Source organism: Arthrobacter zhaoguopingii (genome assembly GCF_009828605.1).
Classification (GTDB): domain Bacteria; phylum Actinomycetota; class Actinomycetes; order Actinomycetales; family Micrococcaceae; genus Arthrobacter_D; species Arthrobacter_D zhaoguopingii.
The window spans coordinates 171,057-227,373 of the sequence record NZ_WIAE01000007.1 but is presented as its reverse complement, the minus strand read 5'-3'; the positions used below and the strand labels follow the sequence as shown (position 1 = coordinate 227,373).

56 protein-coding genes and 1 tRNA gene (2 of these 57 only partly in view) are annotated in these 56,317 nt (G+C 69.5%); 43 read left to right on the top strand and 14 right to left on the bottom strand.

All coding sequences use genetic code 11. The features are described 5' to 3' along the window. The 4 genes from GVV77_RS11845 to GVV77_RS11830 all read left to right on the top strand — a co-directional run. A protein-coding gene (locus GVV77_RS11845; RefSeq protein WP_159618570.1) for a hemolysin family protein crosses the window boundary here: on the top strand, positions 1-820 show its 3' portion. 287 nt of this gene lie to the left of the window's left edge; 820 of the gene's 1,107 nt are visible here — the last part of the coding sequence; its start codon lies beyond the left edge, outside the window; it ends in the stop codon at positions 818-820. A 76-nt stretch (positions 821-896) separates the two neighbouring features. Next, a complete protein-coding gene (locus GVV77_RS11840) occupies positions 897-1,877 on the top strand; it encodes a metal ABC transporter solute-binding protein, Zn/Mn family (RefSeq protein WP_246199776.1) in 981 nt (326 codons plus the stop codon). Positions 1,878-1,918: 41 nt separating this feature from the next. Continuing rightward, on the top strand, positions 1,919-2,707 hold the full coding sequence (locus GVV77_RS11835; RefSeq protein WP_159618568.1) for a metal ABC transporter ATP-binding protein: 789 nt from the start codon (positions 1,919-1,921) through the stop codon (positions 2,705-2,707). 2 nt (positions 2,708-2,709) lie between these two features. Continuing rightward, positions 2,710-3,582: a metal ABC transporter permease gene (locus tag GVV77_RS11830; RefSeq protein ID WP_159618566.1), complete on the top strand. Its 873-nt coding sequence runs from the start codon at positions 2,710-2,712 to the stop codon at positions 3,580-3,582. 24 nt (positions 3,583-3,606) lie between these two features. On the opposite strand, the gene GVV77_RS11825 is transcribed toward GVV77_RS11830, so the two are convergent. After that, the gene (locus tag GVV77_RS11825) at positions 3,607-4,041 is read right to left on the bottom strand and encodes a Fur family transcriptional regulator (protein WP_159618564.1); all 435 of its coding nucleotides are present in this window, start codon (positions 4,039-4,041) and stop codon (positions 3,607-3,609) included. A 76-nt stretch (positions 4,042-4,117) separates the two neighbouring features. On the opposite strand from GVV77_RS11825, the gene GVV77_RS11820 reads away from it, so the two are divergent. The 3 genes from GVV77_RS11820 to GVV77_RS11810 all read left to right on the top strand — a co-directional run bounded on the left by GVV77_RS11820 (position 4,118) and on the right by GVV77_RS11810 (position 5,660). Continuing rightward, on the top strand, positions 4,118-4,777 hold the full coding sequence (locus GVV77_RS11820; protein WP_159618562.1) for an MBL fold metallo-hydrolase: 660 nt from the start codon (positions 4,118-4,120) through the stop codon (positions 4,775-4,777). Positions 4,778-4,900: 123 nt separating this feature from the next. Further along, positions 4,901-5,080 carry a YegP family protein gene (locus tag GVV77_RS11815; RefSeq protein ID WP_159618560.1) on the top strand — a complete coding sequence of 60 codons (180 nt, stop codon included), beginning with the start codon at positions 4,901-4,903 and terminating at the stop codon, positions 5,078-5,080. Positions 5,081-5,225: 145 nt separating this feature from the next. Continuing rightward, the gene (locus GVV77_RS11810; RefSeq protein ID WP_159618558.1) at positions 5,226-5,660 is read left to right on the top strand and encodes a hypothetical protein; all 435 of its coding nucleotides are present in this window, start codon (positions 5,226-5,228) and stop codon (positions 5,658-5,660) included. Between the two features lie 112 nt (positions 5,661-5,772). Here the strand turns inward: GVV77_RS11810 and GVV77_RS11805 are convergent, their stop codons facing one another. Continuing rightward, a complete protein-coding gene (locus GVV77_RS11805; protein WP_159618556.1) occupies positions 5,773-6,456 on the bottom strand; it encodes a response regulator in 684 nt (227 codons plus the stop codon). 206 nt (positions 6,457-6,662) lie between these two features. Then, positions 6,663-7,112 (bottom strand): DUF4383 domain-containing protein, encoded by a 450-nt coding sequence (locus tag GVV77_RS11800; RefSeq protein ID WP_159618554.1) that lies wholly within the window; start codon positions 7,110-7,112, stop codon positions 6,663-6,665. Positions 7,113-7,282: 170 nt separating this feature from the next. Here GVV77_RS11800 and GVV77_RS11795 point away from each other — a divergent pair, with 170 nt between their 5' ends. Next, positions 7,283-7,546 (top strand): DUF6221 family protein, encoded by a 264-nt coding sequence (locus tag GVV77_RS11795; protein WP_159618552.1) that lies wholly within the window; start codon positions 7,283-7,285, stop codon positions 7,544-7,546. Positions 7,547-7,592: 46 nt separating this feature from the next. On the opposite strand, the gene GVV77_RS11790 is transcribed toward GVV77_RS11795, so the two are convergent. Next, complete coding sequence (locus GVV77_RS11790; protein WP_159618550.1) at positions 7,593-8,675, bottom strand: PLP-dependent cysteine synthase family protein; 1,083 nt, start codon at positions 8,673-8,675, stop codon at positions 7,593-7,595. 103 nt (positions 8,676-8,778) lie between these two features. On the opposite strand from GVV77_RS11790, the gene GVV77_RS11785 reads away from it, so the two are divergent. The 3 genes from GVV77_RS11785 to GVV77_RS11775 all read left to right on the top strand — a co-directional run bounded on the left by GVV77_RS11785 (position 8,779) and on the right by GVV77_RS11775 (position 10,542). Then, on the top strand, positions 8,779-9,612 hold the full coding sequence (locus tag GVV77_RS11785; protein WP_159618548.1) for a sulfurtransferase: 834 nt from the start codon (positions 8,779-8,781) through the stop codon (positions 9,610-9,612). A 164-nt stretch (positions 9,613-9,776) separates the two neighbouring features. Continuing rightward, positions 9,777-10,202: an HIT family protein gene (locus GVV77_RS11780; protein ID WP_159618546.1), complete on the top strand. Its 426-nt coding sequence runs from the start codon at positions 9,777-9,779 to the stop codon at positions 10,200-10,202. 40 nt (positions 10,203-10,242) lie between these two features. Further along, positions 10,243-10,542 (top strand): DUF503 domain-containing protein, encoded by a 300-nt coding sequence (locus tag GVV77_RS11775; RefSeq protein ID WP_159618544.1) that lies wholly within the window; start codon positions 10,243-10,245, stop codon positions 10,540-10,542. Positions 10,543-10,573: 31 nt separating this feature from the next. Here GVV77_RS11775 and hrpA read toward each other — a convergent pair whose 3' ends face one another. After that, positions 10,574-14,536: an ATP-dependent RNA helicase HrpA gene (gene hrpA, locus GVV77_RS11770; protein WP_159618542.1), complete on the bottom strand. Its 3,963-nt coding sequence runs from the start codon at positions 14,534-14,536 to the stop codon at positions 10,574-10,576. 114 nt (positions 14,537-14,650) lie between these two features. Then, positions 14,651-15,628 (bottom strand): helix-turn-helix transcriptional regulator, encoded by a 978-nt coding sequence (locus GVV77_RS11765; RefSeq protein WP_159618540.1) that lies wholly within the window; start codon positions 15,626-15,628, stop codon positions 14,651-14,653. Between the two features lie 111 nt (positions 15,629-15,739). Between GVV77_RS11765 and GVV77_RS11760 the strand changes: the two genes are divergently transcribed. Next, on the top strand, positions 15,740-16,369 hold the full coding sequence (locus GVV77_RS11760; protein WP_159618538.1) for a DJ-1/PfpI family protein: 630 nt from the start codon (positions 15,740-15,742) through the stop codon (positions 16,367-16,369). Next, positions 16,366-16,926, top strand: coding sequence for a DinB family protein (locus GVV77_RS11755; RefSeq protein WP_159618536.1), 561 nt, complete (start codon positions 16,366-16,368; stop codon positions 16,924-16,926). The genes GVV77_RS11760 and GVV77_RS11755 overlap by 4 nt, the downstream gene beginning before the upstream one ends. Before the next feature lie 81 nt (positions 16,927-17,007). On the opposite strand, the gene GVV77_RS11750 is transcribed toward GVV77_RS11755, so the two are convergent. The 4 genes from GVV77_RS11750 to GVV77_RS11735 all read right to left on the bottom strand — a co-directional run bounded on the left by GVV77_RS11750 (position 17,008) and on the right by GVV77_RS11735 (position 20,126). Beyond that, a tRNA-Arg gene (locus GVV77_RS11750) sits at positions 17,008-17,083 on the bottom strand. A gap of 107 nt (positions 17,084-17,190) precedes the next feature. After that, on the bottom strand, positions 17,191-18,708 hold the full coding sequence (locus GVV77_RS11745) for an FAD-dependent oxidoreductase (RefSeq protein ID WP_159618534.1): 1,518 nt from the start codon (positions 18,706-18,708) through the stop codon (positions 17,191-17,193). Next, positions 18,705-19,574 carry an FAD:protein FMN transferase gene (locus GVV77_RS11740; RefSeq protein WP_159618532.1) on the bottom strand — a complete coding sequence of 290 codons (870 nt, stop codon included), beginning with the start codon at positions 19,572-19,574 and terminating at the stop codon, positions 18,705-18,707. Before GVV77_RS11740 ends, GVV77_RS11745 begins: the two co-directional genes overlap by 4 nt. 3 nt (positions 19,575-19,577) lie before the next feature. Next, entirely contained in the window at positions 19,578-20,126 is a 549-nt protein-coding gene (locus GVV77_RS11735) for a hypothetical protein (protein ID WP_246199775.1), read from the bottom strand. Between the two features lie 238 nt (positions 20,127-20,364). On the opposite strand from GVV77_RS11735, the gene argS reads away from it, so the two are divergent. The 10 genes from argS (at position 20,365) to GVV77_RS11685 (ending at position 33,458) form a co-directional block, all read left to right on the top strand. Continuing rightward, positions 20,365-22,014, top strand: a complete 1,650-nt coding sequence (gene argS, locus GVV77_RS11730; protein WP_159618530.1) for an arginine--tRNA ligase — start codon at positions 20,365-20,367, stop codon at positions 22,012-22,014. Positions 22,015-22,016: 2 nt separating this feature from the next. Beyond that, the gene (gene lysA, locus GVV77_RS11725; protein WP_159618528.1) at positions 22,017-23,501 is read left to right on the top strand and encodes a diaminopimelate decarboxylase; all 1,485 of its coding nucleotides are present in this window, start codon (positions 22,017-22,019) and stop codon (positions 23,499-23,501) included. Beyond that, positions 23,498-24,826, top strand: coding sequence for a homoserine dehydrogenase (locus GVV77_RS11720; protein ID WP_159618526.1), 1,329 nt, complete (start codon positions 23,498-23,500; stop codon positions 24,824-24,826). The genes lysA and GVV77_RS11720 overlap by 4 nt, the downstream gene beginning before the upstream one ends. Further along, the gene (gene thrC, locus GVV77_RS11715; RefSeq protein ID WP_159618524.1) at positions 24,827-25,948 is read left to right on the top strand and encodes a threonine synthase; all 1,122 of its coding nucleotides are present in this window, start codon (positions 24,827-24,829) and stop codon (positions 25,946-25,948) included. Continuing rightward, positions 25,941-26,915, top strand: a complete 975-nt coding sequence (gene thrB / locus GVV77_RS11710; protein WP_159618522.1) for a homoserine kinase — start codon at positions 25,941-25,943, stop codon at positions 26,913-26,915. Before thrC ends, thrB begins: the two co-directional genes overlap by 8 nt. Positions 26,916-27,209: 294 nt before the next feature. Further along, a complete protein-coding gene (rho, locus tag GVV77_RS11705) occupies positions 27,210-29,306 on the top strand; it encodes a transcription termination factor Rho (protein ID WP_159618520.1) in 2,097 nt (698 codons plus the stop codon). 181 nt (positions 29,307-29,487) lie between these two features. Beyond that, positions 29,488-30,567, top strand: a complete 1,080-nt coding sequence (prfA, locus tag GVV77_RS11700; RefSeq protein ID WP_159618518.1) for a peptide chain release factor 1 — start codon at positions 29,488-29,490, stop codon at positions 30,565-30,567. Between the two features lie 4 nt (positions 30,568-30,571). Then, on the top strand, positions 30,572-31,573 hold the full coding sequence (gene prmC / locus GVV77_RS11695) for a peptide chain release factor N(5)-glutamine methyltransferase (protein WP_159618516.1): 1,002 nt from the start codon (positions 30,572-30,574) through the stop codon (positions 31,571-31,573). After that, positions 31,570-32,478: a glycosyltransferase gene (locus GVV77_RS11690; RefSeq protein ID WP_159618514.1), complete on the top strand. Its 909-nt coding sequence runs from the start codon at positions 31,570-31,572 to the stop codon at positions 32,476-32,478. Before prmC ends, GVV77_RS11690 begins: the two co-directional genes overlap by 4 nt. A gap of 95 nt (positions 32,479-32,573) precedes the next feature. Further along, entirely contained in the window at positions 32,574-33,458 is an 885-nt protein-coding gene (locus tag GVV77_RS11685) for an L-threonylcarbamoyladenylate synthase (RefSeq protein WP_159618512.1), read from the top strand. A 5-nt stretch (positions 33,459-33,463) separates the two neighbouring features. Here the strand turns inward: GVV77_RS11685 and GVV77_RS11680 are convergent, their stop codons facing one another. Further along, positions 33,464-34,450 (bottom strand): glycosyltransferase, encoded by a 987-nt coding sequence (locus tag GVV77_RS11680; protein ID WP_159618510.1) that lies wholly within the window; start codon positions 34,448-34,450, stop codon positions 33,464-33,466. A gap of 169 nt (positions 34,451-34,619) precedes the next feature. On the opposite strand from GVV77_RS11680, the gene GVV77_RS11675 reads away from it, so the two are divergent. The 13 genes from GVV77_RS11675 (at position 34,620) to GVV77_RS11620 (ending at position 45,998) form a co-directional block, all read left to right on the top strand. Further along, positions 34,620-36,485 carry a polysaccharide biosynthesis protein gene (locus GVV77_RS11675; RefSeq protein ID WP_159618508.1) on the top strand — a complete coding sequence of 622 codons (1,866 nt, stop codon included), beginning with the start codon at positions 34,620-34,622 and terminating at the stop codon, positions 36,483-36,485. Further along, entirely contained in the window at positions 36,482-37,501 is a 1,020-nt protein-coding gene (locus GVV77_RS11670) for an MraY family glycosyltransferase (protein ID WP_246199774.1), read from the top strand. Before GVV77_RS11675 ends, GVV77_RS11670 begins: the two co-directional genes overlap by 4 nt. A gap of 142 nt (positions 37,502-37,643) precedes the next feature. Continuing rightward, positions 37,644-38,123 (top strand): Cg1360 family ATP-synthase-associated protein, encoded by a 480-nt coding sequence (locus GVV77_RS11665; RefSeq protein ID WP_159618504.1) that lies wholly within the window; start codon positions 37,644-37,646, stop codon positions 38,121-38,123. Beyond that, the gene (locus GVV77_RS18340) at positions 38,113-38,421 is read left to right on the top strand and encodes a hypothetical protein (protein WP_246199773.1); all 309 of its coding nucleotides are present in this window, start codon (positions 38,113-38,115) and stop codon (positions 38,419-38,421) included. Before GVV77_RS11665 ends, GVV77_RS18340 begins: the two co-directional genes overlap by 11 nt. 85 nt (positions 38,422-38,506) lie before the next feature. Beyond that, positions 38,507-39,328, top strand: coding sequence for a F0F1 ATP synthase subunit A (gene atpB, locus GVV77_RS11660; protein WP_159618502.1), 822 nt, complete (start codon positions 38,507-38,509; stop codon positions 39,326-39,328). A 73-nt stretch (positions 39,329-39,401) separates the two neighbouring features. After that, positions 39,402-39,617: an ATP synthase F0 subunit C gene (locus GVV77_RS11655; RefSeq protein WP_019481292.1), complete on the top strand. Its 216-nt coding sequence runs from the start codon at positions 39,402-39,404 to the stop codon at positions 39,615-39,617. 50 nt (positions 39,618-39,667) lie between these two features. After that, on the top strand, positions 39,668-40,216 hold the full coding sequence (locus tag GVV77_RS11650) for a F0F1 ATP synthase subunit B (protein WP_120165201.1): 549 nt from the start codon (positions 39,668-39,670) through the stop codon (positions 40,214-40,216). Further along, the gene (locus GVV77_RS11645; protein ID WP_159618500.1) at positions 40,216-41,031 is read left to right on the top strand and encodes a F0F1 ATP synthase subunit delta; all 816 of its coding nucleotides are present in this window, start codon (positions 40,216-40,218) and stop codon (positions 41,029-41,031) included. The genes GVV77_RS11650 and GVV77_RS11645 overlap by 1 nt, the downstream gene beginning before the upstream one ends. A 93-nt stretch (positions 41,032-41,124) precedes the next feature. Then, positions 41,125-42,756 carry a F0F1 ATP synthase subunit alpha gene (gene atpA / locus GVV77_RS11640; RefSeq protein ID WP_120165203.1) on the top strand — a complete coding sequence of 544 codons (1,632 nt, stop codon included), beginning with the start codon at positions 41,125-41,127 and terminating at the stop codon, positions 42,754-42,756. 95 nt (positions 42,757-42,851) lie between these two features. Further along, positions 42,852-43,745, top strand: a complete 894-nt coding sequence (locus GVV77_RS11635; RefSeq protein ID WP_159618498.1) for a F0F1 ATP synthase subunit gamma — start codon at positions 42,852-42,854, stop codon at positions 43,743-43,745. 51 nt (positions 43,746-43,796) lie between these two features. Continuing rightward, positions 43,797-45,260 (top strand): F0F1 ATP synthase subunit beta, encoded by a 1,464-nt coding sequence (gene atpD, locus GVV77_RS11630; RefSeq protein ID WP_159618496.1) that lies wholly within the window; start codon positions 43,797-43,799, stop codon positions 45,258-45,260. Positions 45,261-45,265: 5 nt separating this feature from the next. Beyond that, positions 45,266-45,556 (top strand): F0F1 ATP synthase subunit epsilon, encoded by a 291-nt coding sequence (locus tag GVV77_RS11625; protein ID WP_159618494.1) that lies wholly within the window; start codon positions 45,266-45,268, stop codon positions 45,554-45,556. Between the two features lie 10 nt (positions 45,557-45,566). Then, entirely contained in the window at positions 45,567-45,998 is a 432-nt protein-coding gene (locus tag GVV77_RS11620) for a DUF2550 domain-containing protein (RefSeq protein WP_159618492.1), read from the top strand. Between the two features lie 13 nt (positions 45,999-46,011). Here the strand turns inward: GVV77_RS11620 and GVV77_RS11615 are convergent, their stop codons facing one another. Next, positions 46,012-47,220 (bottom strand): N-acetylglucosamine-6-phosphate deacetylase, encoded by a 1,209-nt coding sequence (locus GVV77_RS11615; protein WP_159618490.1) that lies wholly within the window; start codon positions 47,218-47,220, stop codon positions 46,012-46,014. Positions 47,221-47,270: 50 nt separating this feature from the next. Next, positions 47,271-47,966 carry an endonuclease NucS gene (gene nucS / locus GVV77_RS11610; RefSeq protein ID WP_159618488.1) on the bottom strand — a complete coding sequence of 232 codons (696 nt, stop codon included), beginning with the start codon at positions 47,964-47,966 and terminating at the stop codon, positions 47,271-47,273. Positions 47,967-48,089: 123 nt separating this feature from the next. Here nucS and GVV77_RS11605 point away from each other — a divergent pair, with 123 nt between their 5' ends. Then, the gene (locus tag GVV77_RS11605) at positions 48,090-48,413 is read left to right on the top strand and encodes a hypothetical protein (protein WP_159618486.1); all 324 of its coding nucleotides are present in this window, start codon (positions 48,090-48,092) and stop codon (positions 48,411-48,413) included. Between the two features lie 34 nt (positions 48,414-48,447). Then, complete coding sequence (locus GVV77_RS11600) at positions 48,448-49,239, top strand: alpha/beta hydrolase (RefSeq protein ID WP_159618485.1); 792 nt, start codon at positions 48,448-48,450, stop codon at positions 49,237-49,239. A 16-nt stretch (positions 49,240-49,255) separates the two neighbouring features. Here the strand turns inward: GVV77_RS11600 and GVV77_RS11595 are convergent, their stop codons facing one another. Beyond that, entirely contained in the window at positions 49,256-50,452 is a 1,197-nt protein-coding gene (locus tag GVV77_RS11595) for an AI-2E family transporter (protein WP_159618602.1), read from the bottom strand. 447 nt (positions 50,453-50,899) lie between these two features. Between GVV77_RS11595 and GVV77_RS11590 the strand changes: the two genes are divergently transcribed. The 5 genes from GVV77_RS11590 to GVV77_RS11570 all read left to right on the top strand — a co-directional run. Next, a complete protein-coding gene (locus GVV77_RS11590; RefSeq protein ID WP_159618484.1) occupies positions 50,900-52,603 on the top strand; it encodes a DUF8094 domain-containing protein in 1,704 nt (567 codons plus the stop codon). Between the two features lie 49 nt (positions 52,604-52,652). After that, entirely contained in the window at positions 52,653-53,603 is a 951-nt protein-coding gene (locus tag GVV77_RS11585) for a tetratricopeptide repeat protein (RefSeq protein ID WP_159618483.1), read from the top strand. A 45-nt stretch (positions 53,604-53,648) separates the two neighbouring features. Continuing rightward, positions 53,649-54,776 carry an NADH:flavin oxidoreductase/NADH oxidase gene (locus GVV77_RS11580; protein ID WP_159618482.1) on the top strand — a complete coding sequence of 376 codons (1,128 nt, stop codon included), beginning with the start codon at positions 53,649-53,651 and terminating at the stop codon, positions 54,774-54,776. A 30-nt stretch (positions 54,777-54,806) separates the two neighbouring features. Next, positions 54,807-55,106 carry a DUF3039 domain-containing protein gene (locus tag GVV77_RS11575; RefSeq protein WP_120165215.1) on the top strand — a complete coding sequence of 100 codons (300 nt, stop codon included), beginning with the start codon at positions 54,807-54,809 and terminating at the stop codon, positions 55,104-55,106. Between the two features lie 72 nt (positions 55,107-55,178). After that, positions 55,179-56,317: the 5' portion of an MFS transporter gene (locus tag GVV77_RS11570; protein ID WP_159618481.1), read on the top strand. 313 nt of this gene lie beyond the right edge of the window; only the first 1,139 of its 1,452 coding nucleotides appear in the window; its start codon is at positions 55,179-55,181; the stop codon falls past the right edge of the window.

Here is a 56,317-nt window from a genome sequence, read left to right as displayed (position 1 = left end):
CGAGGGTGTGGCCGACGGCGCCGCCTTCGGCATCGCCCTGCTGATCGTGACCTTCCTCCACGTCACCTTCGGCGAGATGGTGCCCAAGAACATTTCGGTCTCCGCTGCCGACCGGGCGGCGCTGATCCTTGCACCGCCGCTGGTGATGATCGCCCGAATCGTGCATCCGGTGATCTCGTCGCTGAACTGGCTGGCGAACCAGATCCTGCGCGCACTGAAGGTCGAGCCGAAGGACGAGGTCACCTCCTCGTACACGCTCGAGGAGGTGCAGTCGATGGTGGAGGAATCCACCAAGCACGGCCTCGTCGACGACGATTCCGGCCTGATCACCAGCGCCCTCGAGTTCTCCGGCCAGACCGCCGAGACGACGATGGTGCCCCTGCATGACCTCGTCACCCTCCGCACCGATGCCACGCCGGAAGAGTTCGAGCGGGCCGTAGGGCGCACGGGTTTTTCGCGGTTCGCCCTCGTCGATGAGAAGGAGAATCTCACCGGGTACCTGCACCTGAAGGACATCATGTCCATTCCGCAGGCGCTCTACCAGAAGCCGATCACCGAGAACAAGGTGCGCGCCCTTGCGAACCTCCGTCTCTCTGACGAGATTGAGGACGCCCTCGCGGTGATGCAGAAAACCGGCTCCCACCTGGCGCGGGTGCTCGGCCCGGGAGGGGAGACCATGGGTGTCCTCTTCCTTGAGGACGTGATCGAACAGCTCGTAGGGGAGATCCGGGACGCCACCCAGAACCAGGGTGCACGCCGGCTCGGCGAGGCGATGACCGAGCACAGCGGCAACCCGCTGCAGGAGGGGCGGCTGCCGTAGGGCGGGCGTGCGGTGATCTAGGCTAGACTTGATCCGCTAACGTAAACAATTCTCATTAGAGTGGATCGAGGCAGGTATGTCCCGCGCACCCATGCGCCGCACGGCTTCACTGGCAGGACTCGCCGTATTGGCACTGACGGCTTCGGCGTGTGGAGGGAACGCCGGCGCGGGGAACGCCGCGGACACCGGGTCGGAGCCGCTTCAGGTGGTCACCGGCACCAATGTCTATGGGAGCATCGTCGAAGCGATCGGCGGGGACCAGGTGGAAGTCACGGCGATCGTCGACAGCCTGAGCCAGGACCCGCACTCCTACGAGGCGACCGTCCAGGACAAGCTTGCGGTCTCGAAAGCCGACCTGCTGGTGGAGAACGGCGGAGGTTACGACGCCTTCCTGCACCGCCTCGCCGACGAGACAGGCCTCGACCACGACCGGGTGGTGACCGCCGTCAGCGTCTCGGGCCTTGAGGGTGCACCGGCGGAGGACGGGCATGCCGACGAGCCGCACGCCGAAGGCGAGGAGGGTGACGGGCATGGACACGGCTCGTTCAACGAGCACGTCTGGTACAGCCCCGAGGCGATGAAGGCCCTCGCCGGTGCCATCGGCGACAGGCTCGGTTCCCTCGATGAGGCGAATGCCGCCGGCTACGAGGAGCGGGCGGAGCGTTTCCAGGACTCCCTCACGGAGATCGAAGACCGTCTCGCGGCAGGGGGTGAGGGCAACTTCGCGGCCACGGAGCCCGTCCCGGTTTACCTCCTGGAGGCGGCCGGACTCACCGACGCCACCGTGCCCGAGTACACCGAAGCCGTCGAGGAGGGCAACGACGTACCGGTTGGGGTGCTCAATGAGATGCGGAAGCTGCTCGCCTCGGGGAGCGTGAAGTTCCTCGCCTACAACGACCAGACCGAAGGACCGCAGACGCAGGCCGTGCGTTCGGCCGCGGAGGAGGCCGGCGTGCCCGTCGTCGACTTCACCGAGACGCTGCCGGACGGTGAAGACTACCTGACCTGGATGGAGGCCAACGCGGAATCGGTCCTTGAGGCGCTGAACGCAGGGTGAGTGTCGAAGCGGGCCCCGGAGGGCCGGGACGTGCACCGGTTGTGAGCCTGCGCAACGCCGGGCTCTCCTTCGGTGAGCGCGTGCTGTGGGAGGGGCTAGACCTCGACATCCACCCGGGCGAATTCTTCGCCGTGCTGGGCCCGAACGGCTCCGGCAAGACGAGTCTCCTGAAGGTGCTCCTGGGGCTGCAGGCCCTCGGCTCCGGCACCGCCACCATCAATGGCGGACCGCTGCAGCGCGGCAACCGCGGCATCGGCTACATCCCCCAGCAGCGCCCGTTCGCGACGGACACGCCACTGCGGGCGCGGGACCTCGTGGGCCTGGGCGTGGACGGCCACCGCTGGGGGGTCCGCCTCCGGGGCCGCAGTCACCGGGACACGGTCGACGCGCTGCTCGCCGAGGTCGGCTCCTCCTCCTACGCCGACGCCCCTGTCGGGAGGCTGTCGGGCGGGGAACAGCAGCGCCTGCGCGTGGCCCAGGCGCTGGCCACCGAGCCTCGCGTCCTGCTGTGTGACGAGCCCCTGCTCTCACTCGACCTCCACCACCAGCAGGCGGTCAGCGGCCTGATCAACCGGCAGTGCCACGAGAAGAACAGCGCCGTCGTCTTCGTCACCCACGAGATCAACCCCATCATCGACTACGTCGACCGGGTGCTCTACCTCGCCGGCGGCCGGTTCCGGGTCGGAGCCCCGGAGGAAGTCATGACCAGCGAGGTGCTCTCCGACCTCTACGGCAGCCCCGTGGAGGTGCTTCACCACGAAGGGCGGATCATTGTGGTCGGGCTGCCCGGCACCACGGCCCACCACCACCATCCCGCCGGAGAGGTCTGATCATGGATTTTCAGTCGTTCATGGAGGCGGTCTTCAACTTCGACAACTATTCCGAGCTGCTGCCGCTCGTGCGCAACTCGATCTGGGCCGGCGCCGTGCTGGGCCTGCTCGGCGGGCTGATCGGGACCTTCGTGATGATGCGCGACCTCGCCTTCGCCGTCCACGGCATCGCCGAGCTCTCCTTCGCAGGGGCCGCCTTCGCGCTCCTGGTCGGGGCGAACGTCGTCCTGGGCTCGCTGGTGGGTTCGGTGCTCGCGGCCCTGGTGCTCGGGGTGATGGGGATCCGGGCCCGGGACCGCAACTCGATTATCGGTGTCGTCATGCCCTTCGGGCTGGGGCTCGGCATCCTGTTCCTCGCTCTGTACGAGGGACGGGCGGCGAACAAGTTCGGCCTGCTCACCGGGCAGATCGTCTCCGTGGACAATGTTCAGCTGAACCTGCTCGCGGGCTGCGCCGTCGTGGTAATGGCCGCACTTGCCCTGATCTGGCGTCCGCTGACCTTCGCCAGCGCCGACCCGGACCTCGCCGAGGCCCGCGGCGTGCCGGTGCGGGCCCTGTCGATCCTCTTCATGGTGCTGCTGGGCGTTTCGGTGGCGCTGTCCATTCAGGTGGTGGGGGCGCTGCTGGTGCTGGCGCTGCTGATCACCCCGGCCGCGGCCGCGCTGAAGGTCACCTCGACGCCGCTGCTCGTGGTGCTCCTGAGCATCGCCTTCGCCTGTGTGTCGGTGGTCGGCGGGATCCTGCTTGCCCTCGGCGGCCGCATCCCGATCAGCCCCTACGTGACCACGATTTCCTTCGCGATCTACCTCGGGTGCCGGATCCTGGGCAGCCGGAGAAGCAGTGCTAGACCGGCCCGCGTCCGCACCGCGGCCTGAACCCCCAGCGCCGGGCGTCCAGGGTCAGCGCCCCGCCTTCGCCGCGGTGCACTCGGGGCACAGCCCGAAGATCTCGACGGTGTGGGCCGCTTCGGTGAATCCGTGCGCGGCCGCCGTCCGGACCGCCCACTGCTCCACCGCAGGGGCCTCAACCTCCACGGTGCGCCCGCAGTTCCGGCACAGCAGGTGGTGGTGGTGATGCTCGACGGCGCACCGGCGGTAAACGACTTCCCCGTCGCCCCGGCGCAGGACATCCACCAGGCCGTCGTCGGCCATTGACTGAAGGACCCGGTAGACCGTGGGGAGGGAGACTGAGTCTCCCCGGGTGCCCAGGAGCCGGTGGAGTTCCTGGGTACTGACAAAGTCCTCGAGCTCGTCAAGGGCGGCGCTGACGGCCAGCCGCTGACGGGTGACCCGCTGTTCGGAGCCCTTACGCGGGTGCTCCACTTCGGATCGCATGGTGAGCCCTTTCGGCGGAGGGAAGGAGGAACCAGCATCAAGATTATCAGCAGGGGCTGGAGGTATCCTGTGCGCTATGAAGCTCACAAAGTACACCCACGCCTGCGTCCGGCTCGAACAGGACGGGGCGGCTCTCGTGATCGATCCGGGCAGCTTCTCCGAGGTCGAGGAGGCCCTCCGGGGAGCATCGGCGGTGCTCATCACCCACGAACACCCCGACCACCTCGACGTCGAGCGGGTCGCGGAGGGAATGTCCGCCGACCCGGGTCTGCAGCTGTGGGCCCCGGCAGCGGCGGCAGCCGCCCTGAGAGCCCGGCTGGGAGCCGGCGCTGCGGACCGGGTGCACGTCAGCGAGCCGGCCATCCAGTTCACGGCGGGGGGATTCGACGTCCGGACCTTCGGCGGCCAGCATGCGCTGATCCATCCGCACGTGCCCATGATCGCGAACGTCGGCTACCTCATCAACGACAACGTGTACCACCCGGGGGATTCCTTCATCGTGCCCGACGCCACCGAGGTTCGAACCCTGCTGGTCCCGGTCCACGCGCCGTGGTCAAAGACCGCCGAGGTGATCGACTTCATCGCCTCCGTCCGTGCGGCCAAGGCCTACCCCATCCACGACTCACTGCTCACCGACGGCGGGATCGGCCTGGTCGAGTCCCTTCTCGCCCGGTTCGGGGGGTCCGCCGGATCGCGCTATGAGCACCTGTCGCCCGGCCAGACCACCGAGGTGTAGGCGGCCCCGGACAGGACGGCCCCTGCCGGTCAAGCAGGAATTCCGCGCGGAGCGGGCCTTCCTTCCGGTGCGGGCCGCGGTTAGCCTCGGGGGACAACGGCAGCTGCGACGCAAGGGGGCGTGATGGCAGGCAGATTCGAAATCTTCCGCGACGACCAGGAACAGTTCCGCTTCCGGCTCACCGGTGAAGACGGGGCGACCCTCATCACCAGTGAACCTTACGAAGACAAGGAGACGACGGTCGACGGAATCAACGGGCTCCGGGACTGCGCGTCGATGGCCCTGGTCGCCGATCTGACCTGACCCGCCCGCTCCGCAGGCCTTCGCCGTGGAGCGGAAGCGGGCCGGTCGAGGCGAAATAGGGCCTTTCGCCCCTGTAGTTCCGGGCGGTGCGCAGACGAACCTTAGAAAGGATCGTTGCGCACGCACGAACCGGAAGAGGACTGCAATGGCACAAACGACCCCGCCCGGAGGACGGATCGGCCGGGATGACGGGTACGCCCGGCCCGCCCATGAGGGGAGCCCGGCAGTACAGGCCCGGCGGCGGGCGATGGAAAACCACCCATCGAGCATCGGGGCGCGCAAGCTGAGGATCCTTGTACGTCTGGATCCGGAACTCGCGTCGGCGCGCATCTGCGTCCGGGGTGTTCTGACCCCGGCCAACCTGTATGCGCTCTACTGCATCGCCCGGCGCACCAACGGCCTGCAGCCGGGAATGCCCATCACAGTCGACCTCACGGGGGCCCAGGCGCAGGCCGATGCGCTGAAGGCACTCCATCTAAGTGCCGCCGAACGGCGCCTGCCGGCCACCGTCGATCCGGCGGGCGCCCCCTGCTGGCTCACGGTGCTGGAGCCGGGTCCCGGAACCGGCAGCAGGCGTTAGTCAAGGCACGTCCGCCCCCTGCCGTACCCGCCCGCCATGGCTCTCGGGGGAGGAGGGTCGGCGGGCCCGGCCCGTCGTCAGCCTTCGCGGCGTGTCAGTCCCCGGGCCGCCGTCACTCTTCGGGCCAGCCGCGCGCGGTCGCGATGAAGACGGCGGCCTGGGTCCGGCGCTGGAACCCGAGTTTGGCCAGCAGGGAGGACACATAATTCTTCACGGTCTTCTCCGCGAGGAACATGGTTTGGCCGATTTCCTTATTGGTCAGCCCCGCGCCGATGTAGTGGAGCACCTTGCGTTCCTGCGCAGTCAGGGCATCGAACCGGGGGTCTTCGCCCCCCGACTCGGCGAGTCCGGCGGAGATCTTTTCCTTGACCTCAGGGTTGAACAGCGATTCGCCGCGGGCGGCCCGGCGCACCTTATGCACCAGGTCCGTACCCAGGACCTCCTTGAGGATGTACCCAGCGGCACCGGCCAGGACCGCACCGCGCAGGGCCTGCTCGTCGTCGTAACTGGTGAGGATGACGCAGCGGAGGCTTTCGTCCACGGAGCGGACGTTGCGGCACACTTCGATTCCGGTGCCGTCGGGCAGCCGGGCGTCGAGGATGGCGACGTCGGGGTTCAGGGCGGGGATCCGACGGGCGGCCTCTTCGGCGGACCCTGACTCACCCAGGACGGCGAATCCCTCGCCCTCGAGCAGGTCGCGCAGGCCGCGCCGCACCAGCTCGTGGTCGTCGAGGATGAACACCGTGGTGGTTCCGGTCGGCCCCGGCTGCGGGTCGCCTGGTTCGTGGCGGTTCATCGCGCCTCCTCATCCAGCATCGGATTCGCGGCACATCCGAGATTCCGGACGCTGCCGTGCTCCCCATGATCCACCCGGACGGGCGGTTGTGGCAGGGCCAAAAGTCCGCAGGGCCCCGGGCCGGCAGTCCGGGGCCGGGCGGGCGGTTAACGCACAGCGGCCGGGTACCGGATGCAGACCCCGGTCCCCGGCCGCTGCGGGTTTCCTCAGACGCGGGCGGTGTGCTTCTTGCCCAGCACCAGGGCAAGGGCGATCATGCCGACGCCGAGGAGCAGGTGCAGCCAGTTATCGGCCGCATTCAGCGGTACGAAGTTGCCCGCCGACTCCTGGTCGATCACGAGGCCGTAGATCCAGAGCACAAGGTAGATGATGCCCCCGACGAGCAGGTAGGACCGGGCACCCGACGCGCTGCGGGCGAGCAGAATCCCCGCAACGCCGAACAGCAGGTGGACGACGTTGTGCAGCACGGAAACCTGGAAAAGGCCCAACAGCAGCGCGCCGGAGTGGTGTCCGGCGAAGGCGAGCTGGTCGTACTGCGAGGTGATGCCCGGAACGAATCCGAGGAGCCCGACGAGAAGGAAGACGGCGCCGACGGCCAGGGACGCCTTCTGGACGGCTGTCCTTGAGTTTGTGCGCGAGTGCTGTGATGTTGTCATGAGTCTTCTCCTGAAGGTGTGCGGAATGGGAACTTGTGGTTTCCACCGCTAATTCGCACTCGGGCGGGCTCCGGATGGGAAGGTAATGCAATCTTCGGCGGACCGTTGTACGACCGTTACCGCACCGGTTCGGGGAGACGCACGGGCGGAGGGTCTGTAGGGTCGGAGGCATGAGCGACCTCATCGAGTTCCTCCTGGCGCGCATCGAGGAGGACGAAGAGAACGTCCACTCCTGGTGGCACCAGCAGTCGGTCGCAGTGCTAGACCGGGCGCTCGCCGAATGCGAGGCCAAGCGCCGGATGGTGGCCCACTACTCAAGCATCGACTGGTCCAGGAACCAGCCGGACGGCCGGGACGACGCCGTCGTCTTTATGCGGCTGCTGGCCCTGCCGTATGCCGGGCACCCCGGTTACCGCAGGGAATGGCGCCCCTAGGACGGGGCCCGGTGCCCACCGTGGGCTCCCGCGGCCTCCGCGGCCCTCACTCGGGCCAACGGCCGGTGGCGAAAAACTCCTCCAGGACCGCCTCGAACGGTTCCGGGTCCAGCCCCCGGCCCCTAAGCCAGGCGTCGTCCTCGTAGGATCCGGCATATCGATCTCCGGAATCGCACATCAGGGACACGATGCTCCCGGCCCGCCCCTCGGCCCGCATGGCCGCCGCGAGCTGCCACACCCCCCACAGGTTCGTTCCCGTCGACGGTCCGGCGTGCAGCCCGGTGAGGCGCTTGAGGTGCCGCGCGGCCGCCACGGAGGCCGAATCGGGCACCTGGATCATTGCGTCGATGACCCCGGGAACGAAGCTCGGCTCCTGCCGCGGCCGTCCGATGCCCTCGATCCGCGACGCCCGGCCGGTTGCCGGCCCCGACGGGTCCGCCCAGGCGGGAAAGAACGCCGAGTTTTCGGGGTCAACGACGGCAAGCCGGGTCGAGTGGCAGTTGTAGCGCAGGTACCTGCCGATGGTCGCCGAGGTGCCGCCCGTGCCGGCGCCGACGACGATCCATTCGGGGACCGGGTGCTCCTCGAGGGCCAGCTGGCCGAAGATCGACTCGGCGATGTTGTTGTTTCCCCGCCAGTCCGTGGCGCGCTCGGCGTAGGTGAACTGGTCCAGGTAGTGGCCCCCGGTTTCGCGGGCGATCCGCTCGGCCTCGGCGTAGACCTGGCCGGCGTCGTCGACGAAGGAGCAGGTCCCGCCGTACTGCTGGATCAGGGCGATCTTCTGGGAACTCGTGGTGCGCGGCATCACCGCGATGAACGGCAGGCCGAGAAGCTGGGCGAAGTAGGCCTCGGAGACAGCGGTCGACCCGCTGGAGGCCTCAACGATGGTCGTGCCCTCGGTGATCCAGCCGTTCACCAGCCCGAAGAGAAACAGGGAACGGGCCAGCCGGTGCTTCAGGCTTCCCGTGCGGTGCGTCGATTCGTCCTTCAGGTAGACCGAGACCTGCCATCCGGGCGGGAGGGGCACGGCGAAGAGGTGCGTGTCGGCGGACCGGCGGTTTTCGGCCTCGATCCTTTGGACAGCGTCTGCGGTCCAGGCGCGGCCGGCGGAGGCGCTGTAGGTGATCATTGGATCAGCCTACAAGCGCTACTGGTGTCGGCCCGGTGCCTGTGGTGGACTGGCGTGCATCAGGACCGGCCCGGTGCCGGCTCAATTATCTAAGGAGATCTTGATGAAGACTCTGATGGACGTGCAGACGCTGCGGGACCGGATGACCTCCGGGCTGCAGACAGTGCTGCTCGATGTCCGGTGGTCGCTGGGTGATCCCCACGGCCATGGGCATTACCGCTCATCGCACATCCCAGGGGCCATGTACGTGGACCTGGAGGAGCAGCTGTGCTCCCGCCCGGTTCCGGCCCTTGGACGGCACCCGCTCCCGGACCCGGACGCGTTCCAGGAGACGGCCCGGCAGTGGGGCATCAACCGGCCCGACGACGTCGTCGTCGCCTACGACGACTCGGGCAACCTTGCCGCCGCACGCCTGTGGTGGCTGCTGCGGGATGCCGGGCTGCGCTCGGTCCACCTCCTCGACGGCGGGCTGACCGCCTGGCGCGCCGCAGGGTACGAACTCGAGGGCGGGGAGGAACAGCACTGTCTGGGCTCGGTCGAACTGGGCCGGGGCGGGATGCCCGTGATCGACCTCGACGGCGTGCGCCGCGGCGGGGAGGACCTGCTGCTGCTCGACGCGCGGGCCCCGGAACGCTTCAGCGGCGAGTACGAGCCGGTCGACCCGAAGGCCGGGCACATCCCCGGGGCGCGCAGCGCACCCACGACGGACAACCTTCGGGCCGATAAGACCTTCCGGCCGCCGGCGGAACTGCGGGAGCGGTTCGCCCGCCTCGGAGTAGCGGGAGCCGGCAGCGTCGCCGTCTACTGCGGCTCCGGCATCACGGCCGCCCACGAGATCGCCGCCCTGGAGATCGCCGGCATCCCTGCCGCCCTGTACCCGGGCTCCTGGTCCCAGTGGTCCTCCCGGCCCGACCTTCCGGTGGCCACGGGAGCCTGAGCTGCAGGCCGGGGCCGGGACGGGCACCGTCTCCGCCCCGGCTGGCAGGGACGGTGCCCAGCAGGTAGCGTCGAGGCATGAACCCCGGACGTCCCTCGCCCCCGCCGCTGCGGGGAACCATCCCTGCCAGGGGAGCGGGGCGCGCCCCTGGCGAAGGAGGGCCTGTGACCACTGTCTTTACCCGGATCATCCGCGGCGAGATTCCCGGACGCTTCGTCTGGGCCGACGACGATGTCGTCGCGTTCCTCACCGCTGCCCCGATCACCCCCGGGCACACCCTCGTGGTGCCGCGCCGGGAGGTTCCGCACTGGCTCGAGGCCGACCCGGAGACGCTCACCCGGGTGATGGCCGTGGCCCAGGCCATCGGCAGGGCCCAGGAGCAGGCGTTCGGCGCCAAGCGGGTGGGGGTGCTGCTCGAAGGCTTCGAGGTGCCCCACCTCCACGTGCACGTTTGGCCGGCGCAGGGCCCCGAGGACTTCGACGTCCACGACGTTGACCGGAACCCCGACCCGGCCGCCCTCGACGCCGCCGCTGACTCCCTCCGCCAGGCGCTGCGCGCGGCCGGCTCCACCGCCGTCCCCTCGGCCTGAGCCGGCGCCTCGTCCCGCACCGCCGGTGGAAGGAGCCGACATGTGGATCGGCACCATCGAATTCGACCTGCTGCTCGGCGATGTCCATTCGCTCAAGGGCAAACGCTCCGTGGTCCGCCCGCTGGTGGCCGACCTCCGGCGCAGGTTCGACGTCGCCGCCGCGGAGGTCGAAGGCCTCGACCTGCACCGCCGCGCCGGCATCGGCGCCTCCGTCGTGGCGGCCGACCGGCGGCACGCCGTCGAGGTGCTCGACGCCGTCGAGCGTTTCGTCGCGGCCCGCCCCGAACTGGACCTGCTCAGCGCCCGCCGCCGGCTGCTGAACTCTGAGGACCTCGGCTGAACCCGTTACAAGATGTCGGACCCGGGCACCCTCAGGCGGCGAGTGCCTCGCCCAGGGCGGCCCGGATGCGCTTTTCGGAGACGCTGTAGGCGGTGCCCAGCTCCTGGGCGAACAGGCTGATCCGCAGCTCCTCAAGCATCCAGCGCACCCGCTGCAGGTCAGGCGCAGTCTTCCGCGCGCCGGCCGCCAGCGCCGCCACGGCGTCGTCGTATTCGTCCTCGAGGCGCTGCACGACGGCGGTGCCCGCATTGTCGCGGGCGACGTTCGACGTGAGCTTCTCGAGGCGCATCTCAATGCCGCGGAGGTAGCGGGGGAGGTGGCTGAGCTGGGCGTAGCCGGTCTTCGCCACGAACCCCGGGTAGACGAGGTGTTCGAGCTGGCTCCGGATGTCGTTGAGCGCGGTGATCATCGCCAGGCTCGTGGTGCCTTTGAGCTGTTTGGAGATCCTGCGGTGGCTTGAGAGGATCTTCTCAACGGTGGCCGTCACGGTGAACACCGTGTCGATCAGCTCCGCCCGCACGAGCTCGTAGAGCGCGTCGAATTCCTTCTGTGTCCAGGGCAGCTGCTCGGGGACCAGCTTGTCGATGGCGGCCAGCGAGCAGTCCGAGATGAGCGCGGCAACGCTGCCGTGGGGGTTCTGGCTGAAGGTGAGCTTCTCGGTGTTGCTCAGGTGCTCAAGGACGTACTTGGCCGGGCTGGGCGCGCGCAGGGACAGCAGCCGGATGACGCCGGCGCGCATCGCCCCGGCCTGCTCGGCCGGGCTGGGGAAGACCCGCAGGCCCACCGAGGTGGTTTCGTCGACGAGGGCGGGATAGCCGGTCACGAGGTGCCCGGCCACTGTGCGGGAGACCTCGCGCGGCACCGTCCCGAAGGTCCACGCCGTCGCCCCTGTCACTTCCGCAAGTCCCGGCGTGCCCCCGGCCGACGGCGTGGCGCGCGCGTCGGCGGCCGCGGGCTGCGGTGCTGCGGTGGTTCCACCGTCGGCCGCCGGGGCCCGGCCGCCGCGGGGGCCCTTGGCCGTGCCCGAGCCCTCCGGACGGGTGCTTGACGGGGTCGCTCCGAGGGACGCGGCGATGGCCCGGCTGACGGCGGGCGCCAGGGAGGCCTTGAGGGCGTTCAGGTCCTGGCCCTCGTCGAGGACCTTCCCCTTGGCGTCGACGACGGTGAAGGTCATCGACAGGTGCGGGGGCAGCACCGACCAGTTCCACGATCCGGGCGGGATGATGTGCCCCTTCAGGCGGCGCAGGACCAGTTCGAGGGAGGCCTCGAGGTCGTCCACCGCCGGATCGAAGTCCGCCTCGAGCGCGGCGACGGCGGACCGGGCCACGTCCGGCGCCGGGATGAAGTTCTTGCGGATGCCCTTGGGCAGGGACTTGATGAGCGCCGTGACGAGCTCCACCCGCAGGCCCGGGATCTGCCAGCGGAACGGACCGGACTCGAGCTGGTTGAGGAACAGCACGGGGATCCGCACCGTGACGCCGTCGGCCGCGCCGGGGGCGCCGGGGGAGAATTCGTAGCTTAGGGGCAGCTCGAAGCCGCCCTGGTGCCAGGTGGTGGGGAAGGCCGAATCGTCGAACGCGTCGGCGTCCTCGGCGAGCAGGTCCTCCGGATCGAAGTCGAGCAGGTCCGGGTCCGCCTGGCGTGCCTGCTTCCACCACGAGTCGAAGTGCCGTTCGGAGACGACCTCCCGGCCCACCCGGGCGTTGTAGAAGTCGAAGAGTGTCTCGTCGTCGACCCTCAGGTCCCGGCGGCGCAGCCGGTTCTCGAGCTCCTCGATCTCCGCCAGCCGGGCCTGATTGCGGGAGAAGAACTTGTGGTGGGTCTTCCAGTCGCCCTCCACCAGGGCATGCCGGATGAACAGTTCGCGCGCCACCTCGCGGTCCACACGGCCGTAGTTGATGCGCCGCTGCGGCACGATGGGCACCCCGTAGAGGGTGACCTTCTCGTACGCCATAACCGAGCCCTGCCGGCTTGACCAGTGCGGTTCGCTGTAGCTGCGCTTCACCAGGTGGGGAGCCACCTGCTCGGCCCACAGCGGATCGAACCGGGCGGCGACCCGGGCCCACAGCCGGGAGGTTTCGACGAGCTCGGCGGCCATCACCCAGTCGGGGGACTTCTTGAACAGGGCCGAGCCGGGGAAGACCGCGAAGCGGGTCCCGCGGGCACCGGCGTACTCCCGCTTGCGCTGGTCGTAGAGCCCGATGTGGCTCAGCAGGCCAGAGAGCAGGCTGATGTGGATGGCGTCGCTGTTGCCCACCGGGTCGATAGCCCCCGGGGCGAGGGTGATGCCCAGCGGCTTGGCGAGCTGGCGCAGCTGGGCGAAGAGGTCCTGCCACTCCCGGACCCGAAGGTAGTTGATGAATTCATTGCGGCACAGCCTGCGGAACTGGGTCGAGGACAGTTCCTTCTGCTGCTCTTCGAGGTAGCGCCACAGGTTGAGGTACCCGGTGAAGTCCGAGTGCTCGTCGAGGAAGCGCTTGTGCTTTTCGGCGGCGCTCTGCTGCTTGGCCGGCTGGTCGGCGGACGGCCGTTCGCGGGGGTCCTGGATGGTCAGGGCCGCAGCGAGGATCATGACCTCCTTGGCGCAGCCCCGGCCGGCCGCCTCGACGATCATGCGGCCGAGCCGTGGATCGACCGGCAGCTGGGCGAGCTTGCGGCCGACGCCGGAGAGCCCGCCGTCGTCGTTCAGGGCACCGAGCTCGCGCAGCAGGGCCACGCCGTCGGTGATGGCCTTTGCGTCGGGCGGCTCGACGAAGGGGAACTCGGCGATGTCGCGCGGGCTCTTCGTGACGCCCATGGCGGTCATCTGCAGGATCACCGCGGCCAGGCTGGTTCTCAGGATCTCGGGCTCGGTGAACGGGCGCCGGGACTCGAAGTCCTCCTCGGAGTAGAGGCGGATCGCGATGCCGTCGGAGACGCGGCCCGAACGCCCGGAGCGCTGGTTCGCCGAGGCCTGCGAGACGCGTTCGATCGGCAGCCGCTGCACCTTGGTGCGGTGGGAGTACCGGGAGATGCGGGCCGTGCCGGTGTCGATCACGTACTTGATGCCCGGAACGGTCAGGGAGGTTTCAGCGACGTTCGTGGCCAGCACGATGCGCCGGTTGGAGCCGCCGGCGCTGAACACGCGGTGCTGCTCCTGCAGGGACAGGCGGGCGAACAGGGGCAGCACTTCGGTGCCGCGCAGGCGCTGGGTGTTCTGGATCCTGGCCCGTAGGGCGTCGGCCGCGTCGCGGATCTCGCGCTCGCCGGAGAAGAAGACGAGGATGTCCCCGGGGGCCTCGCGGGAGAGTTCGTCGACGGCGTCGCACACCGCGTCGACCGGGTCGCGTGCCTCCTCGAGGTCGTCATCGGAGTCGTTGTCGCCGGCGGGCTGATCCAGCGGCCGGTACCGGATTTCCACCGGGAAGGTGCGCCCGGAGACCTCGATGATCGGCGCCGGCGCGGTGTCCGTGACGGCGGCGTCGGCGGCGAAGTGCCGGGCGAAGCGTTCCGGATCGATGGTCGCGGAGGTGATGATGACCTTCAGGTCCGGCCGCTGGGGCAGGATGCGCTTCAGATAGCCGAGGATGAAGTCGATGTTGAGGCTGCGTTCGTGGGCCTCGTCGATGATGATCGTGCTGTATTTCCGCAGCATGCGGTCGTGCTGGATCTCCGCCAGCAGGATGCCGTCGGTCATGATCTTGATTTTGGTGCTGCGGCCCACCTGGCCGGTGAACCGGACCTGGAAGCCGACCTCCTCGCCGAGCTTGACGTCGAGTTCCTCGGCGATGCGTTCGGCCACGGTGCGCGCCGCGAGGCGGCGGGGCTGGGTGTGGCCGATCAGCCCGGAGTCGGCCAGGCCGAGCTCCAGGCACATCTTGGGGATCTGGGTGGTCTTACCCGAGCCGGTCTCGCCCGCGATGATGGTGACCTGGTTCGCCGCGATGGCCGCCATGATGTCCGAGCGGCGGGCCGAGACGGGAAGATCCGCGGGGTAGGAGATTGTCAGTGCCATAGTTGCTTCCAGTCTAGTGCTCCGGCGCCTGGTGGGCCGGGCGGCAGGGAGCAGCCGGGAGGGGAGCGTGCCCGCCGTCCGGGATCCCCTCGGCGCACCTGCCCGCTGAGCGCGTCAGCGGGCGTACCCGGTTCCGGCCCGGCCGGCGGCCCGCCGCAGGCGCCCCGCGAGCTCGGCGGCCCGCTCCCTCATGGCCTCGGGCTCCAGAATCTCGAACTCAACGTCGAGGGAGGCCAGCTGCATCAGCGGGTAGTCGAGCGAATCAAAGCCCGCCCGCAGGATCGTAGCGTCGGGGCCGTCGCTGGTCAGCTCGGCGATCTCCGCGGGAATCCGCTGTTCGATCTCCCGGATCCCCGCCGAGAGGCGGATGACGGCGTCGTAGCTGTAGGGGGAGCGGGTGATGGACTTCTGCACGTACCGGGCCAGGTCCGCCGCGGGCAGCGGCCGGGCCGTGAACCGCGCGCGGGGGGAGGGGATGCTCCGGCAGCGGTCCACCCGGAACGTGCGCCAGTCCTCCCGGACGGTGTCCCACGCCACCAGGTACCAGCGCCGCCCGGTGTCCACGAGCCGGTACGGTTCGACGAGGCGGCGGGAGGACTCGCCGTCGTGCCGCTCATAGCGGAAGGCCACGATACGGCGCTCGGTGATTGCGGCCGACAGTGCTGTCAGGACCGCAGGATCGACCGGGGTGCTGGGCGCGGCCATGCGGGTCACCGCCGACCGCAGCCCCGAGAACCGGGGCCGCAGCCGCGCGGGCAGCACCTGCTCCAGTTTGGTGAGCGCCCGCACCGAGGCTTCCCCGACGCCGGCCACGGGGCTGGCGGTGACGGCGGTCAGGCCGATTGCCACGGCGAGGGCCTCGTCGTCATCGAGCAGCAGCGGCGGAAGCTGCGCCCCGGCACCGAGCTGGTAGCCGCCGGCGATGCCGGGGGACGCCGAAATGGGGTAGCCCAAAGTGCGCAGCTTGCCGATGTCCCGGCGCACCGTCCGCTCGGTCACCTCCATGCGCTGGGCAAGGGCGGGGCCCGTCCACTCCCTGCGCATCTGCAGGAGGGAGAGCAGGTGGAGGAGGCGGGCCGAGGTTTCCAGCATGAACCCAAACTACCTCGGACCGAGGACAAAACCTGTCCTCATCGATTCCTAGGCTGGGGGGAGAATTCAACCGGTGGCCTGCGCCGCAGGCCCACGATCTCAGGAGACGCCATGGGCACGCCATTGAATGTTCTGCTGTACCTTCCCGAGGGGATGGCCGACTGGGAGGTCGGCTATGCGTCCGCCGAACTCTCCGGCGGTCAGTTCCTGCGCCCGGAGCGGCAGGTGTTCCTCTCCACCGCCTCGGCCGGCGGCGGCCCGATCCGCACCATGGGCGGCATGACGGTGGTTCCGGACACGGCGCTCGCCGACACCGCCGGCGAGCAGATCGACGCGCTGATCCTGCCCGGCGGGACGAGCTGGGACTCCGCCGCCAATGTGGAGGTGCTTGACCTCGCGTCCCAGCTGAAGGACCGGGGCGCCCCCGTAGCGGCCATCTGCGGCGCCGTCGACGCGCTGGCCGGTGCGGGGCTGCTCAACGATGTCGCGCACACCGGGAACAGCGCCGACTCCCTCGCAGCCCACGAGGGCTACTCGGGGTCCGCCCTGTACCGGGAGGAGCTCACCGTGAGCGATCGCCGGGTCGTTACCGCGGGGTCCTGGGCGCCCGTGGAGTTCGCCGCCGAAATCTTCCGAACGCTCGACGTCATGGACCAGGAGACCCTCGGAAGCTGGCTGCTGTTCTGGGGTAAGCGCGATGTGCGCGGGATCTACCAGCTGATGGAGGCGCAGGCCGAATGAGCACCGCTGGAGAACTCGCCGAACAGCTCTCCTGGCACTGGGAGCACCAGGCACGGCCCCGGCTCGAGGGGCTGACCGACGCCGAATACTTCTGGGAACCGGTGCCCGGCTGCTGGAGCCTACGTCCGCGGGAGGAGGCACGCGCGCCGGTCGCGGCCGGAACGGGGCGGTTCGTCCTCGAGTTCGCCATTCCGGAGCCCGATCCCGCCCCGTTCACCACCATCGCCTGGCGGCTGTGCCACCTGATCGTGGGTGTGCTGGGGGAGCGGGTCGGCTCGCATTTCGGCGGCGAACCGATCACCTACCGCGGCTTCGAATACCCGGAGACGGCCGGCGCCGCCCTGGCGCGCCTCGACGGGCTCTACGGGCAGTGGACCCGTGCCGTGTCGGTCCTGAGCGGGGAGCAACTCGCCCGCCCGGTCGGCCCCGCCGAGGGCCCGTTCGCCGAGTACCCGATGTCGGCCCTGGTGCTCCACATCAACCGGGAGATGATCCACCACCTCGCGGAGGTCGCCCTGCTGCGCGACCTGTACCGGGACGGTCCCGCGAAGGGGTAAGGGCGCGCACCGGAGGCAAAGCAAAGCGCCGCCGTCCCGAAGGACGGCGGCGCCGGGATGCCGGTTGTTCCACCCGGCCGGTGGTGCCCTCGATAGGATTCGAACCTACGACCTTCTGCTCCGGAGGCAGACGCTCTATCCCCTGAGCTACGAAGGCATGGGACGGTTTTTCTCCGTCTCCGTAAGGGACTTAATGAGCTTAGCAGGTGCACTCGGCGGAGTGGAAACGCGCGGTTCCCCGGCCAACGTCATGGCCAGCTACAGCTAGTAGCCGAGGAACGCGTCGGTGGTGACCCTGCCTCCGCCGGCCTTCCGCACGGCGGCGCGAAGGTGCGAAATGATCAGCGGCGAGCCTGAGACGTAGACCCGCCGGGAGGGCAGATCGGGCACCTCGGCGGACAGCTGGTCCGCGCTCGGGTAGCCCGCCCCGGCGTAGCGCCAGCGCGGGGGCAGGTGAACGCCGTCGTCAGCCGGGTCGTGCGGGGCGAAGAGGACGACGGGCGTGCCGAGCTCCGCGAGCTCCTCCCGGTAGGCAATCTCCTCAGTGGACCGCACCGCGTACACCAGCACGGCGTCGCGGTCCTGGCCGCGCCGGGCCACGTCGCGGAGCTGGCTGATGAACGGGGTGATGCCGATCCCGCCGGCCGCGAGCAGCAGCGGAACTGACGGGTCCTTCGGCAGCCGGAAGTCCCCGCCGACCAGGGTGCCCGTCACCACGGCGCCGGACTTCAGGCCCAGCAGCGCCTTCTTGAAGCTGCTTCCCGGTTCGCTCACGCGCAGCCCGAAGCTGAGGGTGTCCCGGTCCTGCGGGGCGGAGGTGATACTGAAGACCCGCCGGGACCCGCGCCCGTCGGTGCGTTCGTGCGGCAGGTTCAGCTCCATGTACTGGCCCGCCTCGAACCGCACCGGATGGGACGGAGCAAACACCAGCTCCGAACTCGTCGGGGTGAGGTCCCGGCGGGCGGTGAACCTCAGCCGGACGCTGCGCCGCTGGCCCATCAGGAAAGCGACGGCGTTGCCGATGACGAGCGCGAACTCCGGTCCGAGGAACACCGGGCCGAGCGAGGGCTGGGCGGCGAAGACGACGGCGACGACGGCGGCGGTGACGAACTGCTGCCAGCGCAGCGGCGGCAGGGTGAGCGGTTCGGTCAGCATGAACCCGATGAGGAAGAGCACCGGGTAGGACACCAGGACCAGCTGGCCCGCGGCCAGCGGCGCAAGCCCGCCCGAGGCCAGGCCCGCGACGAGGATGCCGGTGCTCAGCGCCACAAAGACGGCGCCCATGACGAGCTTGCGCGTCCGGTACAGCAGCACGAGGGTACCGAACAGGACGAAGGGGAGCAGGTACGGGTTGGCCACCCACCAGCCGGCGGCTGAGAGTCCAAGCAGCGTCGCGACGACGGCGCCGGCGGCCGCCGGGTTGAAAATGTGGCGGCCACGCACCGCGAGGAGGAACTTCGAGGCCGCCGCGGCGAGCCCGGCGGCGGCGATGCCGCCGAGCCCGGGCCCGTCCAGGGTGGGAAACATGATGAAGAACAGGATGAAGCCGGTGATCAGCGCCGACTCATTGTGCGGCCGCATCCGCAGGATCATCGCCATGATCCGGGTGCCGCCCCAGGTGGAGACCAGGGCGGTGGCAAGGGTGGCGGTGAGCTCCGAGGGGCGGAAGGCGAGCAGGCCCGCGGCCGAGAACCCCAGCGAGACCGCGGTGAGCAGGATCAGGAGGGAAAGGGTCAGCCGGTACATCGAGATCCGGCCCAGCAGCTGGTCGATACCGCTCATGGGGTGAACAGTGCTCCGTTCAGGGTCGGGGAAAAGCGGGAGTGCCCGTCGGAGAACACCTGCACGAAGTCGAAGGCAAACTCCTCGCCCAGCACTTCGGGCTCGGCGAAGAACAACGCCGTGGCCAGGGCGTCGGCGGTCATGGTGTCCGCCGCGAGGACCCAGGTCGCCACCACTGTCGAGACGCTGGTGCCGGTGCGGGCGTCGACCACGTGGTGGAGGCCATCGCCCCAGGCCCTGCGGTTCGAGGCGGAGGCGCACAGCGCCCGGCCGTGAAGCTGCACGGTGCCGATTGCGCGCGTCGGATCATAGGGGTGTTCGAGCCCCACGGTGAGGGCCGTGGTGCCCGAGTGGAGCATATCGCCGCTGGCGTCGACGAGGAATTCGGTCTGCCCCGCGTCGGCGAGCAGACCGCCCACGAGGTCGACGAGCTGGCCCTTTCCGGCGGCGCCGACGTCGAGGGTGACCGGCCCGGAGGCCGTGACGACCGTGCCCTCCCAGTCGAGCGCCGCATCCCAGGCCCGGGCCGGGGCGGGTGGCCCCTTGGGCGTGAAGCTGTAGTGAGCGTCGTAGCCCTGGTGCTCAAGGACGGACCCGACCAGCGGAGACATCGAGCCGTCCGTGAGCCGGTACAGCCTCCGGTACAGCCGGCCCAGGGAGGCGCCGTGTGCGGGAAGCTCGAGCCGCCCGCCGCCGTGGGCGAGGGCGGCCGCCGCGGAGTCGGGGCGGAAGCGCGAATACAGGGCGTCGTAGTCCTCAATGAGGCCGGCGATGGCGGTACGGACCCCGGGCTCCAACGGAGCGGCGGTGTCGATCTGCCAGCGGGTCCCGATGGCCTCGAAGATGAAGCTGCCCCCGACCGCCATCGACTAGAGCTGAGCTTCGCTCTTGATGAGGTCCGTCGCCTCGGCGAAGCCACCGCTGGTCAGGGAGGACCCGGCCACCTTGTCCACCTTCAGCTCGTCGAGCTTCTTGCCGACAATCTCCTCCTGGATGCCGCCGCTGAAGCGCTCCTGGTACAGCTTGGCTGTGGGGTTGGACGGCATCGGCTCGGTGGTCACCGCCGTCACGACGTCCTTCTCGAGGGTCAGGGTCACCCCGATCTCCTCGGTGCCGCCGGGGGAGACGTAGGAGCCGACCTGCGTGAACTCGCCGTCCTCGTATGTCTGGTCGGACGCGGCGGGGCCCGCTTCGGTCGGCCCGGCGCTGGCCGGGGCCTCGGGTGCCGCGCTGCTGGCCGGTGCCTCGGCCGGGGCGCTGCTCGCGCCCTCCCCTGCGGGTTCCGAGCCCGGCGATGGGGCCGTTCCGGCGCAGCCCGCGACACCCAGGAGCGACGCCGCCGCCAGTGCGTGGAGCACGCGCTTCCCGGTGATGCTGCGGGTGCGGGTGTCGGCGGATCCGGCTTCGAGGTCTTTCACGGCGGTTATCTCCTTGACGGTAGGGCCCGGGAATCGCCCGGCTGCTTGCGCCGGGCGGACACTGGTGACTCAACAATTGTGCAGCAGCCCGGCAGGAACAACCCGGCAGGAACAACCCGGCTGCCCTGTATTCGTTCCCGGCGGAGGCCCGGATGGCGTCCGGGACCCCTTCCGTGCCCCGGCTGTCCCACCCGTCACACAAAACGGCAGCCGCGGCGTGCGCCGTTATGCTGGACGGGTGACTCCTGAAGAACTCTCCTCCGCTATTTCCGCCTGCCTGAAGACCGCCGTCGCCGACGGGGAGTTCGACATCGAGCTCCCGGCGGAAGTGCGCGTCGAGCGGCCGAAGAACCGCGAGCACGGGGACTGGGCCACGAACATCGCCCTTCAGCTGTCCAAGAAGGCCGGCATGAATCCCCGCGAGTTCGCCGGGATCCTCAAGAACCGCCTCGAGGCGATCGACGGCGTCGCCTCGGTGGACATCGCCGGACCGGGCTTCCTCAACATCACCCTCGACGCCGGAGCCGCCGGCGAACTCGCCCGCACCATCGTCGAGGCGGGCACCGCCTACGGAACGAACACCACCCTTGCCGGCCGCAGGATCAACCTCGAGTTCGTCTCGGCCAACCCGACCGGCCCCATCCACATCGGCGGCACCCGCTGGGCGGCCGTTGGCGACGCGCTCGCGCGCATCCTGCAGTCGCAGGGCGCCGACGTCACCCGCGAGTACTACTTCAACGACCACGGGGCACAGATCGACCGTTTCGCCCGCTCCCTCTACGCCAGCGCCCTGGGCCAGCCGGCACCCGAGGACGGTTACGGCGGGGACTACATCGTCGACATCGCCAACCGGGTGCTCGCGAAGGATCCCTCGATCCCCTCGCTGGACGAGGCCGACGCGCTCGAGCAGTTCCGCGCCATCGGCGTTGACCTCATGTTCGGCGACATCAAAAAATCACTCCACGAGTTCGGCGTCGACTTCGACGTCTACTTCCACGAGCACTCCCTCTTCGAGAACAACTTCGTCGAAGGCCTGCTCGAGCAGCTCAAGGGTTCAGGCAACCTCTTCTTCGAGGACGGCGCCTGGTGGCTGAAGTCGACCGACTTCGGCGACGACCGCGACCGTGTGGTCATCCGCTCCGACGGCACGCCCGCTTACATCGCCGGCGACATCGGCTACATGGTGAACAAGCGCCAGCGCGGGTTCGACCTGAACATCATCATGCTCGGCGCCGACCACCACGGCTACGTGGCCCGGCTCAAGGCCGCCGCCGCGGCGCTGGGCGACGACCCCGACACGATCGAGGTGATGATCGGCCAGCTCGTGAACCTGGTGAAGGACGGCACGCCCGTCCGGATGTCCAAGCGTGCGGGAACCGTCGTCAGCCTCGAGGACCTCGTCGAGGCGGTGGGCGTCGACGCCGCCCGCTACACCCTCGCGCGGTTCTCGGCGGACTCGAACATCGACATCGACCTGAACCTGCTGACCAAGCGCAGCAACGAGAACCCCGTCTTCTACGTCCAGTACGCCCACGCCCGCACCCACGCCGTTGAGCGCAACGCCGTGTCCGCCGGCGTCGACACCAGCAGCTTTGACGCCTCGACCCTGGGCCACCCCACCGAGGGCGAACTCCTCGCCGCACTCGGACAGTTCCCCGGCGTCGTGGCGCAGGCCGCGGCCTTCCGGGAGCCGCACCGGGTCGCCCGCCACCTCGAGGTCATCGCCGGCACCTACCACCGCTGGTACGACGCCTGCCGCATCGCGCCTATCGGCGGGGAGCCCGTCGAGGAGGTCCACCGCAGCCGGCTCTGGCTGAACAACGCCACCCAGCAGGTGCTCGCGAACGGACTGACGCTGCTCGGGGTCTCCGCCCCGGAAAGGATGTGAGCATGGCGGCCGGATCACCCCTCGCCCCGGACTGGCTCACCGTCCCCGCCGACCCCGCCGCGCTGGAGCGCAAACTGTGGGCCCGCGACGTGGCGCGCTCCGCCGACGGGGTGCTCGCCGTCGACGGCGTGTCCGTCGAGGAGCTTGCCGCCGAGTTCGGCACGCCGCTGTTCGTGGTCTCGGAGGCGGACTTCCGCGCCCGCGCCGGCGGCTTCCGCGACGCGTTCCGTGCCGCCTTCGCCACCATCGGCGGGGAAGTGGACGTCTACTACGCCGGCAAGTCCTTCCTCTGCTCGGAAATCGCCCACTGGGTATCCGAGGAGGGGCTGAACCTCGACACCTGCTCCGGCGGTGAGCTCGCCGTCGCCATGCGCGCCGGGCTGCCCGGGGACCGGCTGGGCCTTCATGGGAACAACAAGTCGGCAGCGGAGATCGGCCGGGCGCTGGACCTGGACCTTGGCCGGATCGTCGTCGACAGCCTTCAGGAGATCGCGATCGTCGGCGACCTGGCAGCGGCCCGCGGGGTGCGCGCCAACGTGCTGCTGCGCCTGACCCCGGGCGTCCACGCCTCCACCCACGAATTCATCGCCACCGCGCATGAGGACCAGAAGTTCGGCCTGTCCCTGGGCGCGGACCCGTTGGACCCCGAAGGCGCCTCCCCGGCTTCCCGCGCCGTCGACGCCGCGCTCGCGCACCCCGGACTGCGCCTGCTCGGGGTCCACTGCCACATCGGCTCGCAGATCTTCGAGGCCGAAGGCTTCGAACTCGCCGCCCGCCGCCTGCTCGGCTTCCTGGCCGCCGTCCGGGACCGGCACGGCGTCGAACTTCCCGAACTCGACCTCGGCGGCGGCTACGGCATCGCCTACACCGAGGCCGACGAGCCGCGCGGACCGGAGGAGATCGCCGGGGCGATGGCGGCCGTCGTCGGCTCCACCTGCACCGACCTCGGGCTCGCCGTCCCCCGGATTTCGATCGAGCCCGGGCGGGCCATCGTCGGCCCGTCGACCTTCACCCTCTACACCACCGGCACCACGAAGACGGTTCACGTCGACACCGTCCCGGTGGGGTCCGGGCAGCCGGCCACCGAGCCGCGGCGCTACGTCTCGGTCGACGGCGGAATGAGCGACAACGCCCGGCCCGTGCTCTACGACGCCGACTACTCCGCGGTGCTCGCCTCGCGCGTCTCCGGTGCCGACCCGGCGCTGTCCCGCGTCGTCGGCAAGCACTGCGAGAGCGGGGACATCGTGGTGCGCGATGTCTATCTTCCCGGCGACACCGCCGCGGGGGACCTGCTCGCCGTGCCCGGCACCGGTGCCTACTGCTGGGCGCTTTCGAGCAACTACAACTACCTCGGCCGCCCGCCGGTGGTGGCCGTCGCCGGCGGCACCGCCCGGCTGATCGTCCGCGGCGAGACCGAGGCGGACCTGCTGGCCCGCGACGTCCAGCGCGCCGCCACCCCGACCCCAGGAGCCCGATCCAGCGCATGAGTCTTTCCGAAGCCCCCGCCAACCCCCTGCGCGTCGCCCTGCTCGGCGCCGGAAACGTCGGCTCCCAGGTCGCCCGCATCCTCCTCGACGACGCCGCGGCGCTCGGCTCCCGCGCCGGCGCGCCCCTTGAGCTCGTCGGCATCGCCGTGCGCTCGCTCGAGGGCGACCGCGGCCCCGGCATCCCCCGCGCCCTGCTGACCACCGACGCGGAGTCGCTCGTCGAGGACGCCGACATCGTCATCGAACTGATGGGCGGCATCGAACCGGCCCGCTCGCTGATCCTTCGCGCCATCGAGCACGGAGCCACGGTGGTCAGCGGCAACAAGGCGCTGTTCGCCCAGGACGGCCCGGCCCTTTATGAGAAGGCCGATGCCGCCGGTGTGCAGCTCTCCTACGAGGCCGCCGTCGCCGGCGCGATCCCGATCCTGAGGCCCATCCGCGACAGTCTCTCGGGGGACCGCATCACCCGGGTGCTCGGCATCGTCAACGGCACCACGAACTACATCCTGGACCAGATGGACACCACCGGGGCGCAGTTCGCGGATGCCCTGCGTGCCGCGCAGGAGCTCGGCTACGCGGAGGCCGATCCCACCGCCGACGTCGAGGGGCACGACGCCGCGGCGAAGGCCGCAATCCTCGCCTCGCTGTCCTTCCACACGCGCTTCGCCCTGGAGAACGTGTACTGCGAGGGCATCACGCAGGTGACCGCCGACGACATCGCAGCGGCCAAGGCCGACGGGTACGTCATCAAGCTCCTGGCCATCGCGGAACTGCTGTCCGACGAGGCCGGCGACCCCGGGGTCAGCGTGCGGGTGCATCCGACGCTCCTGCCCCGGGACCACCCGCTGGCCGCGGTGCACGGAGCGTTCAACGCGGTGTTCGTCGAGGCCGAAAATGCCGGGGAACTGATGTTCTACGGCCAGGGCGCCGGCGGCACCCCCACCGCGTCGGCCGTGCTCGGCGACGTCGTGAGCGCCGCACGCCGCATGGTGCTCGGGGGCCCGGGCCGCACCGAGACCACCACCGGGCACGTCCCGGCGCTGAGCATCGACACCGTGAGCACCAGCTACTGCATCGGCCTCGACGTCGCCGACCAGCCGGGGGTGCTGGCCCGGATCGCGGCGATCTTCGCCGACAACGGCGTCTCGATCGAAACCATGAGGCAGAGCATCCACCAGCCGGACCCCGGCGCGGAGGGGACCGCGGAGCTGCGGATCGTGACCCACCGCGCCACCGAGGCCTCGCTCGCGGCGACCGTCAAGCAGGTCGCGGCGCTGCCCGTCATTCGTTCAGTGACATCCGTTCTTCGAGTAGAGGGAATCTAAGTGGCCCACCAGTGGCGCGGGGTAATCCGCGAATACGCCGACCGACTGCCCGTGACCGAGTCCACCGAAGTCGTCACACTCGGTGAGGGAGGCACCCCGCTCGTGCGCGCCCGGGCCCTCTCGGAGCTCACCGGGTCCGAGGTGTACCTCAAGGTCGAGGGGATGAACCCCACCGGCTCCTTCAAGGACCGCGGCATGACCATGGCAATGACCGCGGCTGTCGCCGCCGGCGCCAAGGCCGTCGTCTGCGCCTCCACCGGCAACACTTCGGCCTCTGCCGCGGCCTACGCCACCCAGGCCGGCATCACCTGCGCCGTCCTGGTGCCCGACGGGAAGATCTCGATGGGCAAGCTCAGCCAGGCCATCGCCCACGGTGCCCAGCTGCTGCAGGTCAACGGCAACTTCGACAACTGCCTCGATGTCGCCCGCAAGCTCGCCGAGGCCTACCCGGTGTTCCTCGTGAATTCGGTGAACCCGGCGCGGCTCGAGGGCCAGAAGACCGCCGCGTTCGAGGTCGTCGACAGCCTCGGGGACGCCCCTGACTACCACCTGCTTCCGGTCGGGAACGCGGGCAACATCAGCGCGTACTGGAAGGGCTACAAGGAATACGCGGCGCCCTATGCCACCGCGGAGGGAGAACTCGCCCCGGTGGCGACGAAGACCCCCGTGATGTGGGGCTTCCAGGCCGAGGGTGCCTCGCCGCTGGTGAAGGGCCACCCCGTCACCGAGCCCGACACCATCGCCACGGCCATCCGGATCGGCAACCCGGCCTCCTGGGACCTCGCGGTCGCCGCGCGCGACGAATCGGGCGGTCTGATCGAGGCCGTCAGCGACGACGAGATCCTCGAGGCGCACCGCTGGCTGTCCGCGCGCGAAGGCGTCTTCGTCGAACCGGCCTCCGCCGCCGGAGTGGCCGGGCTGCTGAAGAAGCACGGCCAGGGCCTCGCCCCCGTGGGCAAGACCATCGTCATCACCGTCACCGGCCACGGGCTGAAGGACCCCCAGTGGGCGCTGCGCACCGCCGACGGCTCCGACGTCGAGCCCACCAAGGTCGAGTTCGACGTCGTGAGCGTCGCGGCCGCCCTCGGGCTCGAAGAGACCGCGGACCGCGCACGTGCCTGAGGACGCCGTGCTCTCGGCCCCCGCACGCCTCGTCGACTCCGGCCAGGCCGTTCGGGTCACCGTGCCGGCCACGAGCGCGAACCTGGGCCCCGGGTTCGACAGCCTCGGGCTGGCCCTCGGCCTGTTCGATACGGTGCGCGTGCGCACCCTCGACTCCGGCACGACCGAGGTGCTCCCCACGGGGGAGGGCGCCGGGGACCTGCCCACCGACGGCTCGCACCTCGTGGCCCGCGCCCTGCTCGGAACCCTCGCCAACGCCGGCTGGTCGGCGCCCGGGCTCGAGATTGAGACGGTCAACGTGATCCCCCACGGACGCGGACTGGGCTCCTCCGCCGCGGCCATCGTGTCGGGGGTGCTCGCCGCGAACGCGCTGCTGCCCCAGGCCCACCGGCTCGATGACGCGGCGGTGCTCCAGTGGTGTTCAACCCTTGAGGGCCACCCCGACAATGTCGCCCCGGCGCTGCTCGGCTCGCTGGCCATCTCCTGGGAGACCGGAAGGGCCTTCCAGAGCACCCGGGTGGAGGTCCACCCCGACATCATCCCCATCGCCGTCATTCCCGACACCGCCCTGTCCACCGAGAGCGCACGCGGGCTGCTGCCGACGTCGGTGCCGCACGGGAGTGCCTCGGCGAACGCCGGCCGCGCGGCGCTGCTCGTACATGCCCTGACCGTGAGGCCGGACCTGCTCCATCCCGGTACCCGCGATGCGCTGCACCAGGAGTACCGCGCCTCGGCCATGCTTCCGAGCGCGGCCCTGATGCAGTCACTGCGGGCGCAGGGGTTCGCTTCGGTGATTTCCGGTGCCGGGCCGACCGTCATGACCCTCGCCGTCGGCGAGGAGGAGGCAGCGCGGGCACTCGGGGCCGCCCGCGCCCTTGCCGCCGCGTCCGACACGCCGGGCGGCTGGCGGATTCTTCGGCTCGATGTTGCGCGGGAAGGTGCTAAAGTGGAAGTGCACCAAAGGTAGGAACCGTACTTACGGTTCTGAAGAGTGCCTCTGTTGAGCCGGCCGTCCTTGTCTTAGACCGCCGAGAAACTGCAGGTTTATCAGCAGTGGCGCAATCTCCGGTGTAGCCTCCGAAATCATCGTTGTGCGGCCAGGTCCGACCTGACGCGCAGAATTCCCCAGGCTTCCAGCACATGCGGCGAACCCGACCATAACGGGTCAGCCGAACACCTCCTGTCCATCTAGAGCGGCAGCGGGGCTAACCTACGCGGCACACTTCGAAAGTGGCCGCCCGACGAGGGGGAAGGATCCTTCGTGACTGATACCACTGACCTGTTGCCAGGTGTGGATACATCCAGCGCTGAACCAGTCAGCGCACCGGCTTCAAAGAGCAGCGGACTCGCAGGCCTGAAGCTGGCCCAGCTCCAGGCGCTTGCCGGACAGCTGGGAATCACCGGCGGCTCGCGGATGCGCAAGAGCGACCTGGTTTCCGCAATTTCAGACCACCAGCGCGGTTCCGCCGTTGCCGACCGCCAGCAGGCCCCGGCCGCGGACCGCCAGCAGGCCCCGGCCGCGGACCGCCAGCAGGCCCCGGCCGCGCGCCAGGACGCCGCCTCTGAGGCCGCCGACAGCACCGCCCCGGCCGAGCGCGCCCCGCGCACCCGCAACCGCAACCGCCGCGCCGGAAGCGACGGCGTCGTCACCGCCCAGGGCACCCCTGAGGCAGCTTCCGACACCGCTGTCGAGACCGCCGCCGCCGAAGCCCCCGCCGAGACCGCAGACCGCGGCAACGGCGACCGCGAAGGCTCGGGACGCAACCAGCGCAACCGGCGCGGACGCCGGGGCGATGACCGCGGCGAGGTCTCGACCACCGAGGGCGCCGACGCCGAGGAGACCCGCACCGCCGGCGATTCCGGCAACGCGCAGCAGGGCGAGGGCCGTGACCGCAACGAGCGCCGCAGCCGCAACCGGGGCGAGCGCGATGACGACACCCGCGGTGAGCGCAACGGGGACAGCAGGAGCGACAATCGGGCCGACACCCGGAACGACAACCGGTCTGATTCCCGGAACGACAACCGGGCCGACCGCGGCGGGGACAGCCAGGACGAGGGCCGTGGCCGCAACCGCCGCAACCGCACCGGGCGCAACTCCCGCGACGAAGAGCGCACCAGCAGGTTCCGCGACCGCAACGAGCGCAGCGACCGCCGCCGCGGCCGCAACGCCAATCCGGACGTCGACGACGTCGAGGTCACCGAGGACGACGTGCTGCTGCCCGTCGCTGGCGTGCTCGACATCCTGGAGAACTACGCCTTCGTGCGCACCTCCGGCTACCTGCCGGGCCCGAACGACGTCTATGTCTCCCTGGCCCAGGTCAAGAAGTACAACCTCCGCAAGGGCGACGCCGTTGTCGGCGCCATCCGCGCACCCCGCGACGGCGAGACCCAGGCCAGCACCCGCCAGAAGTTCAACGCCCTGGTGCGCGTGACCTCGGTCAACGCCATCCCGGCCGAAGACCTTCGGGACCGGGTGGAGTTCGCCAAACTGGTGCCCCTCTACCCGTCCGAGCGGCTGCGCCTGGAGACCGAGCCCAAGAAGATCGGTCCGCGTGTGATCGACCTCGTGGCTCCCATCGGCAAGGGCCAGCGTGGTCTGATCGTGTCCCCGCCCAAGGCCGGTAAGACGCTGATCCTGCAGGCCATCGCCAATGCGATCACCATCAACAACCCTGAGGTCCACCTCATGATGGTCCTCGTCGACGAACGTCCCGAAGAAGTCACGGACATGCAGCGCACCGTCAAGGGCGAGGTCATCGCCTCGACCTTCGACCGTCCCGCCGACGACCACACCACCGTGGCCGAACTTTCCATCGAACGCGCTAAGCGCCTCGTGGAGATGGGCAAGGACGTCGTCGTCCTCCTCGACTCGATGACCCGCCTGGGACGCGCCTACAACCTGGCCGCTCCGGCCTCGGGCCGCATCCTCTCCGGTGGCGTCGACTCGGCGGCGCTGTACCCGCCGAAGCGCTTCTTCGGTGCGGCGCGCAACATCGAGAACGGCGGTTCGCTGACCATCCTCGCCACCGCGCTGGTGGAGACCGGATCCAAGATGGACGAGGTCATTTTCGAGGAGTTCAAGGGCACCGGCAACATGGAGCTCCGCCTGTCGCGCCACCTGGCCGACAAGCGCATCTTCCCGGCCGTTGACGTCAACGCCTCCGGCACCCGGCGCGAGGAGAACCTCCTGTCGCCGGACGAGGTCAAGATCATGTGGAAGCTCCGCCGGGTGCTCTCCGGGCTCGAGCAGCAGCAGGCACTCGAGCTGCTGACCAACAAGATCCGGGAGACGCAGTCCAACGTCGAGTTCCTGATGCAGGTCCAGAAGACCACCCTGGGGTCCAAAGACTCGGATTAGCGTCCGTCCAGCCGCCTCCGGGCGTGCAGGCCACTTTCGTGGTCAGCACGCCCCGGGGCGGCTGTTTCGTTAACGGCGTCGAGGGCGCAGCAGATACAAACCCCGCGGGGGTGCCCCTGCGATTTCTGCGTCTTCGAGTAATCACTAGACTGGCTTGCACGAGCCGAAAGAGGTAGCACCAATGTTTGAGTCCATCCAGGGCCTGCTAGACGAGCACGCGGAACTTCAGCTTCAGCTGTCCGACCCCGCGGTCCATGCCGACCAGTCGCTGGCACGGAAACTCGGACGCCGGTACGCCGAGCTCGGCCGCATCGTCGACGCGCACAACCGCTGGAGCGCCCTCGAGGACGACCACGAGGCGGCCCGTGAGATGGCGGGGGAGGACCCCGAGCTCGCCGCCGAGGTGCCCGTGCTCGAGGAGCAGCTGGCGGCAGCGCAGGAACGCCTGCGCCGCCTGCTGATCCCCCGCGACCCCAACGACAGCCGCAACGTCATCATCGAGGTCAAGGGCGGCGAGGGCGGCGACGAGGCGGCACTGTTCGCCGGGGACCTGCTGCGCATGTACGTCCGGTACGCCGAATCCCGCGGCTGGAAGACCGAGCTGATCTCCGCCACCGAGTCCGACCTCGGCGGCTACAAGGATGTGCAGATGGCCATCAAGGGCAGCTCCAACGACCCCGCGGAGGGCGTGTACGCACGCCTGAAGTTCGAAGGCGGCGTCCACCGCGTGCAGCGCGTTCCGGTCACCGAGTCCCAGGGCCGCATCCACACCTCCGCCGCCGGCGTCCTCGTCCTGCCCGAGGTCGACGAGCCCGAAGAGGTCGAGATCAGCCAGAACGACCTGAAGATCGACGTGTACCGCTCCTCCGGCCCGGGCGGCCAGTCGGTCAACACCACCGATTCCGCGGTGCGCATCACCCACCTTCCCACCGGGATCGTGGTGGCCATGCAGAACGAGAAGTCCCAGCTGCAGAACCGCGAGGCTGCCATGCGCGTGCTTCGCTCGCGCATCCTCGCGCACGAGCAGGAGAAGATCGACGCGGCGAACTCCGACATCCGCAAGTCGCAGATCCGCACCATGGACCGCTCCGAGCGCATCCGCACCTACAACTACCCCGAGAACCGGATCGCCGACCACCGCACCGGGTACAAGGCCTACAACCTGGACGCCGTCATGAACGGCGACCTCGAGCCGGTGGTGCAGTCCGCCATCGAGATGGACGAGCAGGCCCGCCTGGACGCCATCGGCACGGACGACTGATCCGGTGGATCCCGACACGCCGCTGAGCGACGGGCTGCGCGCCGCAGCGGCCACGCTGGCCGCGGCGGGGGTGCCCAGCCCCCGCGTCGACGCCGAACTGCTGGCGGCGCACCTGCTGGGTGTGGGCGTCGGACGGGTCCGCGCCCTGGCGCTGACCGGCGCAACCATCCCCGCAGGCTTCGCCGGGCTCGTCGCCGAGCGGGCCCAGCGGATCCCGCTGCAGCACCTGACCGGGACTGCCTACTTCCGACACGTCGAACTGGCCGTGGGACCCGGGGTGTTCATCCCGCGGCCTGAAACCGAGTCGGTGGTGCAGCTGGTGGTCGACCATGCGGCGGGCCTCGCCGCCGGACTTCCCGCCTCACCCACCGACCGCACCGCCGGGGACGCGCCGGGTGCCGCGGCGGGGGAGCGGCCGGCCCTGAAGATCGTCGATCTGGGAACGGGCTCCGGCGCCATCGCCGCCGCCCTCGCCGACGAGGTCCCGGGTGCGCAGATTTACGCCGTGGAACTCAGCGAACTCGCCGCCGCCTGGGCCGAGGTCAACCTCCTCCCGCGCGGAGTGAGGCTGGTCCGCGGCGACCTCGTGACGGCGCTTCCCGAGCACGACGGCAGCTTCGACATCGTCGTGTCGAACCCTCCCTACATTCCCGCCGCCGCCACTCCCCATGAACCCGAGGTGGCCCTCCACGATCCGCCCGAGGCCCTGTACGGCGGGGGAGAGGACGGCATGGTGCTCCCCACGGCGGCGGCGGCCTCAGCGGCGCGGCTGCTGAAGCCCGGCGGCTTCTTCGTGATGGAGCACGCCGAAGTGCAGGCCGAAGCCATCGCGGCGATGCTCCGGCGGGCCGGCACCTTCTCGGACGTCACCACCCACCTCGACCTCAACGGCAGGCAGCGGGCCACCAGCGCCGTGCAGGTTCAGCCCGGACAGACCCTTTACCCCGCCCGACCCGCCGGCACCTCCGCGGCGGCAGGCCTCCCCGACCCAAGGACGAATGCATGACCAACGTAGCCGTAGCGGCCGTCACCTTTGACCGCCACGAGGAACTCGGGCTGCTGCTCAAGGGCCTCGCCCAGCAGAGCGTTCCCGTTTCCTCGGTCGCCCTCGTCGATTCGGGCACGCGCCCGGCGGCCGACGTCGTTGCCGCAGCGGACGGCAACATCAACTACCTCCGTTCGGAGGCAAACCTGGGTGGAGCCGGGGGCTTCGCCTACGCCATCCTCGCCGCGCTGGCCAGCGGCGCCGACTGGATCTGGCTGATGGACGACGACGGGCACCCTGAGGACGCCCGCTGCCTCGAGGTCCTCCTCGAAGCCGCGGAGGAGCACGGGCTCGACATCGTCAGCCCCCTCGTGGTCGCCACCGAGGACCCGAACCGGCTCTCGTTCAACTTCCGCATCAACGGTCTGCTGACCAACGACCGCACCCGGCTCGAACCGCTGGGGTACCTGCCGGACATGCTTCACTTCTTCAATGGGGCGCTGATCCGCCGGGAGGTCTTCCACACCGTGGGCCTGCCGGACCTGAAGTTCTTCATCCGCGGAGACGAGGTGGACTTCCTCGCGAAGGTCCGGAAGGCCGGCCTGAAATACGGGACGGTGGCGACCGTCGCGGTGCGCCACCCCGCGTCCTGGGCCGAGATGAAGCCCATCTTCCGCGGTTTCATCACCCCGGTCATCCCCGAGGGCGACTTCAAGCGGTACTGCTACTTCCGCAACCGCGGCTACCTCACCCGCCGCTACCGCAACCTGCGCTGGTTCGCCGCGGATATCGTCGGCTTCCCGTACTACTTCCTCTCGGTCCGGGACGGCGGAGGCCTGGTGCGCTGGGCCCGGGCCTATTCGGCCGGCTTCCGCGGCAGGGGCTTCGGGGCGCCGGAGGAGCTGATGAAGAGCACAGCCCGCTGAAGTCCCCGGCCGGTGGGCCCGTGCGCCCGCCGCATGCATAGCCCGCTGGAATTGACCCGCGCTGGTAAAGACCTGCGCAGTGAAAGAATGGTCTTGTGACAACAACCTACGACTGCACCGATCCCGCCCAGCGCGGCGAGGGACTCGCCGCCGCCCAGCGGGCCCTTGCCTCCCAGCAGTGCGTGGTCCTGCCGACGGACACGGTGTACGGAATCGCGGCCGACGCCTTTTCGCCCCGTGCGGTTGCCGCCCTGCTCGCCGCGAAGGGGCGGGGACGAAACATGCCGCCCCCGGTGCTGATTCCCCGGCCGCAGACGATGGAGGGCCTCGCCACGGGAATCCACCCCGACGCCCGTGCCCTGGCCGAGGCGTTCTGGCCCGGCGGGCTGACGCTCATCCTCCACGCCCAGCCCTCGCTCACCTGGGACCTCGGAGAAACCCTCGGCACCGTTGCCCTGCGGATGCCCGACGACCGGGTGGCGCTTGACCTGCTGACGCTCACCGGCCCGCTCGCCGTCTCCTCGGCCAACCGCACCGGACAGCCCGCCGCGCGGACCGCGGCCGAGGCCCTCGAGCAGCTCGACGGCACGGTGGCCGTCTACCTCGAGGACGGCCCGCGCCCTCAGGACGCCGTGGGCTCAACGATCGTCGACGCCACCGCCGGGGTGCTGCGGGTCGTCCGCCAGGGCACGCTGTCCCTTGAGCGGCTGCGCGAGGTGGTGCCCTCGATCGTGGGGGCCGACGGGCAGGCACCCGATCCGGCCGGCGGAGCTGCCCCCGCGTCAGGCGCGCACGCCGCAGGAGCAGACGTACCGGCGGTGGAAGCAGACGTGCCAGCCGGGGGAGCAGACGTACCCGCGGTGGAAGCAGACGTACCCGCCGTGGGAGCAGACGTGCCAGCCGGGGGAGCAGCCGCAGACGCCGCGCCGTCCGGGGAGCCCGGCCGGGGCCCGGTGCAGCACCAGCCGGACCGGGGCTGATCAGCTCAGCGGGCCGCCCCGGTCAGTGGGGGCATCGGCTGCCAGTCCGGGTCCCGGCGGATCTTCCGCCCTTCCCGCCAGCCGCGGGCCAGGGCGGGAAGTCCGCTCACCGAGCGTTCGACGGCCACCAGGCGCAGCACTTCCTTGCCCGCCGTGAGCAGGGTGCCGAGGGCGAAGCCCGCAGGGACGTAGCGCCCCCGGGTGCGCAGGTACTGGGCGACCAGGCCGCGGTTGCGCATCGCGTAGAACCTGCTGAGGTCGCTCGAATCGTTGAGGTGCCGGATCCCCAGGTTGATCTGGCGCTGGGGGCGGGCCTTGGAGAGCACGTATGCGTCGACGTAGGCCACCTCGTGGGTCTGGGAGATGAGCCACCCGTAGGTTGAGTCATCGCCGCCGAGGAAGAACCGGGCGTCGGGCAGCCCCACCTCGCGGACAACGCTTGAGTGCACAAGCATCCCCTCGAAGCAGCCGACGTTCGTGCGGAAGACGGGGGAGTCCCGGAAGACATCTCCGGGCACCGGCAGGTGGATCCCGAGGAAGTCGACGAACCGGTGCTGCCAGAAGAACGGCCGCCCGGCGGCGTCCCAGCGGCGGCCGTGGAGGCACTTGTACTGCTCGGTGAACGGGGCGAGGGCCGCCAGGGCGCCGGGCACCGCGGTGACGTCGTCGTCCATGATCCACAGCCAGTCGGCTCCCTCGGCCAGCGCCCGCTCCATGCCGGCCGCGAATCCGCCGGCACCGCCGGTGTTGGTGGGGAGCCGGTGGTGATGCACCGGGAAGGGTGTCTGCGCCGCAGCCTCGGCGATGATCCCGGGCGTGTCGTCGGTGCTGGCGTTGTCGACGACGACCACAGCGGTGGGCGCGGGACGAAGCGCCCGAACCGAGTCCAGCAGGCCGCGGAGGTAGTCCGAGCGGTTGTAGGTGGTGATCACGAGCATCAGGTTCTGCCCCTGCAGCGCACCGGGTGCAGCGGCGGCCTCGATGTCGTTCAAGCTGTTCCTTCCGGACCCGCGGCGCGCGCCCGGCAAGGGGCGTGCGGAGGTTGTGCGGCTAGTATTCTCGGGTAGAACGAGTCTATTACACCGCCACAGGCCGCCGGCCGGGCCTGCCGACGCGGTAGCGCGTCGGCGCTGAACCTTCTGCACGACGTTGTTAGGAACCATGAGACGAACCGACGGCACCAGTGAATCCAGGGGCCCGGGCACCGAGCCCGGACGGCCAAGGACGGACAAGCCCGCGCTCTGGCTCTGGTCCCAGTACCTGCTCGACGCCGCCGCCTGGGTTGTCGCGATCCTCCTCGCCCTGGTCCTGCGGTACGAGCTGATCGTCAACGACATCAATGCCGGGGGTGTCGTGGTCTTCTGCGCCGTCGCGGTCGTGGCGCAGCTCTTCGTGGGCCTCAGCTTCGCCCTGTACCGCGGGCGGTACAGTTTCGGCAGCTTCCACGAGGCGAAACTGCTGGTGATCGTCACGGTGATCGTGTCGGTGCTGCTGGTGCTCGTCAGCGTCGCCTTCTTCACGGTCATCGAGATCCCCCGCAGCATCGGCATCATCGCGTTCCCGTTCGCGTGCATCTTCCTTGCCTCGACGCGCTACCTCAAGCGCATGTACGTGGAAAGCAAGGCCCGGCCAGGGGAAAACGCCCAGCGCACCTTGATCTACGGTGCCGGGTTCCTCGGCAACTCGCTGGTCTCGCGCATGATGCAGGACCCCGAGTCGCCCTACTTTCCGGTCGGGCTGATTGACGACGACCCGGCCAAGAAGCACCTGCGGCTCGCCACGGTGCCCGTGCTCGGCCGGCTCGATGACCTCCCCGAGGTGGTCGCCCGCACCCGGCCCTCGGTGCTGGTGATCGCGTTCTCCGACGTCGAGGCCGCCACGGTGCGCAGAGTCTCGGACCTGGTCGCCGGGCTGAACATCAAGGTGCTCGTGCTGCCGCCGCTGCGCGAGATGCTCGACGCCGGCTCCGGGCTTTCCGATTTCCGCGAGGTGGCCGTGGAGGACCTCATCGGACGCCGCCCGGTGGACATCCACGCCGACGAGGTCTCCGGCTACATCACCGGACGGCGGGTGCTGGTCACCGGCGCCGGTGGCTCGATCGGCTCCGAGCTGTGCCGCCAGCTGGCCGGCTTCCACCCCGCCGAACTGATCATGCTCGACCGCGACGAGACCGGCCTGCAGACCACCCAGATCTCCCTGACGGGACGGGGCCTGCTCACCGGTCGGGACACGGTGCTCGCGGACATCAGGGACGCCGACACGCTGCTCAATATCTTCGAGGACCGCCGCCCTGAGGTCGTCTTCCACGCCGCGGCGCTCAAGCACGTCTCGCTGCTTGAGCAGTACCCCGAGGAGGCGTGGAAGACGAACGTGCAGGGCACGGTGAACGTGCTGCGGGCCGCGGCCGCGGCGGGCGTCACCAACTTCGTCAATATCTCCACCGACAAGGCCGCCGACCCCACCTCGGTCCTTGGGCACTCCAAGCGGGTGGCCGAGAAGGTCACCGCGTGGCACGCGGCGAGCACAGGACAGAAATACGTGTCGGTGCGCTTCGGCAATGTGATCGGCAGCCGGGGTTCTATGCTTCCCCTGTTCACCGAGCAGATCCGCAGCGGCGGACCCGTTACTGTCACCGACCCGGAGGTGACCCGGTTCTTCATGACGATCCCCGAGGCCTGCCAGCTCGTGGTGCAGGCCGGAGCCATCGGCCGCGGCGGCGAGGTGCTCATCCTCGACATGGGGGAGCCGGTGAAGATCCTCGATGTCGCCCAGCGCATGATCGCCATGTCCGGCAAGGAGGTCCCGATCGTCTTCACCGGACTGCGGCCGGGGGAGAAGCTGCACGAGGACCTCGTCGGAATCGACGAGAACGACTCGCGCCCGCTGCACCCGAAGATCTCGCACACTCCGGTCGCCCCGCTGGACCCGGCACGGCTCGACCTGCAGGAATGGAGGAGCCGCGGCTCCTTCACCGCGGTGGCGCAGGCCGGCTTCCCGAAGACCCCCGAGGGCAGGGCGCTCTCGTGAGCGTCCTGCTGCTCCTCGTCGCCGGCGCGGCCTTCGCCGTCAGCGCCGTGCTTCCCTTCGCGGTGAAGCCCCTCCTGGGGCGGCTGGGGGTCCTCGACGTGCCCAACGACCGCTCCTCGCACACCACCGTGGTGATCCGCGGGATGGGCATCGCCGTCGCCGGCGGAATCACCGTGGGCCTGGTGCTCGCCCTGCTCACCGGTCTCGTCGCAGTCGACCGGTCGCTGGTCCTGATCATCCTGGCCATGCTCGGCGCGGCCGCCGTGCTGGGCTGGATCGAGGACCTGCGCGGGGTCTCAATCCTCACCCGCGCCGGCCTTCAGCTGCTCATCGGCGCGCTCGGAACCGCGGCACTGGCCGCCGCCATCGGCCAGAGCTACTGGTGGGTGCCCGTCGGCGCCGTGGCCGTGGCGGCCTACATCAATGCGGCGAACTTCATGGACGGCATCAACGGTATCTCCGGCATGCACGGGGCCGTCGTCGGCATCTTCTACGCTATCGGGGGAGTCCTGAGCGGCCAGCAGTGGCTTACCGTGACCGGCCTCGTCATCGCGATGGCGTTCCTCGCCTTCCTGCCATGGAACCTCGGCCGCGGCTTCGTCTTCCTCGGCGACGTCGGAAGCTACCTGCTCGGCGCCTCGATCGCGGCCACGGCCATCACCGGGCTGCTCGCAGGGGTGTACCTCGAGTACCTGCTCTCCCCGGTGCTCATCTACCTCGCCGATACCTTCACCACCTTTCTGCGCCGCGCCCGCCGCGGGGAGCGCCTCTACGCCTCCCACCGCTCCCATGTGTACCAGCGGCTGACCGACACGGGCCTGGGCCACGTGCAGGTGGCCCTGCTGGTCACGCTCTGCTCGGCGCTGACCGGCGCCGCGGGATTTGCCGTCGCGACCGCCCAGGCGCCGGTGGCGGTGGCAGGCTCGCTGTTCGCCGCGGCCGTCGTCGCCCTCTACGTGAACTCGCCGCGGATGTTCGCCGCCGGCGCGGCCCGCCGGGTGCGCCGCACCGCCTAGGGCTCCGGCGCGGCCCGCCCGCAGCAGCAGGCGAATTCTATCTGCTGTAGAATAGAAAGGCCTGCGGGAGCGCCGGCCGCTGCCTCGGCCGCGGCCCAGCGGGGCCCGCACCCCACCACCTCCCCTCCACGGACGGAATGCATTGAGTACATCGGACGCCCCGGGTGTCAACGGGAGCCCGGCACCGCCCGGTGTTTCCGGCCCCACGGCCTCGCCGTGGCTGGACATCCTCAGGAAGTGCCTGCTCGCCACCGGCGCCGCCGCACTCCTGCTGTGCGCCGCGGCCGGCCTGATCGCCGGAGGCGGGGGAGCGCTCAGCGCCGCCTTCGGCTACGCCGTCGTCGCCCTGTTCTTCGGTATCAGCCTCCTCATCGGCCACTTCGCGGGCAAGACCAACCCGTCGGGCGCCCTCGGGCTCTTCGCCGTGACCTACGCGATCAAGGTCGTGGGGTTCGCCGCGGTCCTGTTTGTGCTGGGCACCCCGCCGTGGCTCGAGAGCGCCTGGTTCTTCAGCGCCGCCGTCGGCACCGTCGTCCTCTGGCAGGTCGTCGAGGTCCTCGTCTTCTCGAAGGCGCGCCATCAGCTCTACAACGACGATTCGGAGGCCGGCCGTGAGCCGTAAACCAGGGCCCGCAGCGGGCCGAGGGCAGGACGATCGGGGCCGGTACGGCGAGGGCGGTTACAACGCTGGAATCGCCGTGTTCAGCTACATCGCTGGCGGGATCCTGGTCTGGAGTTTGATAGGGTGGGGGCTGGATAATCTTCTGGGAACACGTTGGATAGTGCTCGCAGGGGCTCTCTTGGGTGCCGGGGGCGGTTTCTACCTCTCCCACATGCACAACCTCACCCGATCGCAACTCTCTGATTCCGGCAGCGCGCCGCAGGGCCGCCGCGAGCCTCCAGAGATCAGCCCGAAGTGATGCCTAAAAACTTAATCAGCCGGAGCAGTGTCGCTGTCGCCGGTGGAATCATGCCCAACGATGGACACTGCAGAGAGGAAACGCGTTGATCGCGCTTGCGCTCCCGGCCGCAACAACCGATGAGGGTTTCGTTGCCCCCACGATTGAAGACACCCACTATCCGGACATCCTCCCCTGGGGCGGTGAATACGGCGTCTGGTTCGAAGGTGGCTTCGGCAAGCAGATGCTCCTTGTCATCTTCTCCGTCATCCTGATCGCCTCCTTCTTCATGGCCGCCTCGCGCCGCCGCCAGATGGTTCCGGGCAAGCTGCAGTTCCTCGGGGAGTCCGCCTACGGGTTCGTCCGCAACTCCATCGGCAAGGACATCATCGGCGGCCGGGACTACCTGAAGTACGTTCCCTGGCTGTTCGCCGCATTCTTCTTCGTCCTGGTCAACAACATCTTCGGCGCCATCCCGCTGCTGCAGATCCCGACCTTCTCCCACCCGGGCAGCGCCTACGCCATCGCCGCGATCTTCTACATCCTGTGGATCGCCATCGGCGTCAAGAAGCACGGCCTGCGCTACTTCAAGCTGGCCGTCGTGCCCTCGGGCGTGCCGTGGTACATCATGCCGCTGCTGATCCCGATCGAGATCATCTCCAACTTCCTCGTCCGGCCTGTCACGCACTCGCTCCGGCTCTTCGCGACGATGCTCGCCGGCCACCTGATCATCACCCTTGCGGGCTCCGCAATCGAATACATGGCGCTCTCGGGCAGCATTCTGCTGCAGGGAACCGGTGTGCTCGTCCTGGGCGGTGCGGTGGCGATGTATATGCTCGAAGCTCTGATCATGGTCCTCCAGGCGTACGTCTTCACCCTGCTGGCCGCGATCTACATCGAGGGCGCGCTTCACGCCGACGCCCACTGATCACAAATTCTTCCCCGTCGGGGATGATCCCAAACAACCTGCCGCACCAAGGCGGCATCTTGAAAGGAACACAATGGAAGTACAGGGTAGCCTCAACCTCGTTGGATACGGTCTCTCCGCAATCGGCGGTGGTATCGGCGTGGGTCTCGTATTCGCCGCCTACATCAACGGCGTAGCACGTCAGCCCGAGGCACAGCGCGTTCTTCAGCCGATTGCCTTCCTGGGCCTGGCTCTGACCGAAGCCCTCGCGATCCTCGGTCTGGTCTTCGCCTTCGTCATCGGCGCCTAAGAACTCCAGGCTGGAAATCCGAAGACCAGTTGAAGAAAGACGGGTGAAACATGTTTAATGCAGCCATTATGGCAGCGGAAGAGGGCGCAAACCCGCTCATCCCGAACGGGTGGGAAATCCTTGTCACGCTAGCGGGCTTCGCGGTCCTGATGTTCATCGTCATCAAGTTCGTCATGCCGGCGTTCGAGAAGACGTTCGCTGAACGCACGGAGGCCATCGAGGGCGGTATCGCCAAGGCGGAAGCCGCCCAGGCCGAAGCCAATGCGGCACGCGAGGAGTACAAGCAGCAGCTTGTGGACGCCCGCGCGGAGGCCAACCGCATCCGCGAGGAGGCCCGCGCCGAAGGTGCACAGATCCTCGCCTCGCTCAAGGAGAAGGCGGCCGCCGAGTCGGCACGCATCACCGAGCAGGCCCACGTCCAGATCGAGGCCGAACGCCAGGCCGCCGTGGTGTCCCTGCGGGCCGAGGTCGGCACGCTCGCCACCGAGCTGGCAAGCCGCATCGTCGGGGAGTCCCTGGCCGATGACGCACGCTCTGCGCGCGTCGTTGACCGCTTCCTCGCCGATCTGGACAACCAGAGCGCAGGTGCAGCGAAATAATGGCCGGTGTATCAAGCCAGTCCCTCGCCACGGTCCGCCGGGAGCTCGAAACGCGGCTCCCCGGCGCCCCGCTGTCACTGGCCGAGGAGCTTTTCGGAGTCCTCTCCATCCTCGACAGCAATGCGGGCCTGCGCCGTGCGCTGACCGACCCTTCCCGCACGGGCGGGGACAAGGCCACGCTGGTGGACCAGCTCGTGGCGGGCAGGGTCTCGGCTGACGCCGTTGCAGTGGTCAAGGAGCTCGTCGGCGAACGGTGGGCCAACGCCCGCGACATCGGCGATGCCCTGGAGACGCTCGCTGCGACGGTGGCCATCTCGGTGGCGGAATCCCAGGGGAGCGGCCCGCAGGGGCTGGAAAAGCTGGAAAGCGACCTGTTCTCCTTCATCGCCGTCGTCGATTCGAACCACGATCTTCAGCGTGCGCTGTCCGACCGCCAGGCGGGCCCGGAGGCGAAGGCAGCCCTTGCGCTGCGTCTCGTTCCCGAGGCCGGTGATGCGGCTCAACTCCTCATCCGCCAGGCTGTGACCGCACCGCGCGGGCTCAAGCCGGCGGCGCTCGTCAAGCGCTTCGTTGAACTGGTTGCCGCCCGGCAGCAGCGCTGGATTGCCACTGTCAGCGTCACCCGTCCGCTGACGGCGGAGCAGCAGTCCAGGCTTGCTGCGGGCCTCAACCGCCTTTACGGGCGCGAACTGCAGGTCAACGTCAACGTTGATCCTTCCCTGATCGGCGGTGTGCGGGTCAGCGTGGGCGACGAAATGGTCGATTCCACGGTGGTCACGAGGCTGTCCGAGCTCCGCCGCAGGCTGGCGGGATAGGCGCCTTTTCGCGCCAAGCAACATCCAACATTGAATTACACACAGGTCACCGCCGTCGGCGGTGATCGCAACACAGGAGAGCAGGGACTGCAGATGGCCGAATTGACCATCAACGCCGAAGATGTCCGTAATGCGTTGAACGAATTTGCGGCGTCCTACGAACCCGGAAATGCGGAGCGCGTCGAAGTTGGCCGCGTCACCACCGCAAGCGACGGCATTGCCAAGGTTGAGGGTCTGCCTTCGGTCATGGCGAACGAGCTGCTGCGTTTTCAGGACGGCACGCTGGGCCTGGCCCAGAACCTTGATACCCGCGAGATCGGCGTGGTCGTCCTCGGCGACTACGGCGGCATCGAAGAGGGCCAGGAAGTCCACCGCACCGGTGAGATCCTTTCGGTTCCCGTCGGTGACGCCTTCCTCGGCCGCGTCGTCGACCCCCTCGGCCAGCCGCTCGACGAGCTGGGCGAGATCGCTGCGGAGGGCCGCCGCGCCCTCGAGCTCCAGGCCCCCGGCGTCACCATGCGCAAGTCGGTCCACGAGCCGATGCAGACCGGCCTGAAGGCCATCGACGCGATGATCCCGATCGGCCGCGGCCAGCGCCAGCTGATCATCGGCGACCGCCAGACCGGCAAGTCCGCGATCGCGATCGACACGATCATCAACCAGCGGGACAACTGGGCCTCCGGAGACGTGAACAAGCAGGTCCGCTGCATCTACGTCGCCATCGGCCAGAAGGCCTCGACCATCGCGGCCGTGCGCCAGACCCTCGAGGACAAGGGCGCCCTGGAGTACACGACGATCGTGGCCTCCCCGGCCTCCGACCCCGCCGGCTTCAAGTACCTCGCACCCTACGCGGGCTCGGCCATCGGCCAGCACTGGATGTACGGCGGCAAGCACGTCCTGATCGTGTTTGACGACCTGTCCAAGCAGGCCGAGGCCTACCGTGCGGTGTCGCTGCTGCTGCGCCGCCCGCCGGGACGCGAAGCCTACCCGGGCGACGTGTTCTACCTGCACTCCCGCCTGCTCGAGCGTTGCGCCAAGCTCTCCGACGAGCTGGGCGCCGGCTCGATGACGGGTCTGCCGCTCATCGAGACGAAGGCCAACGACGTCTCGGCGTACATCCCGACCAACGTCATCTCCATCACCGACGGACAGATCTTCCTCCAGTCCGACCTCTTCAACGCCAACCAGCGTCCCGCGGTCGACGTCGGTGTGTCGGTGTCCCGCGTCGGTGGTGCGGCGCAGGTCAAGTCCATGAAGAAGGTCTCGGGCACGTTGAAGCTCGACCTGGCGCAGTACCGCGACATGCAGGCCTTCGCCATGTTCGCCTCGGACCTGGATGCGGCCTCGCGCCAGCAGCTGACCCGCGGCTCGCGCCTGACCGAACTGCTGAAGCAGGGCCAGTACTCCCCGATGCCCGTCGAGGAGCAGGTTGTCTCGATCTGGGCCGGCACCAACGGCCACCTCGACGAGGTTCCCGTCAGCGACGTCCGGAAGTTCGAAAGCGAATTCCTCGACCACCTGCGGAACCGCTCGTCGGTCCTGACGACCCTCGCCCAGACGAACAAGCTCGAGGACTCGACGGTCCAGGAGCTTGAGAGCCAGGTCGAGGCCTTCAAGCAGGGCTTCTTCGGCCAGGGTCCCGAAAGCCTCACGGCCAACGAGAAGCACGACGCCCTTTCCGAGGACGCAGTGGACCAGGAAAAGATCGTCAAGCAGAAGCGCTAAGGGCCACCGGCCGCCGTCCCGCAGGAATGCGGGACGGCGGCCGGCGCCTGGAGCCTTAGTCGTTCCCCGGACGGGGAGCGAAGGAAAGGACAAGTATGGGAGCCCAGATTCGGGTCTACCGCCAGAAGATCTCCTCAACGACCTCGATGCGGAAGATCTTCAAGGCGATGGAACTGATCGCGACTTCTCGCATCGGCAAGGCGCGCACCCGCGTCGCGGCGTCGCTGCCCTACGCCAATGCGATCACCCGTGCCGTTTCCGCAGTGGCGTCGCAGTCGGAGATCGACCACCCGCTGACCACCGAGCACACCGAGGTGCGCCGCGCCGCGGTGCTGATCATGACCTCGGACCGCGGCCTCGCCGGTTCATACTCCGCCAGCGTGCTCAAGCAGGCCGAATCGCTGCTCGAGATGCTCCGCAGCGAGGGCAAGGAAGTGAAGTCGTTCCTCGTCGGACGCAAGGCACAGGCGTACTTCGACTTCCGCAACCGTTCCTACGAGAAGGCCTGGACCGGCGGCACCGATGCGCCGGAGTTCGCCACCGCCCGTGAGATTGGCACCGCGCTCGTCGACGAATTCATCACCGGCTACGAAGACGGCGGCGTCGACGAGATCCACGTCGTATACATGCGCTTCCGTTCAATGGTGACGCAGGAGCCAACAGTCATCCGGCTGCTTCCGCTCGAGGTCGTTGAAGAGGAAACCTCGAACGCTTCGGATCTGCTGCCGCTCTACGAGTACGAGCCGGAGCCGGAGCGTGTCCTTGATGCCCTGCTGCCTCGGTACATCGAGTCCCGGATCTTCGCGGCTCTGCTGCAGGCGGCCGCCAGCGAACTCGCCGCCCGTCAGCGGGCGATGAAGTCGGCGGGGGACAACGCCACCGAACTGATCAAGAAGTACACGCGCCTGAGGAACACCGCCCGCCAGGCGGAGATCACGCAGGAGCTTTCGGAAATCGTTGCCGGCGCCGACGCGCTCAGCGCCTCCTGATCCACAAGATAAACTTAGTTCCACGCCATCTACGTAAATGAAGTGAGAGAGATGACTGCCCAGACTGTTGAACACGGTACGGACTCAGTTGCCCCCGGAGCTACCGGCCGTATTGCACGTGTCATTGGCCCGGTTGTCGACGTCGAGTTTCCGGCTGACGCGATCCCCGCAATCTACAACGCGCTGACCTGCGAGATCACCCTCAATGGTGAGACGCACATGATCACCTTTGAGACCTCGCAGCACCTCGGCGACAACCTGGTCCGGGCGATCTCGCTCCAGGCGACCGACGGACTCGTCCGCGGCACCGTGGTGCACGACACCGGCTCGGCGATTTCCGTGCCCGTCGGCGACGGCGTCAAGGGCCACATCTTCAACGTGCTGGGCAAGCCCCTCGACGTCGAGGAATCCGCCCTGCAGATCACCGAGCGCTGGCCCATCCACCGCAAGGCTCCTTCATTTGCCTCCCTCGAGGGCTCGACCGAGATGCTCGAGACCGGCATCAAGAGCATCGACCTGCTCACCCCCTACATCAAGGGTGGAAAGATCGGCCTGTTCGGCGGCGCCGGCGTCGGCAAGACCGTCCTCATCCAAGAAATGATCACCCGTGTCGCCCGGAACTTCGGCGGCACCTCCGTCTTCGCCGGTGTGGGTGAGCGTACCCGCGAGGGCAACGACCTCTGGGTCGAAATGGAAGAGGCGGGCGTGCTCAAGGACACCGCGCTCGTATTCGGCCAGATGGACGAGCCGCCGGGAACGCGCCTGCGCGTCGCGCTGTCGGCCCTGACCATGGCCGAGTACTTCCGCGACGTCCAGAAGCAGGACGTGCTGTTGTTCATCGACAACATCTTCCGCTTCACCCAGGCCGGTTCCGAGGTGTCGACCCTGCTGGGCCGCATGCCTTCGGCCGTGGGCTACCAGCCGAACCTCGCCGACGAGATGGGCCTCCTGCAGGAGCGCATCACCTCGACGAAGGGCCACTCGATCACCTCGATGCAGGCGATCTACGTCCCCGCCGACGACTACACCGACCCGGCGCCGGCAACCACCTTCGCGCACCTCGACGCGACGACCGAGCTCTCCCGCGAGATCGCTTCACGTGGACTGTACCCGGCCATCGACCCGCTCGCGTCGACCTCGCGCATCCTGGATCCGCAGTACATCGGCCACGACCACTACAACACCGCGGTCCGGGTCAAGCAGATCCTGCAGAAGAACAAGGAACTTCAGGACATCATCGCGATCCTGGGTGTCGACGAGCTGTCCGAAGAGGACAAGATCGTCGTTTCCCGTGCGCGCCGCATCCAGCAGTTCCTCTCGCAGAACACCTACACCGCCAAGCAGTTCACCGGCGTTGAAGGCTCGACCGTGAGCATCAAGGACACCATCGAAGGCTTCAGCGCCATCTGCAACGGTGACCTCGACCACATCGCCGAGCAGGCGTTCTTCAACATCGGCGGGCTCGACGACGTCGAGCGCCAGTGGGCGAAGATCCAAGAGCGGACCGGAAAGTAAAGCTCATGGCCTCTGCAGAGCTCGAAGTCGAAATCGTCGCGGCCGACCACTTCGTGTGGTCCGGCCAGGCGACCATGGTCAAGGCACGCACCAGCGAGGGCGAGATCGGGATCCTTCCCGGTCACTCTCCGGTGCTCGCCCTGCTCGGGGAAGGCGAACTTGCCATCCAGCCGGTGAGCGGTGAGCGCGTCGTGGTGGCGGTCGACAGCGGATTCTTCTCCGTCGACAGCAACCGTGTGGTCATCGTTGCCGACAACGCCACGATCGGCGATTCGGTTTCCGCGGGAAACCGCTGACACCACCACCATGGACGGTCTGAGTCTGCTGTTGATTCTCATTGCGGCCGTCTTCGGCGTGCTGGTCCTGCTGGTCGGCGCCTTCCTGCTGCGCCGTTACCAGCTGGGCCGGACGCTCGGTACCTTCGACGCCTCCATCCGCCTCCCCGACAAGGGGTGGCGGATGGGGGTTTGTCGTTATACGGACACCCACCTCGAATGGCTGCGGCTGATGTCGCTCAGCCCCGTGCCGCCCCACCGCTACCTGCGCAGCTCGCTTGAGCTCAAGGGGTGGCGCCAGCCCACCGAGGCCGAGGATGGCCGCGTACTGCCCGGCTGCATCGTGGTCACGCTGGCCTACGAAGGCGCCGAGCTGCAGCTGGCCATGAAATATCCGGTCTATGCAGGCCTGTCCTCCTGGCTTGAGGCCGGTCCGGTGATCGGCATCGGCACCTGGCGCTGAGCAGCCCCTGGCGTCAGGGCAGTTTCAGCCAGACCCCGGCCCTCAGAACCCCCAGCAGGTCGAGCCCGGGGGAGACGATCACCGCGTCGGCGCGCAGGCCGGGGCGCAGGCTGCCGAGTTCATCGGCCAGCCCAAGAACGCCGGCGGGGACCGCCGACGCCGACACCACGGCATCGTGGAGCTCCACGCCGGCCTCCACTGCGCAGCGCACCACCTCCAGCAGCGTCCGTGTCCCACCGGCCGGCGCCTCGGACCCTCCCCTGCGGGCCACGCCGTTCCGCACCGTGATCTCACTGCGGCCCAGCCGGAACACCCCGTCCTCCCGCCCCGCGGCCGCTGTTGAATCACTGACCAGGCAGATATTGGCCGGTCCGGCGAGCGTGAAAGCCATCCGTGCGGTGTCGGCGTGCAGGTGCACGTTGTCGGCGATGAGCTCGACGGCGATCTCCCCGGCGCGCGCCCGCTCGAGCAGCAGCGGCACCGGCCCGGGGGAGCGGTGGTGGATGGCGGGCATCGCATTGAACAGGTGCGTGGCCATGGGCCGGCCGCTGAACCCGTCGAAACCGGTCGAGGCGAGTTCCTCATTGATCAAATCGAGGGCGGCGGAGGCCTGTTCGGCGGTGCAGTCGGTGTGCCCGATGGCGGGAATGACCCCATGCGTGACCAGGTCATAGACGAGCGTGTCGGTGCCCTCGAGTTCCGGGGCGTACGTCATGGAGATCAGATGGCCCCCCGCCGCGGCCGCCAGGTCCGTCAGCAGGCCCTCATCCGGGTCCTGGAGATGCGCCGGGTCGTGCATGCCCGCGCGTGCGGGGGACAGGAACGGGCCCTCGGCGTGGATTCCCGCGATCAGGCCCTCATCGGCTGCGGCGGACAGGAGCGCAAATGCCCCCAGGAAGTCCTCGCCCGGGGCGGCGCCCGTGCTGGCGAGCAGCGTCGTCGTCCCGCGGCGGTGCTGGAAGGAGACGGCCGTGCGGATGTCCTCGGCGCTGCCGGAGGTGAAGTCGCCGCCCCCGCCGCCGTGGCAGTGGAGGTCGACCAGCCCGGGGAGGATCAGCGCTCCCTCGGGCAGCGGCGGGGTGCCCGCCCCGTCGGCCGGCCGGGCCGGCCCGGCGTAGGTGATGCGTGAACCCTCCCAGCTGAGCACGGCGTCCTCGATGATGCCCGAATCGGTCACCATCCGCCCGGAAAGGTGGTTGGACGTGCCCTGCAGGTTGGCCATGGTCCGATTCTATGCGCCGGAACCGGCCCGTGCCGGAGCCGGACGTACTGCTAAAACAGACGGGACTCTTTATCGTCGACGCCGCGCATCGCATCGTAGTCGAGCGTAAGGCAGTCGATGCCGCGGTCCGCGGCCAGGGTGCGGGCCTGGGGCTTGATCTGCTGGGCCGCGAAGACGCCGCGCACCGGCGACATCAGGGGGTCGCGGTTGAGCAGTTCGAGGTAGCGGGTGAGCTGTTCCACGCCGTCGATGTCGCCGCGCCGCTTGAGCTCGATGGCCACGGTGGCGCCCGAGCCGTCGCGCGCCAGGATGTCCACCGGCCCGATCGCGGTCATGTACTCCCGGCGGATCAGGGTGAAGCCCTCGCCGAGCAGCGTGATCTGCTCGGCCAGCAGGCGCTGCAGGTCCGCCTCGACCCCGTCCTTCACCAGGCCCGGGTCGACGCCGAGGTCGTGCGAGGACTCGTGGAGCTGCTCGCGGATATTGATCACCAGCCGGTCATCGCTCTTGGCGTGCTGGACGGTCCACACCTCGGAGATCCCCTCGGCGGCGTCGGCCTCGTCGGGGGCGCTGACGCGCAGCGAGGCCGGCGGGCTCATCCAGTTCAGCGGCTTGTAGGAGCCGCCGTCGGAGTGGACGAGGACGGAGCCGTCGGCCTTGACCATCAGCAGGCGGGTGGCCAGCGGCAGGTGAGCGCGGAGGCGGCCGATGTAATCGACGGAGCAGCGGGCAATGACTAGACGCACACGCTTCACTGTACCGTTTGGCGGCCGGCCGCCGGGCCGGCGGCCCCGGAGCGTGTCCGCGGCGCGCCGGCCCGGCCGCCGGCGGGGTTTCGGCCCGGACGGAAGTTCGGGCAGACTTGGACCATGCCCCGCTCGAACCGCCCCCGCCGCACCAGGGGCCATTCCCGCGGCACGGCGCCGGTTCCGGCGGAGCTCGACCTGGAGCGGGCACGGGCCGGCTTTCCGCTGCGAGTGAGCGCCCCGGACGGCGAATGGTCGGTGCGCCGCATCACCGAGCGCAACGCGGCCAAGGAGTACACCTGCCCCGGGTGCCACCGGGTGATTCCGCCCGGGGTCGCCCATCTCGTGGTGTGGCGTGAGGATTCGCTGCTCGGGGCGGAGTCGGCCCTGGCGGACCGCAGGCACTGGCATGTGCACTGCTGGAACACCCGCAGCTACCGGTACTGAGGGCGGCCCGCCGGCGGGCACCTAGAATGGGGAAATGGCCAGTGATCCCCAGGACTACGAGTTCACCCCAAGCACCGGACCGATCGACATCCGCGCCTCGACGGTGCTGCCCGCCGAGCGGCGGAACATCGAGCTGAAGACCGCCGACGGACTGACGCTCGTCGGCGAGTTCGCCGCACCCCTGGACGGGGAGCCGAAGGCGACCCTGGTCACCCTCCACCCGCTGCCGACCCACGGCGGGTTCATGGACTCCCACCTGTTCCGCAAGGCCTCTTTCCGGCTGCCGGCCCTCGCCGGGATCGCCGTGCTGCGGTTCAACACGCGCGGCACCTGCTCTCCGCGGGGATGCAGCGAGGGAACCTTCGACGGCGGCGGCGCCGAACGCCTGGACGTTGAGGCGGCGGTCCGGTGGGCGGTCGACCAGGGCCTGAAGAACATCTGGCTCGTGGGCTGGTCCTTCGGCACCGAGCTGTGCCTGAAGTACGGCGCCTCCGACCAGGTCGCCGAGCACATCGAAGGCGCGGTCCTGATCTCCCCGCCGCTCCACCGTGCCGACGACGCCGACCTGGACACCTGGGCCGCTTCGGGACTGCCCCTGACGGTGCTGGTCCCCGAGCTTGACGACTACCTCCGCCCGCCGGCCGCGCAGGAACGCTTCGCCGCCGTTCCGCAGGCGGTGGTGACCCCGGTCGACGGTGCCAAGCACCTGTGGGTGGGGGAGAAGTACGCTGCCCGGGCGCTGAACGAGATCGTCGAGGTCGTCCTTCCCGGGCAGGCCTCACCGCTGCCCACCCAGTGGGAGGGCGAGGCGGCCACCGCCTCCTGAGCGCCGGCCGGCGCCCCTACTGCTGGTCCTGCCGGGCGATGAAGACCTCTTTGAGCAGCAGCATGATCGCCGCCGCGGTGGGGATGGCGATGAGGGCGCCGAGTACGCCGAGCAGGCTGCCTCCCGCGATCACCGCGATGACGGCAACAGCGCCGGGGACCGCCACGGCCCGCTGCATGATGCGCGGGGAGATGAAGTAGGCCTCGAACTGCAGGTAGGCGAGGTACGGGATGGCGAACAGCAGCGCGGTCTGCCACCCGACGGTCAGGGCCACCAGGCTGACGAAGCAGGCGGCGATGAGCGCCCCCACCAGCGGGATGAACGCCAGCAGGACGACGACGAAGGCCAGCAGCACCGAGAACGGCACGCCCGCGATGGACATGACGATGAAGGCGAACGCGCCGTTGAGCAGGGCCACGCAGGCCTGCCCGATCACGTACATGCCCACGCTGCGGGTGATCTCCTCGGACAATGACTGCACGCGGGCCCGCCGCGACCGGGGGGCGAGCCGGTAGGCCCACTTCTTCATCGAGGGGAGCGAGGCCAGGAAGTAAAGGGTCAGGACCAGCACGATCAGGGTGCCGAACAGGCCGTTCAGGATGACGGTACCCACCCCCAGGACGCCGCCGAATATCCCGCTGACTATGCCGTCCTCGGCGAAGAAGTTGTTGATCTCCACCAAGGCCCGGTCACGGACCTGGAACTGCCGGTCCACGGTGCGGAAGAAGTCGGAGTTGAGGAAGGTCTGGGCGTAGGCCGGGCCGCGCTCGATGATCTGGGAGGTCTGGTTCACGATGGTGGGAATCAGCGTGGCAAAGAACCCCACCACCAGGCCCACCAGAACCGTCAGGGACAGGGTGATGCCGGCGGGGCGCGGCACCCCGCGTTCGTCGAGCCACCTCACGATCGGGTCGAGTCCCAGGGCGATGAACAGGGCCGCCCCGATCCACAGCAGCAGCTGCCCGACGTTCATGATCATGAAGTAGGCGAGCAGCGCCAGGCCCGCCCCGACGCTGGCCATGAACCCGAAGTGGATCGGGTGCTGGCGCATCGAGCGGGGAGGCAGCCCGCCGAACTTCAGCCGCTCGTCAGTGAGCTGCACCGAGGGGTCGACGGGGACGGGCAGCGGGTCCACCTCGGGCGGGAACTCGAACCGCCGCCGCGGCTGGGCCCCGGGGATCGGCCGCCGCAGCCGGGTGAACAGCGCAGCCATCCGGCCCTGGGCGAGGGCGGGGTCGGCTCCGCTGCCGGCAGGGTCGATTCCGCCGCCGTCGCCGTTATGGACCGCCGACTCGCCGTCCGGCCCCGGCAGGGGCGCGTTGACCGGCACTTCCTCATTGTTCGTCACGCTGCGGTCTGCTTTCACTGGTGCTGCATTCCACTTTGAATCACAAGCGAAACACTACAGCCGGGCTTCGGGGAAGGCAGGCCTTTCCGCGCACTCCGGGCGGCCGTGGTGCGCCCCGGGCGGCGGGCGCCGGCGCCGGAGCGGAGTGAGCCGGTACACACGAATCAGTTCCCCACGGGCAACTTCGCTACCATGGGAAGACTAAATCGAGAGAAAGTGCAGCCTGGCCCGTGCGTGCCCGCGGACGGCCGGCGGTGCGCCGCGGATCGGGAGGTCCGCTCCACACGACAACGAATAGGTACCCGCGTGCGCGTGAAAACTGCAGTCCCGATCATTATTGCCGGCGTGCTGCTGATGCTGATTGGCATCGGCCAGCGCACGTTCTGGGCCCCCCCGGAGACGGTGACCTTCAGCGTGCCCGCCGGGGCGGAGGCCGGGCCGGTGACGGTCATCGACGCCGCCGCCCGGAACGACGACGCAGGCGACGTCGATATCACCGTGAAGAGCGGCGGTCCGTTCACCCTTGCCGTGGGCAGGGCGGCGGACGTCGACGCGTGGGTCGGCGACGCAGCCCACCTGCGGGTCACCGGCGTCGGTGACGAGGAGCTCACGACGGAGTTCGCCGAGGGCGAGGCCACCGTGCCCGATCCCCGCGGCGCGGACCTGTGGACGAGCGAGGAGACGGCGGAGGGCTCGGTGACCCATCGCTGGATCAACCCTGCCGAGGGTGACTTCTCCATCCTGCTCGTCTCCGACGGAACCGCCGCTGCGCCCTCGGACATCTCCATCACCGAGCCGAACGACGCCTCGACACCGCTGGCCGTGCCCCTGATCGTCGCTGGCGCCCTCCTCGCGGTCCTGGGGATCGCACTGCTCTTCATCTCCCCGCGCAGCACCGGATCCGGCCGCGGCCGCCCGACCCCGGCGCCCGAGGGTTCGCGGGCCTACCTCCGCCAGCAGCGCGCCCTCGCGGACCGCGGGGTCCGTGCGCGCCGCATGGTCCACCCGGTGGCCGCGGCCGCCGCAGTACTGCTGGCCGGAACGGCCGTGGCAGGCCCGGCCGCCGCGCAGCCGGCAGTCCAGCAGCAGACCAAAGCCCCCGGGGGCGGCTCCGGGACGGCAAAGCCGGGTGCCCCGGCCGTGCTCGAATCCCAGCTCGAGCGCATCCTTGAGTCCGTCGCGACCACGGTCGCCGAGGCCGACGCCGCCGCCGACTCGAAGCTGCTCCAACCCCGCGCCGGCGGTGCGGCGCTCGAACTGCGCACCGCCGGATACGCGGTGCGCGCCAAGGACAAGAAGGCCTCGGCCCCCGCGCCGGTGGCCGGGTCACCGGTGCTCACCCGCATCATCCCCACCGCCGGGGAGTGGCCGCGCACGGTTGTGGCCCTGACCAAGGGCGAGGGGAACCCCGTCCCGCAGGCACTGGTGCTGACCCAGGACAATCCGCGGACCAATTACAAGCTGGTCTCCGCAATCCAGATGCTTCCGGGCACCACCTTCCCGGCCTCCGCGGCCGACGGCGCGCTCAAGGAACTGGCGCCCGACGCCGACGAAGGGCTCGCCATGGCACCGCAGACCGCGGTGGCCGCCATCGCCGACTTCCTGACCTCGCCCAAGGGCAAGCACAAGGGAACCTTCGAGGCCAACTCCTTCGCCGACGCCATTACCGGATTCCAGTCGGGTGTCGTGGCCGATCGGGACAACGCCGCGGCCACCATCTCCTTCCGCCACGTCGCCCAGGCGCCGAACACCCGGGCGCTGGGCACCGAGGAAGGCGGCGCCGTCGTCTTTGGATACCTCAAGCACACCTACTCGAGCGTGCCGAAGGGCAGGGGCGATTCCATCGACCTCAACGGGACGATCTACGAGACCCTCACCGGCAGGGAAAAGACCGAAAAAGGAATTGACGTCAACTACGGTGAGGCCGTGATGATGTACGTACCACCGGCCGGCAGCAAGGACAAGATCCGCGTGATCGGCGCCGCGCAGCAGCTGCTGGCCGCCAAGCTCAAGTAGACGCCTCCGGCACCCCCGTTCACGAACTCCTGATCCGAAAGGCAAGCCATTGTCCACACCAGCCGGCCGCGGCAACGTGCCGCCGTCAATGAACCTTCACGGCGCCGTCGACCTCGCCGCCGTCAAGGCCCGCGCGGAGGCGGCGGCCCGGCCGGCCGCGGACCGGCCCGCCGCCGCCAGCCCGTACATCGTCCAGGTGACCGAGCAGACGTTCCCGCAGCTGATCCAGCTGTCCGCCTCGGTTCCGGTGATCGTCGACCTCGGTGCCTCCTGGAGTGAGCAGTCGGCCCAGGTCAGCGCCGTCCTCGAGGCAGCTGCCATCGACTTCGACGGCCGGTTCCTGCTGGCCAAGGCCGACCTCCAGGCCCAGCCGCAGATCGCCCAGGCGTTCCAGGCGCAGGCCGCTCCAACCGTCGTGGCGGTGGTCAAGGGCCAGCCGGTGCCCATGTTCGAGGGAGCGCTGCCGGCCGAGCAGATCCGCGCCTTCATCGACGAACTGCTCAAGGTCGCCGAGGCCAACGGGGTCACCGGCACCCTCAACGACGGCGCACAGGCGCCGCCCGCGGCGCCAGCGCCGGAACCCGAACTGCCGCCGCTGCACCAGGAGGCCTTCGACGCCATCGAGGCCGGGAACTACGCCGCGGCCGCCGCGGCGTACCGCCGGGCACTGGCCGAACAGCCGGCCGACGCCGACGCGAAGGCCGGCCTCGCGCAGGTCGAACTCATGCAGCGCCTCGAAGGGGCCGACGCGGTCGCGATCCGCACCGCCGGGGCCGAGCGGCCGGACGACGTCGAGGCCCAGCTCGCCGTCGCCGACCTCGACCTGAGCGGGGGACACGTCGAGGACGCCTTCGCACGCGTCACCTCCTTCGCGGCCCGCAGCGCCGGCGAGGACAAGGAAGCGGCCCGGAAGCGGCTGCTCGAACTGTTCGAGATCGTCGGCCCCACCGACCCCCGCGTCACCAAGGCCCGGGCCGCCCTCGCCCGGGCGCTCTTCTAGGCCGCCTCGCCGGCCGTTCCGCAACACCACTTTCGTTAGGACTCCATGACCTCCGGCACTACCACCCCCGGCACCACCCCCGGCCTGTTCGACCCGATCACCCTGCGTTCGCTGACGGTGCCCCACCGGGGGTGGGTGGCCGCGATGTGCCAGTACTCCTGCGATCCGGTCGGCGCCCCCGGGGTCCCGACGGACTGGCACCTGGTGCACCTCGGCCAGTTTGCGACCGGCGGTGCGGCGATGATCATCACGGAGGCCGCCGCGGTCAGCCCCGAGGGACGGATCAGCCCGCGCGATGCCGGTATCTACAACGCCGAGCAGGTCGCCGCCTGGCGCCGCATCACCGACTTCATCCACACCCAGGGGACGCCCGGCACGCTCACCGGGATCCAGCTCGCCCATGCCGGGCGGAAGGCCTCGACCTACTGGCCCTTCAGCAGGCTTCACGGGTCGGTGCCCGAGGCCGAGGGCGGCTGGGAAACACTCGGCCCCACCGGCGAGGCCTTCGACGGCTATGCCGCCCCGCGGGCGATGACCGAGGAGGACATCCTCGCGGTGATCCGCGACTTCGGCGAGGGTGCCCGCCGTGCCGTGGAGGCCGGCTTCGACACCGTCGAAATCCACGGCGCCCACGGCTACCTGCTGCACCAGTTCCTGACCCCGCTGGTCAACACCCGCACCGATGGATGGGGAGGCTCCGAGGAGGCACGGTTCCGCCTCACGCTGGAGGTCATCGACGAGGTCCGCGGGAACATCCCGGCCGAGATGCCGCTGCTCCTGCGCATCTCCGCTTCCGACTGGGTCGAGGGGGGCCTCGACGGTGCCGCATCGGCGCGGCTCGCTGCGAAGGCCGCCGAGCACGGGGTCGACTTCGTCGATGTCTCCTCCGGCGGAGCGGTGGCGCATGTGCGGATCCCCGTCGGTCCGGGCTACCAGGTGGAGTTCGCCGAGACGGTGCGGGCGGCCGGGCTTCCCACCGGCGCCGTCGGCCTGATCGACGACCCGGAGCAGGCGGAAGGCATCATCCGCGAGGGGAAGGCCGACGTCGTCCTGATCGCCCGGGCCGCGTTGCGCGACCCCCACTGGTGGCTCCGGGCCGCGCACGTCCTGAAGCGCGAGCTCGCCCCGGTGCCGCAGTACCAGCGGGCCGGATCCTTCGGCCGGACCAGGTAGCCGGCAGGGGGCCGGCGGTAGACTGGTTCCATGACGATGCCCGCAGACCCCTTTGCCAACGACCCCCTGGACAGCCCCGGCGCCGGCTCGACCGCCACCCTCGAGCGGGAGGAACAGCGCCAGGAGGTGGAGCCGGGCGACAGTGAGCGCTTCGCGCATTACGTGCGCAAGGAAAAGATTATGGAGTCGGCACTCACCGGAGAGCCCGTCATCGCCCTGTGCGGCAAGGTCTGGACGCCGGGCCGCGACCCGGAGAAGTTCCCGGTCTGCCCCGAGTGCAAGGAAATCTACAACGGCCTGCGCCCCGGCAAGGACGACACGCCGAAGTAGGCCTCCGGGCCGGTGTCCGGCCCCACCGCCTCCTGCGCCGCGCGGGAGGGAAGCAACGATGCGTAAGGTGCCATGACGGATACCCCCGCGCCCGAATCCGCGATGGCGGCACGCCTGCGCCCGCTGACGTTCGGGCTGATCGCAATCATCACCTGTGCCGCCTTCGAGGCCATGGCCGTCGCCACCGCCATGCCCGCGGTGGCGGACGAGCTCGACGGGGAGGCCAGCTACGGCCTGGCCTTCTCGATGTACCTCACCGCCTCCCTGCTGGGCACGGTCCTCGCGGGGTCCTGGACGGACCGGAAGGGGCCGCGCCCCGCATTGAGGGTCGGCATGGCCCTGATGATCGCCGGCCTGCTCCTGTCCGGAGCCGCGCCGGAGTTCTGGGTGGTGACGGCAGGACGGGCGGTCTCCGGGCTCGGCGGCGGCTTCCTGATCGTCGCCGTGTACGTGGTGATCGGCCGGGCCTTCCCTGCCGGGGCGCAGCCCGTGGTCTTCGGCTGGCTCTCGGCCGCCTGGGTGGTGCCCTCGCTGGTGGGGCCCCTCGTGGCGGGGGTGGTGGCGGAGGAACTGCACTGGCGGTGGGTGTTCCTCGGAGTGGCCCCGCTGGTCGCGGCGGCCGGCCTTGTCGTAGCTCCCCGGATCCGCTCCCTGGGCCCGCCGGCGGACCCCGCCCCCGGCGGAACCGGCGGCGCCGGCTGGCGCCGCGCCTTGCGGGGCCTCGGGCTGTCGGGCGGAGTGTTCGCCGTGCAGTGGGCCGTTATCCGGCTGGCGGTCGACGGCAACAGTGCCGCCGCGACGGGCCTGCTTGTGGCCCTCGCCGCCGTCGGACTGGCGGCGGTGTTCATCACCCTCCCGGGGCTGCTGCCGCGCGGCACCCTGCGTTTCGGCCGGGGCCTGCCGAGCATCATCGGCACCCGCGGCCTGGTGAACGTCGCCTTCTTCGGCGCCGAGGCGTTCATCCCCCTGATGCTCGTCAGCGCCCGCGGCGTCGATGCGCCCACCGCCGGGCTGGCCCTGAGCGCCGGGGCCCTCGGCTGGAGCGCCGGGGCCTTCCTGCAGACCCGCGTGCGCTTCCGCCGCCAGTGGCTGCTGGTGGCCGGCTCGACCCTGCTCTCGCTCACCCTGGGCGGCTTCGCCCTTGCCTCGGGGGCCCAGGCGCCCCTTCCGGTCCTGATCCTCATCTGGGCCTTCGCCGGAATGGCCATGGG

Bases quoted from the DNA above. Each gene is read 5' to 3' on its own strand.
- GVV77_RS11625 (WP_159618494.1), top strand. From the start codon at position 45,266: ATGGCCTCTGCAGAGCTCGAAGTCGAAATCGTCGCGGCCGACCACTTC.
- lysA (WP_159618528.1), top strand. From the start codon at position 22,017: ATGGCGGCCGGATCACCCCTCGCCCCGGACTGGCTCACCGTCCCCGCC.
- GVV77_RS11645 (WP_159618500.1), top strand. From the start codon at position 40,216: ATGGCCGGTGTATCAAGCCAGTCCCTCGCCACGGTCCGCCGGGAGCTC.
- GVV77_RS11785 (WP_159618548.1), top strand. From the start codon at position 8,779: ATGAAGACTCTGATGGACGTGCAGACGCTGCGGGACCGGATGACCTCC.
- GVV77_RS11795 (WP_159618552.1), top strand. From the start codon at position 7,283: ATGAGCGACCTCATCGAGTTCCTCCTGGCGCGCATCGAGGAGGACGAA.
- GVV77_RS11720 (WP_159618526.1), top strand. From the start codon at position 23,498: ATGAGTCTTTCCGAAGCCCCCGCCAACCCCCTGCGCGTCGCCCTGCTC.
- GVV77_RS11655 (WP_019481292.1), top strand. From the start codon at position 39,402: ATGGAAGTACAGGGTAGCCTCAACCTCGTTGGATACGGTCTCTCCGCA.
- GVV77_RS11615 (WP_159618490.1), bottom strand. From the start codon at position 47,220: ATGGCCAACCTGCAGGGCACGTCCAACCACCTTTCCGGGCGGATGGTG.
- GVV77_RS11650 (WP_120165201.1), top strand. From the start codon at position 39,668: ATGTTTAATGCAGCCATTATGGCAGCGGAAGAGGGCGCAAACCCGCTC.
- GVV77_RS11800 (WP_159618554.1), bottom strand. From the start codon at position 7,112: ATGACAACATCACAGCACTCGCGCACAAACTCAAGGACAGCCGTCCAG.
- GVV77_RS11690 (WP_159618514.1), top strand. From the start codon at position 31,570: ATGACCAACGTAGCCGTAGCGGCCGTCACCTTTGACCGCCACGAGGAA.
- hrpA (WP_159618542.1), bottom strand. From the start codon at position 14,536: ATGGCACTGACAATCTCCTACCCCGCGGATCTTCCCGTCTCGGCCCGC.
- GVV77_RS11765 (WP_159618540.1), bottom strand. From the start codon at position 15,628: ATGCTGGAAACCTCGGCCCGCCTCCTCCACCTGCTCTCCCTCCTGCAG.
- prfA (WP_159618518.1), top strand. From the start codon at position 29,488: ATGTTTGAGTCCATCCAGGGCCTGCTAGACGAGCACGCGGAACTTCAG.
- GVV77_RS11815 (WP_159618560.1), top strand. From the start codon at position 4,901: ATGGCAGGCAGATTCGAAATCTTCCGCGACGACCAGGAACAGTTCCGC.
- GVV77_RS11820 (WP_159618562.1), top strand. From the start codon at position 4,118: ATGAAGCTCACAAAGTACACCCACGCCTGCGTCCGGCTCGAACAGGAC.
- GVV77_RS11755 (WP_159618536.1), top strand. From the start codon at position 16,366: ATGAGCACCGCTGGAGAACTCGCCGAACAGCTCTCCTGGCACTGGGAG.
- GVV77_RS11840 (WP_246199776.1), top strand. From the start codon at position 897: ATGTCCCGCGCACCCATGCGCCGCACGGCTTCACTGGCAGGACTCGCC.
- GVV77_RS11595 (WP_159618602.1), bottom strand. From the start codon at position 50,452: ATGGCTGCGCTGTTCACCCGGCTGCGGCGGCCGATCCCCGGGGCCCAG.
- GVV77_RS11830 (WP_159618566.1), top strand. From the start codon at position 2,710: ATGGATTTTCAGTCGTTCATGGAGGCGGTCTTCAACTTCGACAACTAT.
- atpD (WP_159618496.1), top strand. From the start codon at position 43,797: ATGACTGCCCAGACTGTTGAACACGGTACGGACTCAGTTGCCCCCGGA.
- GVV77_RS11805 (WP_159618556.1), bottom strand. From the start codon at position 6,456: ATGAACCGCCACGAACCAGGCGACCCGCAGCCGGGGCCGACCGGAACC.
- GVV77_RS11825 (WP_159618564.1), bottom strand. From the start codon at position 4,041: ATGCGATCCGAAGTGGAGCACCCGCGTAAGGGCTCCGAACAGCGGGTC.
- GVV77_RS11675 (WP_159618508.1), top strand. From the start codon at position 34,620: ATGAGACGAACCGACGGCACCAGTGAATCCAGGGGCCCGGGCACCGAG.
- GVV77_RS11790 (WP_159618550.1), bottom strand. From the start codon at position 8,675: ATGATCACCTACAGCGCCTCCGCCGGCCGCGCCTGGACCGCAGACGCT.
- GVV77_RS11740 (WP_159618532.1), bottom strand. From the start codon at position 19,574: ATGGCGGTCGGGGGCAGCTTCATCTTCGAGGCCATCGGGACCCGCTGG.
- GVV77_RS11620 (WP_159618492.1), top strand. From the start codon at position 45,567: ATGGACGGTCTGAGTCTGCTGTTGATTCTCATTGCGGCCGTCTTCGGC.
- GVV77_RS11605 (WP_159618486.1), top strand. From the start codon at position 48,090: ATGCCCCGCTCGAACCGCCCCCGCCGCACCAGGGGCCATTCCCGCGGC.
- GVV77_RS11600 (WP_159618485.1), top strand. From the start codon at position 48,448: ATGGCCAGTGATCCCCAGGACTACGAGTTCACCCCAAGCACCGGACCG.
- GVV77_RS11760 (WP_159618538.1), top strand. From the start codon at position 15,740: ATGGGCACGCCATTGAATGTTCTGCTGTACCTTCCCGAGGGGATGGCC.
- GVV77_RS11575 (WP_120165215.1), top strand. From the start codon at position 54,807: ATGACGATGCCCGCAGACCCCTTTGCCAACGACCCCCTGGACAGCCCC.
- GVV77_RS11810 (WP_159618558.1), top strand. From the start codon at position 5,226: ATGGCACAAACGACCCCGCCCGGAGGACGGATCGGCCGGGATGACGGG.
- GVV77_RS11580 (WP_159618482.1), top strand. From the start codon at position 53,649: ATGACCTCCGGCACTACCACCCCCGGCACCACCCCCGGCCTGTTCGAC.
- GVV77_RS11775 (WP_159618544.1), top strand. From the start codon at position 10,243: ATGTGGATCGGCACCATCGAATTCGACCTGCTGCTCGGCGATGTCCAT.
- GVV77_RS11745 (WP_159618534.1), bottom strand. From the start codon at position 18,708: ATGAGCGGTATCGACCAGCTGCTGGGCCGGATCTCGATGTACCGGCTG.
- atpA (WP_120165203.1), top strand. From the start codon at position 41,125: ATGGCCGAATTGACCATCAACGCCGAAGATGTCCGTAATGCGTTGAAC.
- GVV77_RS11635 (WP_159618498.1), top strand. From the start codon at position 42,852: ATGGGAGCCCAGATTCGGGTCTACCGCCAGAAGATCTCCTCAACGACC.